Here is a 57,671-nt window from a genome sequence, read left to right as displayed (position 1 = left end):
GGGAAGCAAGAAGAAGCAAGGGGGACGTATCTCTTGCTTCATTTTTCATGAATATGGTAGGGGGTACATGAACTGTGGAACTGAGGCTTGTATTGGGGTCTGACCCCCCACCCAGCTTGTGTTTTTTAGGTGTGGGGGCATCAGGTTGGATTTGTAAGAAAATTGAAGTTATTTAAATGTAACGAACTGGAACAAGATGTAAGTTGTTTCGAAACTTTTTTCATGTTATTTTAGTAATGACATTTTAAATAATAATTAGAAGGATAGTTTATATGATTAAAGAATGGAATTTACTGCGGACCATTGCCTGTTTAAGTATTGTATTCTTGCACAGCACAACACAGACAGCAAGAGCAGTTGGCTACCCAGAAATCGAGTATTATAATCTGCTCAGAACTGCCTTATGTTATGCGACTCCTACTTTCATTGTTTTGTCTGAGATTATATTGGCAAACAGATACCCACACCGTCTTCCAGAAAAGTTCTGGTCTAAACGAATTAAATGGATATTTGCCCCGTACCTTGCGTTTGCCATTATCGATGCTTTCGTCACAAAACATTTCAGCCCGGCCATTGGCCTTGGCGAAAAGCTATTTTTAAACATATTCATGGGAAACTATGAAGGATACTTTGTTCTGATCATATTCCAATTCTACGTTCTTCATTATGTGGTTACTAAGTTCAAAATCCCAACAAACTGGCTGCTTCCTATAAGTTTAATGATCATGGTTGCGCACTTATCACTTCTAAATGGAAACCTTCCATTTATTCAGGAAAATCGTAACCACCTCAAGATTCCGTTTACTGCCTGGTTAGGTTATTTTGCACTCGCATATATAATAGGAAAGCATTATCAAAGCCTTGCGAAAAAACTATTAAAATACAAATGGTTAACTCTCGCAGGGGTGGCTCTTGCGTTTGGCTACTTCTTCTTGTCGTATCAATCTGGAAACTTTAGAGTAGCTTCTTACAGACATGATTTGTTTCCTCTGGCTATCGGAATTACATTAGCAATCCTTGCTTGGGGACAGCTGCTGCCAAATTCCAAATTTGTGAATATGATAAGCAACTTCTCTTTCGGAATTTATCTGGTACACTGGCAGGTGCTCCGTTTTATTGCACCATATGTAGCTCCATATTTTGACAGCACAAGTACCAGGGTAATTAGCGTATTCGTGATTACCTTGATCATCTCGCTGGCCCTTATCAAAGTGACTTCACTTCTTCCGTTTGGAAGCTATATAGTGGGCAACACAAGACGTAAGGTTCGTAAAAAGTCTAAAGAACATCAAGTTATTCCGAAAACCGCATAAGCATGAAAACCTTCAGTTATTATATATCTGGAGGTTTTTTTGTGCGGGACAGAGGGACAGGTCCACTGTCCCATTACCTCAACCATCCTACTTCCAATCACAATAAAAATCTTCCCCCGATTCAACAACCCATCTGGGGAAGCAAGGGGACGGTTCTCTTGCTTCCTTTTGCATAAATGTGGAAAAGACCAAGGGGACAGAGAGCCCACAGTTCCTGTCCCCTTGGTATTCCTATTCCTCCAACCGCACCAAAATCCCATCCCCCTTATCACTCACTTTAACCACAGCAGTCTTCACTTTCCCTTCCACATCCACTCCCGTTCCCTCAGGAATGAAGAAATGTTCAATCCCATAGGTGACCTGAGTGGTGTGGTCCCATGAACCTGTGACCTTCCCGGTTAAGAGAACATCCCCCGATTTCTTTTCGTAAGAGGTGTTCCATTCCCCGTCTAGGCTATACACACCTGTATATTCGTGGTGGCCTTGTGCATTTTTCCGCAGCACGATGGTGATGGGCCCGTTGCCCTCGATGGAGGTGCGTTCGAGCTGTGAAATGGTGTAATTCAATTGCACGTAGTCCCCCTGGAGGAGGGATCTCGGGTCGACAGGCTGAAGCTCTAGTAGGATCGTTTCCCCGTTTTGTAAAAGGGTTTCGTTTGAATAGACCTGATATCCGATCCATCCTCCTTGAAGGAAGATAATGAGGAGGAATCCGAGCTTTTTACCGGAAAGCATCGCCCGGGATTGCAGATCGTGTCCGGCCTTTTTGTCCAGGTATGCAGCCACCATGATGAAGAGGAGACCTAATAAGGCCATGAGCAGGGATTTATGGACGAGCTTCCAAGCCAAATCGTAATACAGTTGGATAATGAGCATGAACCAGAAGACAAGGGATGTAACCCAATAGAAGGTGCGGTTCCGCTTTTTGAAAAAATAGATGCATCCCGTTGCGGTCAGAAAGAACAGAACGGTGTAGATCGTATGAAGCGGCAGAGAAAGATCGATGACCGTTAGCGAGAAAAAAGCAAGGAACCCAATGAGAAATCTCCATACTGAATGACGTGTCTTTTCTGAGCAGCTAGGAACACGGCGCTATTCAAGATCAGCATCACCGCGAGGAGGGGATGGGCGCCTAAGTCCAGCGTTTGTCCCAGGAAGATTCCCAGGTTCAATTGAAACAGAAGGTAGAATACAATTTTCCCAGCGGGCTGTTTTTCAAGATAAAACACAAAGGCGAGGACGAAGAACATGGCATATGAAAAGTCATCAAAGGTGCTTGCCAGCATCCCGATGACGATGCCTGTCATGGTGAGTGAATATTTTACAGGGGCCGGCCAGCTGGTCAGCGCGCTTGGGATGACGAGAAGTACCGTGGCGAATAGGAATAATCCGACCATTGAGACATCCACCATGAGTAAAGAAAGCAGACCGAAGACTGATGCCACGATGAAAACAGAGGCGATGGTTGTGACGCTGGCAACGAAGATCGTCTTTGTCCAATGACGGGAGGAGGGATGCTTCCGTAAATAGTTCACGAGGAAAACGCTTCCTGCCAATAATAGAATCGCGGCGAATAAGAGTCCGACAAAGAAGAGGCTGGACACATACCGTGCCATCAGCTCGAACATTTTACCAATGATAAAGCCCGTTCCGAACATCGATAGGATGATGAAGATGGACGTTTCTTTATGGATGTACCGATATACCCCGACCCACAGGATGAGGATATAAAAGAGGGAGAAGAAAACCGGGTACCCCTCACTGAATGCCGTTGTCATAAAGAGAAAGTTGGCAGAGACGAGACTCAGGTAAAGAAGCGGCTTTGAAGAGATCCAGCTTTTTTTTATAATCAAAAATAAGATTGTATTCATGATCCCGACTCCGAACGCAAACCATGTATGGGCGGGTGTCCAGTGTTCGAATGGGGACGAAGGGAACAGATAAAAGTAGATTGTCAGATGGATGAGGATATGGGTCAACGCATAAAAACCGCTGTACCTCGTGTACAAGCTGAACAAGAGTGCGGGAATCGACCAGACAAGAAACAATAAATAACTGTCCGCGTGGGAATTGTATAGCTGCCCGAGAAGAGCAACGGACAAGCCGAAAGAAATCACTCCGCTGACCATCAGCCAGTTTGAAAGGAAATGAGCCCCCTTCAACACCCGGTCCAAAAGAAATGCCGCCCCGTAAAACAACACAATCAACGACCCCGCCAAAGCCACCTTCTCCTGCCGGGAAAACACCTGCCAATTAGAAGCGAAAAAATAAAGTGCACTTGCCAGAAGAAACACAACCCCGAATAAATACGTCAGAGAAATTACTTTCTTCATAGGGTTCACCCCTTTTTCGGTTGATTACTTTACTATATGAGCGAGCGAGGGCATATAGGCATGTGGGACGGGGGGACAGGTACCGTGTCCCATTTCGATGGTTGTAGAGAATTTAGGCACAGGCCTGTGGTTTTAACGGCCTGCCTGTTCCCTCGAGTTAAACGGGGACGAGCCACGCACTACCTAGTCTTCTGATGCTCATAACAATATATTTTTCCTCCGAACCGCTTATTTGACAGACAATACGTCTGTACTTTTGACGAAACAGGTTTACTGCACGTCACACAGGCAGCGGAGGCGTCGGGATCTCCTTTCTTTACTTCAGGGGTGCTCAGTTTGAGTTTATGTTCTTCCCTAATGGTTGAATCAGTTATATTCGCATGATTAAAAGCATGATGAATAGTGGAAATGTCTTGCTCACTCAACAGGGGTTCTTTGTGCTGAAGCTTCAAGACGGAAATCTTCCTGTGAATGAACTCGGACAATTCAATATCATAGACGATTAACTCATTGGATGCGATTTTACGATACTCCAGACCGACTTTAAAGGTGCATCTCTTTGTGAAGGAAACCATTGAGATGAATAAGGGGTGGTATGTTTCATCAATTAGTATTTTCAGTGCGGCAATATGGCCATAATTTTGGACAAATGGATTCATCATTTTAAACTTTCCATTGACCAGCCACGTTTTCCGGTCTTTCCCGCCATAGATTGTGCCCTGATAATTTTTCGTTTCTATGATAAAAATGCCGTAGGGAGTCAAGACTACATGATCAATTTGGGAATATCCTGACTTCGCCTTCGTATTTTTTACAAGAAGGTCGCTCAAGTAACGGCAGTCCTTCGGCAGCTGATCAAGTTGGATGTCTATCTTGTATTCTCCAAGCTCCCCTTTTCTGACTGCGATTTCTTCTGAAGTCTTCTTTATAGACTTAGCGGTAGGTTTTCTTGTTTGTATAGGTTTGACGTTTTCTTTTTTCTTCTTTAAAAAGTTTAGGAATAATAGCATATTGCTCTCCTTTGCAAAGCAGGTGTTTATTTTTACTATCGGAATATGAGCATAAAGGTTTAGGTGGATCGGGACAGGGGGACAGGTACCTCGTCCCGCGAGTTAGAATCGCGCAATTTTTTTAGTGGGAAAGTAAACCTGTCCCCACGTCCCTTTTAAACAAACGTTTGATTAACCTCTCAAAAACACCGCCGCAAAGCCATATGCAAATCTAAACAAACGTTTAATTGACAGGTCCCCGTCCCATCTATCATTTTGATTGGACGTTTGTGTTGGGACAAGGGACCTGTCCCCTTGTCCCTATTTTTTAATTGGTAATTTAACCTAATTATTTTATTAATTGGTATAATAGTTACATACTTGCATAAGGGGAGACGTTTCATGTCTAAAACTGGCTTACAAAGAGAGTTTCATCAATTAATCACGGAAATCAGCAAGGAGGTCCTCGATCTTTCGGTGACGAAAATAATAGGTACATCGGCTGATTCGATGAAGAAGAATGTTCCTGCCATTTCCAATAATGTTGAGCAACTGAGAAAGGCGTTGGAGAATCTTCATGCTGTGAACGCAGAGTTGACGAAACATCAGGTTGAACTGAATAAACGCGAGCAGCGGGTAGATCATCAGTTGAAGAATATCGTTCAGAAGATTGATAAAGATATTCATCTTTCAAATGAAGTACAGGAGAGTGTGGATAGCTTTTGTTTAGAAATGGAAAGAAGGTTCGATCAGCAGGAAAATGCTGTCCAAAGCGTAAAAGAGCAAGCGGACCGGCATTCAGGCTCTCTTGGTAATCAAGTGAAAGAATTACATACGTTGACTGAGAGTGGTGTGTTGACAGGGGAAAAGTCAAACAAGCTATTAATCTGGTCATTCATATTTTCTCTTGGTTCCTTCGGCATCATGCTCACCCTTCTTTTATTTACATTAGGCGTTATTTCAGTTTGAGGGGGGCTTTAGATGAATGGGGTTAAACTTAAAGAGCGAACAAGTGCACCAAGCGGTTTTGATCATTATACGTCCATTCTAGGGCAGCTTGAACGTATACGGGAAGAAGGGCTTGATGAAGTAGTCAGAAAGGAATTGAATTATTACCGTGGCCTGCCGGAAGAATTTCGCAGAGACTTACGTGCCATACACGGAAATAAACCGAATAAAACGGGACGGTTATTATCATTCTTGGAAGATTACAATACACGGTACAAAAGCCTGATAAAAGGACTGGATGAATCCTTCATGCTCTTTGTTGTTGGGACAGGTAAGTATGGTAAGTCTACTCTGATCAATGCCTTACTCGAGACGGAAGCGGCAGAAGTTGGTGTACTTCCGAAAACATGGAAAATCGACATCTACCGGAAAGACCTCCCGATTGACAAAGTACTCATAAAATACAGGGATAATAAGGAACGAATGGTAAATGTCGAACAGGCGAAGACCATCATCGAAATCGAAGAAAAGAGGCGTGCTGACTCTGAAGGAATTGTAAATGAAAAGTTAAAACAGTATAAGAAGGAGATTTCCAGTTTTGAAGCTTTCAAAGAGATGAAGCTTAAGCTTGAACGCGAGGAAATCTATAACTCTGATATTGTGGAAATGCACTGGGGAATGAAAAAGGCACCTATATTAGAAAGCTTTTATGTGGTGGATACGCCTGGATTGACCCAGCGTATAATGGGGGAAGTCCGTACGAATGTCCAGGACTACTATCATAAGGCAGACGGTGTGCTGTGGATGCTTGATGCCACTTCAATCGTTGCAAGCAATGCGAAGAAACTCGTTCAGGATTTGGAAGAAAGCCTGGCGAAAGTAGGGGGCAAGCACCAGCAGAATATCATTGCCGTTCTCAACCGAATCGACCTTGTTTATGCAAATCAGGGTGAAGACGGGGTGAAGCGGGTGTTGGCGGACGCAGAATCCATCTATAACGGATTCTTCCGTGCAATCGTCCCGTTCTCCGCTACCCAGGCCTTTGATGCGGCTGTCTCAAAAAATGAGCAAATGCTGGAAGTGAGCGGTATGAACACACTCATGAATGAAATTCGGCATGCTTTTTATAAAAATGCGAAAAACATCCAATGCCGCAAGAAGAAAGAATCCTGCTCGGCATATAACAATCAGGTTTCCGCGGCAGTCATTCAATACACCGATCATTTAGGAAGGGACTTGTACAAGTTTCAGGAGGAAATGAAAAAGGCCGATGAACAGGTGGAAAAAGAATACCGAAAGCAATTGGACTATGCGAAAGCACAGCTGAACAGCTACCGGAAACGGGTAGAAGAGAATATCAGGTATCAGGCGGAAACATTTATCAATTTAAAAAATTCAGATGCTCAAAAAGAGTTCGTCGATCAGGAGATTTTTGAAACCGATCGACTGGTCAGCATGCTTAAAGGCTTGCAAAAGGAAGCGTCGTCCTCTTTTACCAAGCTTGCTGAGAACTATATGAACAAAATCTACTTTACTGAATATCCAAATCTGCAAAAGCAGAACGCAATTGCCTCGCACAAGGAAATTGCATTCCATATAAACATCGGCCGCGATAATACAGAGGAAGATCTTATTACATACGGTTCCGGTGTGGCAGCTGGACTGGTTGCCACCATCTTCCTGGGACCGCTCGGATTCCTTGTCGGGGGAATCGTCAGCTGGTTTGCCAAACAGGGCATACGGGATAAAGTGAGGAACAGCCTTACAGAAGAACTGAATAGCATGATCAAAGACCTTACGAGGAAAATAACCTCCAGCATTGGTGCGATGAAAGCAGAGGCAAGCGACAAAGTCAATTCTTCAGCGACAAATTCATTCATTGAAGTGTACAGTTTTGAACAGATCAAAGACTTGAAGAAAGATAGAAATGCAGTAGAGAATGTCCTTTCAAAAGGCAATAAGCTGTTAGATGGTATTTCAGGCTCGGCGCCTGATTATTACCCGTCAGTGAAAGAATACTTATTATAATAGAGGAAGGGGAAAGTCGGATGGAAATCATGGCGCGTCTGCAGTCTCTTCAGAAGGTCTTTAAGCAGTCACCGCTCGTCACATTATCAAAAGAATTTCCAAATCACTCAGAGCTGCTTCGTCAGCTCCATGCTCACCGCATGGAATATGACATCCTTGAAGAAAAATGTAATACCCCATTGAAAATCGTGTTAATGGGGGAAGTGAAAGCTGGAAAATCTACGCTGTTGAATGCGTTTGCCGGAGATGCTGTATCCCCTGTAAATGTGACAGAAGCGACAGCAAGCATCATCGAGATTAAGCATGCATCAGAACCGAGGGGCATCATTAAACGAAAGAGTGGAGATGATCAGGAGGGCACCCCGGAGGAAATATACGGGATATTAGGCGAGAACAGAGGGAATCAAGATTTCTTTGGAGATGTTTCTGTCGTGAAATTGGAATTCCCTCTCCCGGGATTGAAGAAAATCCATCTGGTGGATACGCCGGGACTTGCTACCATCACGTCCAATAACGAACAGACGACATTGGATTATATCCAGAATTCAGATGTTGTATTGTGGGTATTCAGTGCCCATCACCTTGGCCAATGGGATATTGAAGAGCAATTGGCGAATGTGAAGTCGTTCGGTAAACCGATCATTGCAGTCATTAACCGTCTGGATGAAATCAACGGTCATGCTGAAGAGGTTGAAGGGTTCGTGGAAGAGCACCTGGGATTCTTCGTGGAAGAAACGTTTGCCGTTTCTGCATTTCAGGCTTTTGAAGGAATCCGGGGCGGTGATGAATCCTTGCTTTCAAACTCAAGATACCCCAGACTGTTGAGCTATCTCGAAGAAAACATTGAAAAACAAACCGAACATGTGCAGGAACAAAGTATCATTAACTCAATGAACGCACTGGCTGAAAAAGAGAGGATCCAGCATCAGATGGTAGCGGACACCGCTGATTTCCTCCTTAAGTCTATGGAAAGAAGAAAGCAGGAGATCACCTATCATAATGAAGCCATCAAGAAAAAAGTGAAGCATGAGCTGCAAAGCTGGATCGCTATGGAATTCATGGATGAAGAAAAGCGTGAGGTCATGCAGCTCGTAGACGAACTCGGAATGATGTCGGGCAAAGGGACCTATGATTCCATTTCAGAACGTGTAAACCGGTATGTATCCAGTGAATATATAACCAACATATTGGAGAAGAAATTCTCTGACATCAACGAATTGTTTTATCAGGAGTGGAATGAGGCGATACGTGATATCGGGGATAAAATCATTATGGAAGAGGACGAGTTCAGGAAGAACCAGGAACGGAACTATCAAGACCGGGACATTTCCATGAATCTGTATCTTCCAGAAGGAGAAAATGAGTTGAAAGACGGAGCAGTAAAAGGGGCTGCCATCGGAGGCGCTTATGGGTTTGCGGCTGCCACTTATGCAGCTGTATTAGGTCCTTCTGCAGCAGGAATTACAATGGGTTCTGCACTAGCGGCTGTCATGCCTCCGGTATTGATCATAGGGGCAGTGACTGGCATAGCTGCAAAACTTGTCTTCGGTAATAAAAAGAAGAAAGAATATACGCTCGAAGTCAGAAAAGCATTGGATGAAGTAAAAGCAAATGTGTCGGACGTATTCCTTCCAAATATGCAAAATCAGCTTGATACAGAAAGCAACCGGATCGCTCATAACTTATTTGAAAAGCTTTGCTCTTTCATGTCTCAAGGCTGGACAGAAAAAGAGCTGATTCAACTGCAGCAAGACTTGCAAGGCTACACACATTCTCTTTACAAATGGGAACAGCAATCTGATACAGGTATTGTCAGGAAGACGGAGCAGGCGGCCGTAAACTAATAGTGGGAAGAACCTCTTAAAGAACATCTCTGTTCATTTAAGAGGTTTTTTATATCTGAAAAATATCAATATAGGAAAATATGTAACCTAACTATCCTTTTAATGGTAAAATATACCTAAATCATATAAGGAAAAGAGAGATGAAATGGTACTATTCAGACGATTAGGTAATATGGCAAATACAGTGGTCGGAGGAACAGCAAAGGGTGGTGTGAAGCTGATCAGTAAAGCGGTTTCTATGAAAAATGAGAAGGCGGGGAGCTATATAGATGAGCTTGGGACCAGTGTGATTGACGCTTCTAAAGCGGCAGTCGATTCCGTAGGGCAATTTGCGGACGGGGCAGTGAGGACCGGTTACGGAGCATGGAAGAAAAATGAAGACATGAAAAAGCAGGGGTGGGATGACATCAAGGATTCCTCGTGCCGTACAATAAGGGGAGTCGGAAACAGTGTGAAGTATACCTTCCATAACGGTAAGACCGTTGTGACGGGGATCAGGACCAAGGATAGGGAACAGCTCGTAAACGGTTTGAAAAACCTCGGGAAGGTAGCGGCAGTAACCACTTTTGCTGTCGGTGTAATTGACATCGTTGACGGGGCGGATCTGGCAGGAGCAGAGGGCATTGAAACTCGAAACGATCACCTAATGGGAATGGAGCATGCAGAAACGAGAGTACCGTTCGAAGCGAAAGCGATCGACCTTCCAACAGGGGAAGTAGTGGAAGGAACGTTCCCGGTATTTGAATCAGATTTCAGTGTGGTGCTTACGGAAGACGTTTACCTGAACAGCGATTCGTTCCACTTCTCGGTGGCAAACGAAACCCTCTATGAATCCATCCAACAGAATCCCGGGCTGGCAGTTGAATTGGGACTTACTCCGGAAGAAATTGAAGGATTGTCCCATAACATCACGCCGGAAGGATACGTGTGGCATCACAGCGAAGAGCCGGGCGTTCTCCAGCTGGTAGACGAAGAAACCCATCACAACACCGGACACACAGGTGGCCGGGAATTATGGGGCGGCGGCGCAGAACACCGTTAAGGTTGGGACGGGGGGGACAGGTCCCTCGTCCCACGAGTTAGAACAGAGTAATTATATTAGTGGGACAGTAAACCAGTCCCCTTGTCCCTTTTAAACAAACGTTTGATTAATCTCCCACCCCTCCGCGGCAGGAGCCATCTGAAAGATTAAACAAACGTTTAATTAAAATAATTTCATAACAGGGTGTCCTTTTTCCATCTTTCTTTATACCTAGTAAGTGACTAGATATAGAAGGGTGGATTTTTTATGAAATCAGGTTGCAAAGTAGTAGATCAGGTAGGGAATATGAAAATCGAGGGGAATCTGGTGCCTCATTTATGGTACAAGAACATCACATACGCGAGCGGGAAGGCACATTTTGTGGCGATTACGCTGCTAGCGGATATTTTGTATTGGTATCGTCCGACGCTTGTGAGGGATGAGAGCGGCGATGTGATTGGGACACGGACCAAGTTTAAAGGAGATATGCTGCAGAAGAGTTACCAGGCATTCTCCGATACATATGGGTTTACGAAGAGGCAGGTGAAGGAAGCGGTGGATTTTCTGGTGGAGAATCATCTGCTGATCAGGGAGTTCAGGACGATTACGACTTCGAGCATTGTGCTGAGCAATGTCATGTACGTACAGCCTGTTGCCGGGAATGTGAATAAGGTCATGACCGGAAAATGTCATGTCAGTGAATTGGTTTCCATTTGCACTGATGATACGTTGGAACGTACCGGCACGGACGCTTCAGAGGAGTGCATGTCCCGTCAGGAAGAAGGGGCACCTCCTGCGGGGGAGGGGACGTATACAGAGAGATCTTCAAAGAGTTCTTCAGAAAGAAATAATAAACAACAACAAAGCGCGAGTGAATGTGCGGTGAATTTTTTTAAGGAAAATGGATTCGGCAGGATGGGATCGCATCTTGAAGAGAAAGTACGGGGCTGGTGTGCGAAGCTGTCGGACAGCCTGGTGGTGGAAGCGATGAAGAAGGCTGTTGAACAGGGGAAGCAGTATTGGAGTTATGTGGAGGCGATCCTGATGTACTGGGAGCTGAATGATGTTAGGGACGTGAAGGGTGCCCGGGAGAAAGAGTTCAGGAAGATGTATCGAAAGGTTGTTAAAGAGAAGACGGTTGGCAAGCATAGGAAACCGGTCCGCACGGAGAAGCTTCCCGAATGGTTTACGGATGGGGAGAGTAATGCGACCCCTGTTTTAGATGACGATTTTGAAGCGGAGAAGGCGAAGCTGGTGGCGGAGTTGAAGGCATTTACTGAGGGGAAGACATATCTTTCGAGGTAAGGGGAGGGACAAGGGGACAGGTACCCATTATTAGGATTGGAGGGTATTGCATTTTTCTTTTAGAGAAGGTTAATAAATGTTGTATGATAGGTAACAATAGATTAATAGTCAATTCTTTATCAATTTGACATATATATAGGTATATATATAATGAAAATATGAATATAAATATTTTATCTCAAGATGAATTGCTGCATTTAATTAATTCAAAATTGGAAGAACAAAATGTTTTTAGTATGGCTTTGATAGATTTAGATAAGTGGAATGATAAGTCTTTTAATCTTGAGGAGCTGATTCTTGACTTTAGGAGGGTGCTTGAAAGTTCTAATTTTAAAGAATTTCATTATATCGGAAGAGATGAATTTATACTCTTTGTAGACGAAAGTATAGAAAAAACTTTCCAACAGCTTTTTGAATTCAAGCTTTACTGGGAAAGGGACAGAAAGTTTGAAGTCACCTATAGTGCAGGGCTAGTCAGTGTACCTTCACACGGAAACACACCAGAAGAAGTATTGAGAAGGGCAGAAGAAGGATTATATAAAGCAAAGCAACAAGGACGCAATATGATATGCCAGCCAGATAACGGTAGTTTAGTCTTAAAAAGCAATTACTATTATAAATATCAATTGGAACGTTTGAAAACAATCGCAAAAAAACAAAAAAAGAAAGAATCAGAAATACTCCGTCTAGCTTTAGATGAATACTTTAGAAGACATGACGATATTTGAATTTATATATAAAGAGGTAATTTCCAAACCTTTACATTATTTAATCTTAAAACAAACAAAATGAAGAGGCTGCTGACTATTCGTCAGCAGCCTCTTCATTTTGTTTATTTTCTCCAGGCTCTCAATACTTAAACTTTGTCGGTATTATTTGAATGCACTGAGTGATCAACTTATGAATAATAATTTTTTGCTACTAAAGCAAAGGGATATTGTAAAGCAAATAGCAACTGAAGGAATTATTAATGTTTGGAAAGGAGTATTGGTTTACAAATATAGAGACACACTCGACAGTAAAGTATTCATGTCATCCTTATGAATTCATTTTTCCTTTTGATCCATTTGCTTTTTAGAGTTGGTAAAGATGTGTCCGCGATCTATATTTTATTTCGCCCCTTCTTCAGAAACTTTATACATATTTTTTACGGATATATTGAAGAGTCTATACAAAATTAAATTAGCCTTACAAGAAATTCGGAAATGAAGAATTACAATATAACCCCAAATCCACTGTGCGCACAGGATTAGTTGGAACTGGATATCAAGACTGGTAGAGGATTAATAAAAGGATTAATAAACCGCTTTTTTAGAATAGGGGGATTTTTCTAAAAAGTCATTGCATTATCTTTTTCGTCTTGTTATCATATATATATAAATAAATATATATAATTATATATATATAAAAGGAGAGAGGGTATGAGCTTAGTTAAGGGTATCGAAGACAAATTAGAAATTTTGGAGTTGTTTCCAGAAGTAAAAAATAACAACAAAAATATCGATTATCTCTATATTGCAGGATCAATCATGGAAGGGTTCGGTAATGAATCATCTGATGTTGATGTTTTTGTCATCAGTGAAGAGCCTGAGAAGCTGCTAAACAATCACAAAAGACATGCACGGGAAGCCACTATGAAGGTAGGGGAAAGCCTGATTAAGAATATCGTGATCAATGATGTAAGGTATGATTTTGAATATTATTCCTCTTCTCATTTTCATACGATTATAAATGAATTAAATAGCTTAAACTTCAATACCGATGAACATATCTCAAGGTTACCAGCAGATGATGTTGATTTACTGCATAGGCTGAAATTTGCAAGTCCTTTGTTGCATGAAGAAACATTCAAGACAATGAAAGAAGAGATTAATTTTGAAAACCTAAATAAATATATCGTTGTTACAACGATTGAAAAATACGACGGCTATCTGGAAGACCTTGAAGGTGCTTTATCATCTAATGATTTAGGTACAGCCTATGTTGTAGTTAAGCTGTTGCTAAAAAATGCAGTGAATGCATACTTGGCAAGTGTCGGAGAAACAAATCCCGGGGAAAAGTGGATTTATCGGAAGTTGCTCCGGTATACAACTGAGAATCCTGAAGGAGATTTATTGAAACTATTTCTTCAATTAGACAGCTATCCTTTCTCTGAAGAAACAATCAAAGAATATGCTTTTAATGTAGTTAATTTCACTCAAGGTTTGATTATGAAAGCCCAAATCATTTTAAAGTAGGAGGAAGGAATGGTTATGAAATATCAAAAAAATATGTTCGTTAGATACAGGATTGTAGAATCACAGCCTTATTTGGTCCATAAGGGTGAAGCTTTTATATTGGATGAAGTTGGAGTAAAGGTTTGGGAGTTAATAGATGGAATTAATAGCGGGGAAGAAATAATCGATAAAATTGCTGAGAGCTACTCAGTAACTTCTAAAGAGATTAAAAGAGATATAGAAAAATACTTAAGGGAATTACAAAAGGGCGGTTTAATTGAAGCCAGCTGACCTGTAAAACGAACTCCTTGTTAATAATGTGGGTAAAGGGCGCCTTTTCGGGAGGTGATCTCTCATGTACAAAAAGCCGGTATTAGTTAAAGTTACGCTTCCAGTTGCTGTGGAGCTAGTTTAATCCCATTAATTTTTATTAAATTCAATAAATGTGAGGTGACCGAACATGTACAAAAAGCCAGTATTAGTTAAAGTTAAGCTTCCAGTTGCAATGGAACTTGCTTAATTATTATCCTTTTTTCTCAAAACTCTTTAGAAAGTAGGTGACTTACATGTACAAAAAACCAGTACTAGTTAAAGTTAAGCTTCCAGTTGCAATGGAGCTTGCATAATAAACAATTTTAAATACTTATACTTATGATAAAATCCGGCGCCCTTTATCCACATTATTAGCATTGGAGTGACGACAATGATGAAAGAAATATTCCTTTTTCTGTTAGTTTTCTTGTTCATGAAAACAAGTTTAAAGTTTATTAGAGCAATAAAAGGCAGTTTATTATCAGATGTAATAAGAAACGTGTTGTTTTTTATCCCATTTATCCTCCCCGCTTTATATTATGGTTTACCAAGCTTTGAACTAAAGGGAGGATTGGTATTTTACGCGATTAGTATACTTGCAGCCCTCATTGCCCTATGTATTAAATATCAGGAATTCAAACCTTATATGAACAAGTCTTTTTATAAACTTTTGCCTCAACTTTCATTTAAGCATTTTATCATCATGGAAATATCACTAATAGGTAGTGCTGTCTTTGAAGAGATTTTCTATCGAAGCTTTGTTCCAAGTTCTAATTTTCTAATTGGAATGTTACTATCAGGGTTTTTGTTCAGTTTGGCTCATTATATACAAGATTACACCCGGAATTTCTTTGATGCAAAGACATATCTTATATTATTCGGTTTAAGCCTGGTATGGTATACAAGTTATGTCTTTACCGGATCGATTCTGTCTGCCATCATAGGACACTTCATTTATAATCTGCCAAGCATGATAATCACTGCTGTACACTACAACATTTCAAGAAAAGAAAAAAAAGATCAGGCACCCGTCATTAAAGGAGAGTACCATTATGAATAAAGTTATACTCGCCACTATGAAAAGAAATCATATCGTATCGCAGCGCGCCTTTCCATGGTCATTTTTCATTGCCCGTGTCCTTATGGGAATATACGTTGCTGTCTTTGCTTATTTTACCTATTACTACATGTTCAACGGAGAAATGGATAGTCGTTTTATGGAATACAGCAATGGAGTTGACTACATGAGTTTTTCGGTCCTCGGTGCAGGTCTATATATCCTTTCAATTTCTATCCTTATGAATGTAGGAAGGTCATTGATGCTTGAAAATGTAGAAGGAACACTAGAGAACTTCCTGCTTTCCCCCAGCTCACGGATGGGTTATTTTTTTGGAGTTTTCATGGAGCAATTGGGCAGGTCCACCCTTGAGTTCCTGACTGTCATTTTGTTTAGTTTGCTGCTGGGGGCCAAATTTCTGATTGCTCAGCCATTTGAGGTCATACTGGTCATTATTCTTACTGTCTTATCCCTATTCTGTGTAGGTATATTTGTTGCTACTCTCATGCTGTATTTACGTGACACATATATCACACAAAATACACTTTTTATTGTGATGAGTCTGGTTTGCGGGGTTTCATTTCCTATCGAATACTTGCCGTCCCCTGTTCAGATTTTGTCTTCTATTTTCCCTTTATCCCCTGCATTGGCATTGTTTCGTCAAGTCATGACTGGAGAAAGTCTGGGAAGCCATTTATTCGAAATTTTCCACATTGTACTATTGGGAGTTTTATATTGTTCTATAGGACTTTTTTGGTTAAAGAAGGTAGAGAAAAAGTTGCTCGAAAATACCTTTAATTAGGAGGGAATAAAATGTTACTAGCAAAAGGAATAAGTAAAACATATACAGTCAAGGAAAAGGAGAAATTTTTTTCTTTTTCAAAAAAAAGAGAGATCGAGGCATTAAAACACTTGGATATTACAATAGAGCCTGGAAAAATCACCGGATTATTAGGGATTAACGGCGCAGGTAAAAGTACGACGATCAAAATATTATCTTCTATCCTCGAACCTACAACCGGTACAGTTGAAGTAGATGGAATCGATGCCATATTGCACCCTCAACGGGTAAAGAAAATGGTTAATGTCATTACCGGGGGAGAAAGAAATTTATACTGGAGACTTTCAGCAAGGGAAAACCTCGAATACTTCGGCGCTCTATATGGGCTATCCAAAAAAGAACTTAACCTTTACATAGACTATTCATTGGCATTGGTAGGGTTGAAGGATACAAAAACCCCTGTTGAAAGATATTCAAAAGGAATGAAACAGCGGTTACAAATCGCCAGGGGGTTAATTAATGATCCTAAGTATTTATTCTTGGATGAGCCAACCTTAGGGCTGGACGTCAGCATTGCCAAAGAATTGAGGCACTATATCAAAAAACTGTCAAAAGTTGAAAAAAAGGGGATATTGTTGACAACTCATTATCTCTCAGAAGTAGAAGAACTGTGTGATTGGGTTTATATCATCAATCAGGGTGAACTGTTGATGGAAGGATCCCCTTCAGACATAATATCAAAAGTCATCCCTGAGACAAACTTAAAGGTTATCGTGGAATCTTCAACCCTGAAATTGAAGCAGGAGCTAAAAGAGTATACCAACATGAAGCATGCGCGGCTGCACACAGTTGAAGAAAATGGTATCACTACTATTACTATTTCAGCAAAAGAAGATATTACTTCTGATGTCGTAACCATTATTTCAAATCATGGTGTGAGTATCCTAAGCTTTAAAACCGAAGACTCCAACCTGGAAGATGCACTGCTGGCTTTAACCAACAGAGAAGGAGACAAGGAATATGAATTGGTTAAAAGTAGTTAAGGGTGAGATTTACAAGCAGCATCGCAACTCATTTCATTCGAAAATCACCTATTTTTCGCTGTTAATATGGCCCATTTTACATTTTTCCAACGCCTACTTCAGCTATAAACCCTTTAGTCTCGACAATCTGAAATTCATTCAGTTGGATAGCTATGATCAGTTAATCTCCTTTCTGTTGATAGGTTTTTTAACGTACCTTTCTTTCAAATCACTTATGCAAAGTGCGTGGCAAATGAGCTATGAAAGATCGAATGGAACGTTGGAAACCATCTTTTTATCACCAGCTAACCGCTTGTCCATTCTTTACGGCCGGACTTTGGGGGCGCTTTTTGAAAACATTTGGATGTTCTTTGTATTCACTATCTTTATGCTTTTTATCATCGGTGCCATTCCTATTGCCCATATCATTTACTTACCAGTTTGTTTTTTGCTTATTATTGTAACTGCTACGTTTTGGGGAGGGTTATTGAACGCCATATTCCTGTTCTCAAGAGACGCTTCCATTTTGTTTATGATTCTCGATGACCCTATGATGCTTTTTTCAGGAGTCAGAATTCCGGTTGCACTCTTTCCGGTTTGGGCCCAGGTAATCGGATTTATCTTTCCTTTGACACATGTACTCTTTGTCATTAGAGACTTACTATTGCTTGGCACACTGTCACCGGCTTCCATTAATAGTCTATGGTACTTAGTCATTGAACTAGCCCTTATGCTTTTGATAACGCTGCTAGTCGTAAAGAGAGCAGAGCGCCATGCGAGGGTTAACGGTAATTTAACTTTTTACTAATAAGGGGATTGAGTCAAATGATAGAACAAGAAAGAGAAATAAAACTATTACTATCAGAGGATTCTTATGTTAAAGTGCTAAATCGGTTTGATAAAGCGAAACAAATAAATCAGATTAATTATTACTTTGACACACCTGGATACAGATTAAGCAAAACAGGCTCGACATTGAGGGTTAGAGAGTATAATGGCAAATACACCCTTACTTTAAAGATCAGAAATTCAATTGATCAAAATCAAAAAGTATTATCTGATGAACTATCCGTTTCACTTACACCTTCAGAAGCTTCAGATTTACTCAACAAAAAGAAAGACCTTGCCACATACTTTGGAGGCTCGAATAATGAGGAAATCAAAGAATTTTTGGCCAGTACTCAAGTATCAGAAACTCTTAATAGAGCCATCTATATTGGCAAACTATCAAATCAACGTATTCAGGTTACAACTGATAATAATCGATTGATTGATTTAGATAAAACAACCTTCCCAGACAACCATGTTGAATATGAATTAGAAATTGAAAACCTGTCGGAAAAGGACGAGATAGAATGTGTGGCTATTATTAATGAATTGAATATTGAGTACAAAGTATCTACTGAAAGTAAATATAGCCGATTCATAAAGGCATTAGAAACTATTCCTTTTTAACCCAGTTCCACAACAAAGACCGAGTAAAGTACTCGGTCTCTTTTTAATTATTAACTTTTTATTTCCAATTTCATAATACGACAATTTTCCGTGTCAGTTAAAAGAATGGATTGATTGTGCAAAAGGTTTATCCAACGTGAATTATCAAGGTTGTTTAACCTTATGTTTCGAGGAAACTTAATATCTACTAATGAACCTCTCCATTTGGTCTCCACTTTCTTAACATACACAATTCTATGATTAGCAGTATCCATTACTAGCAGCCCATCATTATAATAAACTGAAAACCTGGGTCTGTTAAAGGAATCTGCTTCTCCCTCAGGAGTAAAAAAATGATCAACGACCTCTTCTTTACCATTATCGTAATATATTTTTATATGATGATTATTTGAGTCGGATACAACAATTCCTTCTGGAAAATAAGAAGCTGAGTGAGGATCATTCAGTCCTGTCCATTTTCTTATCAAGTTTCCTTCATAATCAATTTCTACTACCTCATGCGATTCAGATAATGTGATTAGTAGTTTATTATGTTCGTTTTGTGGCATATCAAGATGGTGAGGATCACTCATAGGATGTTCGTTACTTCCTTCTGTATATGCATGAATGACCTTTTTAAGCTTTTTTGAAGTATAATCGACAAATAATATTCTGTTGTTCAGACCATCACAGATAATAATTTCGGAGTTGAACTTGTTATAGTACGCACAGCGGGGCCAATACAATCCCAGCTGGTCTTTTATATTATTGATTTCATAAACAACCTTCATATTAATAGGGTCTACTTCAATTATACTATTTTTATGGGTATTGGTTATCAACCAGTTCCCATTTGGCATTTCTTGAACTGACCGGGGATAATTAAGTTTCAATTCATTGATCAGGGATTGTCCATATTGATTTATAATTTCTTTTTTCTGATTGACAACCAAAATTCTTTTATTCTTTGAATCGGCAATATATGTTTCACCTTCTTTGGTACGTCTTGCACACGTAGGCTTCCACAATAACCCTTCACTCGCTCCAAGTCTTTCTTCCATTCCATACTGCCAGATGATTTCACCTGATAAGTCGGATTCCAAGACCCTGGAGTTCAATCCATCACACATTAAAATTGTTTTCGTGTCTTTTAAAAACAGAGAAAATATAGGAACTTTCAATTGCTTTCCTTTTCCAGGTATCATATCTTCTCCGAATTGCCAAAGTATATCTCCATCCTTGTTTATGAGTACAACAATTTGTCTTTTCCTAATTGTCAGTAATGCTAATGAATTGTTGATTAACTGGATAACCTCAGGTTCATAAACAGGGTCAAAATGAAAAAGATAAGATTTATTATCGTATTTAATTTCAATTCGTTCTTTCCAATGAGTGTGAAGAATTCTGCGGTAATCAACTGCTTTATTATTTTCGTCTAAGATTATGGCTTTCTGCTCAGGTCTGCCAATGAACATTTTCGGTACTTCAATTAAGTATTTTTCCTTTATAGTATAGGCTTTATTTTTATCTGCAATATATGTGAAGTGTTCTTTCTCATCTAGTTCAAAATAAGTCGGCTCAATAAATTCTATATGTTGTTTTTTTTCCGGAACAGCTAAATAAGTTGGTCCGTATTCCGTAACAAAACTTAATTCCACGTCCCCATCTCCTTATTAGTCAAAATCAGTCTGCCTCATAGGATTTGTAGCGTGATTAAACAATATCTTTAGTTGAGATTCGGTAACCCTTTCCTCTGATAATACTGGCAAGTTTTCCAAATTAAAGAATCCGATTTTGTCCGTTTCTATTTGATCTCCCTCATGTGCCTTTTGAATACTGCGGCATTGAATGAAAATTTTGTACACGTGATATGGTGATGGAGGGTGGGGATGATGTTTCTTATCAAACACAGCAAGCACTTTGAATGGCTCCACGATATAACCTGACTCCTCTTCCACTTCTTTAGCGGCCATTTCTTTAACAGAAACACCAATATCCGCCCAGCCTCCCGGAAGTGACCATTTAGAGTCCTCCAGTTCTCTTACAAGCAGAATTTCATTATCACTATTAAACACTACTCCCCTTACATCAACTTTAGGGGTTTGGTAACCCGTTTCATTTGCAAATAACTCCCTCAGCACTGAGTGATCTTTGACCCCTGATGCAGTTGACATCATCTCTACTGCCAAAGTACGTAACTCTTCATATCTTTGTAGATCATACTTATCTTTTCCGTATGTTAATCCGTTCTGAGCCAAGGCTTGTATTTGTTTAGCCCAATTGAGTATTTCATTCATCGGATAACCACTTTCCCTTCTATGTCAGGAGATTTTATTAGGTGACCTGCTTCAATGATTCCTCTTAAAGATAAATTAGAGTAAGTAACTACTCCTCTCCCAAGGATAGTACCGGGATTGAGTACGGTGTTACAGCCTATCTTGCTGCCGTCTCCCACCACTGCTCCAAAATGTGTGAGTCCTGTTGAAATCGTGCCTCCCTCGGCAGTGATATTGATTTCACTGCCGTACGGGAGATTCTTATAATTAGAACATATAGATCCAGCTCCAAAGTTAACCTCTTTCCCTATAATTGAATCGCCTATATAGTTAAAATGGGGAACGTTTGAACCGTTTACAATCAGAGAATGCTTAATCTCACTGCAATGTCCTATCTTGCAATTATCTCCAATAATTACATTTTCTCTAATATAGGCCCCGTGCCTGATTTGAACATCATCCCCAATAATCGCCGGTCCTTTAATGAACGCTCCTTCTTCTATGGTGACATTCTTTCCCACTATGATTTTTGGGCCTAGAAAATTCATCGTCCCAATTAGTTCTTTTTCCTGTTGCAGGTATCTTTCAATATAGGAAGGAAGTTCTCTTAATAGTTCCCACGGGTAGAGGTTTTCCTCAAATATTTTTTTGTGAGAAAAATAATGATAACCGATAAAATTAGATAGAAGTAACTCCAAACAAACACCTCTTATTTAAATAGTAATGGTTTTAAATGGTCAATCGTTTTTTCTAGAGCTTCTTCCGAATCCATTGTTGGATCCTCAATTTCTATTGAAATGACATCATTATAGCCATTTAACTTTAATGTGGTTAACACCTTTTTCCAATTCACATCTCCCCATCCGGGTATTCTAAACCTGAACCCTCTGTCTGGTCTTGAAAGATCTCCATGAGCCATCCACCCCGAAGATGAGACGTGATGTGTTAACTCTGAATCTTTCCCATGAACATGGAAGATTTTTGAACCAATCTCCTCTACAAATATACACGGGTTTACCCCTGTTAAAATAAAGTTTGATGGATCGAAACATATTCCAAAGGAATCTATGTTTAAAATTTCTAATATCTCTTGGGTTGTCTCCAAGTTATATGCCAGTTGTTGAGGTCCAACTTCATGAGCAAATTTCACCCCAAGCTTTTCGTAGTACTCGAGTATGGGCATCCATCTTTCATACGCCAAGTTTTGCTGCTGCTTCCAACCCTCAGAGTGGGGCCATGGATACCAAGATGAAAATTCTCCTGCCCCCATAAATCCAGTGATTTTCGGTATTCCGTATTCATTAGCGACTTCTGCGGCTTTCATGAGTCTTTGTTTTCCGTATTCAACTTGTTCATCAGGAGTACCCTTGAAGAAACGCTGAGTGGCATCTCCATGCGGCCCCATAATTAGTTGCGAATCGCGATGCATAGTCAGTGCTTCTATTTTTAGTTGATGTTTTTCTAACAGTTTCTGATAGTTTGATAAATAATTCAGGGACAATGCTTGTTCCAGGTCAAAGTGCTTACTTCCTTTATTTGATACTACTTCAATTGATTGAATCCCAAGCCCGTTAATTTTGGGAAACGCCTCTTCGGGCTCTAAATGCTGATAGACTCGTGTGAATAATCCTAGTTTAATAGTAAACCCTCCTCCTTAAACGAACTGCTCAAGATTGCAAATGCCTTTTCGATTTCTTCTTCACTAACAATTACTGGCGGTTTAAGAATGATTTTGTTATTATACTTCCTGAGAAAAAGCCCTTTTCTTAATGCTGTCTCAAATATACTGTTTGCCATTACACTATTTCTTTCTTCGTCTTCGGTCGCGAATTCCAACCCATGAATCAACCCTACCCCCCGATGAATCAATGGGAAATTCGCTTTGGACTGGAGATCTCTAATTTCAGATTCAATCTTTTTCTCCTTTTCAAGGAGGTGAAAATCTACGGTTTCTAAAGTTTCAATAGTTGTTGCTGCAGCCCTGCATGTTAGAACATGACCTCCATGCGTAAAGTCGGCTTCATTATAATCAAGTGCTTCTTTATACTTTTCTTTAACTAGAACACCTGCTAAAGGGTGCCCTGAAGATAAGCCTTTTCCAAGTGTAATGATATCTGGTGAAATATCATAATAGTTTGCAGCAAATATTCCAGGAACCCATCCAAAACTTTGGTTTTCATCGAGAATGAACATTACATTATATCGGTGACATAGCGCTTCAATTCCTTTTAAATACGCGGATGTTTCCTCGTTTACCAGAACACCTGCGTTTACCATCATTGGATCTACTAGCACAGCTCCAATACCGCCGTGCTTCGTAATAACTTCTTCAAACTCCTTTAACGAATGTTTATAATCTCCCTTTTCCTGACATGAAGGAGGTGAAATAAAAGTGACATCTTCAGTACTTCCTAATAAGGTCCTTTCATCTCTGGCATATCCTCGAACATGCAAAGTCTGAGTGGTTTGGCCGGTATGAGCTTTATGGAATGAAATAACACCAGGCTTACCAGTGAATTTTTTTGCTGTTTTAAGAGCTGTCTCATTAGCATCTGAACCATCGCACATTTTAATATTTATACGAGTAAATCCCTTGGGGGCAACCCTGACAATTCTTTTTGCTGCCTCTAAATATGCGGAACTTCCAAATCTGCTTGATGCATAAGTCAAGGTTTTTATTTGTTCAGTAAGAGCCTCTACGATGGCCGGATAACATTGACCGAGCAATAAATTAAGCGTTTGACTTGAAAAGTCCATATATTTCTTATTGTTTTCATCCCAAAAGTAAATTCCATCCCCTTTTACTACGGGGGAAGTAGCTTCATTTGGCCATGTATTTCGAGTTAAGTAATCAAATTTTTCTTTAATAGTAATCATCCAGTTTGAACCTCCATATGTCTGTTATCCTTCTTCATATGTTTGAATACATATATCCCCATCCCGATTAACCCATTTAAGTCATCTTCTACTCCCATGTGAATCATATCTTTAATGTTTTTATTTTCTAAGCCAAAATAAATGGATTGACTTAGCTGGTGACAAAGCTCTTTTTTGTATTCCTCTCTAATAGCCAAAGCGAATCCACCAATGATGATGAAATCTTCCAAGCCCATTAGGTTATGCATAAACAAAATGGCGTTAGCTATTGGAGTAATACCTTTTCTTAAAACTGCTTCGGAAAATGGATCTTTATGTCTGATTCCTTCTACTAATTCAAAGGTAGTAATCTTATTTAGGTTTCTAAGGGGGGAATCACTTAATAAATGGGAATATTTCACACGCATTTGATTTGCAAGCTGTTCCATGCCGCGCCCGGAAGCAATCGCGCCTATGTGTGAATAAGATCCGCAATCACATATTAAGTTAGGGAATTCTGAATCTTTATAGACGTAATGACCTAATTCTCCTCCAGCACCATTATCATTAAGGAGGGTTTCTTCATTCCAAAAGACTTTATTCCCAACTCCGGAGCTAATGGTAATCAATCCAAAGCTTTTGAGGGATGATTTCATGTACCTATAGCCGGCTGCGGTCAAATCATTGATTACCGTAACACTTATTCCATCTAGTAAGCTTTCTAGCTTGTCTTTCATAGGAAACTTTACACCTGCTTCTCCCCATAATGTAGGAGCTTTTAACACACACCCATCTTTCGTTATAGGTCCAGGAAAGGCAATCCCTACCTCTTCTATGGAAATGGAAGTAGCTTTATCAATCTCCAAAACCTTACGTTTAACATACTCAAGCAATTGTTCTTGAAGATCATAGATGGATTCATTACTATTGAAATTAGGTGAAGAATCTTTTTCCACATTTAAAATTCTTCCTGTCTCAGTAAACAAACCCGACCTTGTATACGTACCTCCAATATCGAAAACTACGACCCCTCTCAAGTTAATATCCCCTCAGTGTATGAGTATTGGTAAGCTGCCAAGTTTTCGATTGCTTGATGTAATAATTCCGGACTTAAGTTGGTTAACTCTCTTAGGAAGTCTGATTGTCCTATACCTGTGGGGATAACTAAATTCAATTTATTACCCCTGTGCAAAACTATATTATTTAATGAGTTCCACATTTTTTCAGCGATAAAGGTTTCCTTATGATAGATGTTAATGCCTATCTTCATTAATGTGGTCAAAATCTTATCCCTATCTTTTTTGGATATTCTATTTAATAAATAGGAAATTTCAGTTGAAATCGCCATGTCATAACCTACTGCTATTCCATGTTTAATCTGATAATTTGAAAACTCTTCAATAAATGGACTGAAAGTATGACCAAAATCAACCAGTCTCTCCAAGAATAATTCAAATAAATTAGACTCAAGTTGTTCAAGCATTCGCTGTACGGCTTTTTGATTTATTGAATTGGCAGCTTCGAGATTTCCTTGAAAATTTGAGTCAACCAGGGAAAAGCCATAAGTGTTAACTAGTTCAAATAGTTGGGCATCAACAATAATACCCATTTTAATAATTTCAGCTAATCCACAAATCAATTCATCTTTTTCAAGGGTATATAATAGACTGGTATCATTGATTACACTGTACGGCGGGTGAAATGCTCCAATGAAATTTTTTGATCCTTTGAAGTTTACACCTGTTTTCACACCGACTCCGGCATCTATTTGGCCTACTAACGTTGTAGGGATACGAATATAATCAATTTTCCGCTTATACATGGAAGCGGCGAAACCTACCATATCCATTAAGATCCCACCACCAATCGCCACTAGAAGGGAGCGTCGATCCAACCCGAAATTCTTACCCGCTTCACATATCTTCATCACATTATCAAAGTCTTTGTTTTCTTCTGTCGTCTCAATAACGATTATTTTGTAAGAATCTTCAGAAAAATGATAAGAAAGATATTCAGTAATTTGATGACCATAAAGCCTATATACTGTTGGTGATGTTACAATCAATAGCTTTTTAGATTTACAATTCTGTTGAATGGTAAGATTATTTACATTAAAGACATCAGAGGTTTCTGTAATGTGATATTCGACCTTTAAATTGGTAGTTAGTCCTGCAAACTGCTCAAATGCTAAAAAGTTAGAAGATACACTCATTCTCTTGTTCCTCCTTTTATTTAGAAACTTGAAAGATAAAGATTTCCATTGGCTCTTCAGAGTTGTTGATTAATCCGTGACTTTCTCCGCATTCATTAATGATTACATCACCCTTACAAATCTTAACTGTTTCACCACCGGTAATCATCGAGCTGCTTCCCTTAAGAATAAAATAAATTTCTTCATTTTCACTGTGTTGATGGTAACCGATAGTGTGGTCAGGCTGCACAATAACATAATCGATGAAATCGATTTTCGTTTTGAAATCTTCCTTTTCGAAAACCCTTACCTTTTCCAAAGCACCGATTCCATTGTGACTCTTTTCCAAAAAATATTCTGCCCTAAATATATTCTTAATCTTACTCAATTAAGACTCCTCCCCTTATGATTTCATTTTGCAATGTTTTATTGATTATGCCCTCTAACTTAGAGGCTGGTTGAAAAGGTGTGATAATTTTCTTAAGGGGCAAAAGTTCCGAGTCTATGATACTAATAGCTTCGTTTATGCTTGCTGGATTCGTATGCTTGGAAAATGTAATATTGATTTCGTTATTCCTAAGGTAATTTAAAGTAAATAATTCTCCTATAGAGTTCACTCCGCTAAAACAGAGGAAAGAGGATGAAGGCTTTAAATAAACCAGAATTTGAGAAACCAATTTTGACTGTCCTGCTGTATCTATGCATAAGTCAAAATGTTGTTCATTTAATTGTCCACATTCGAGTTGTTCTATCTTGAGACTTCTAGATATCAAATTTTGCTTTTTTTTATTACTTCCCACTATTTTTGCTCTCTTTTTATAAATTAGAGTAAGAGCGTAATAAAACAGTAATGACATGAATCCATTCCCGAGGATTAGGATGTGTTCTGTTTTACTTAGATCTACTTTCTTTAAGGCATGAAGCACGCAAGCAAGAGAATCAGTATAGGCAAATTCAGATAACCTATTATCGGTCCCCTCTGGAATACGATAAAATGATTTTGAGGCAGCCCTTTCATCAAGTACTAAGTAATTGGAAAAGCATGTATCAGTATTCTTGGAGTTCTTGCATAAATGAAACTGGGCTTGTTTACAGGAAATGCATGTCCCACAGCTATATCGATGTAGAATGACTACATTATCTCCTTTTTTAAATGAAGAGAAGGGAGTTAGCACCTCTCCCACTAATTCATGACCAAAGTAGTTATTGTTTTTGTATTTATAATTAAGACAGTCTGTCATACACACGCCAACTGCTTTTACTTTTACAACAATTTCTTTCTTGTGAGCTGTAATTTTTTTTTCAAGTTTTTGGATGTGTGATTTATTTACCAGACGATATTCCACCTTTGAGACGTCCATACCTTACACCTCCTATTAGAGTTTGTGGGTCTTAAAGGTTTTTAGACAAAGGAATTTTTCTACACCGACCTTTACATAGTAATTAATTTTCAGCAAATGCATCTTTATACTTCTTGTATGTTTTTTCATCTAATGATTTAAAAGAGGTGTTTAATTTATTGGCCAGTTCCTCACGTCTGAATTCATATTCCTTGGTTGTTTCTCCAATAAAAGAAATTTTTACAGTATTCAGGTTATTGACTAGTGTAAACAGGATGGCGCTGTTTAGGGCTGCGTTTCTTTGTTCTTTGTCCGGTTTGTACCAATACTCCGAGCCTTTTTCATTTTTTTCATTGTAAGCAGCAAGGTCGTATTTAATCTGTAATACATCGGAAGAGATTTCGATTTTATGGGGAATTTCCCCACCGGCCAACTTGGTCACGGTATTGATTACAGCGGAGTTATCTCCCAAACTGGTTTGCTCCAGTCCGGATAAGTCAGCGTATTCAAGTGTTTCTACATTTTTTGCTTCTGAATCCTGGTATGATGAACAGCCTGCCGCAAAAAGCAAAAGCAGGAGCGGCAGGGCAAATCGTTTCATTTTTTTCATGATAGCCTCCTTATTGAATGCTTAAATCTACTGAATCAGGGACTTCATTTTTTTCAATTAATGTAAGCTGATTGTTATCGGCTTTGTATATGCCGTCCCGCGAAATGACGTAGTAATCGTTTTTGTAGGGGGTAATTCCAAACACTTCCCGGGTTTTGAGTTCACTGCTGGATGTGACCTTATTTTGGTTATTGATTGTCTCAATAAAGTTGCTGTTAGGTGTTCCGGAAATGACAAGCATTTCATTTCCGGAAGGTACCACGTACTTTGGCGGGTGTTCCGTAGTATAGGTTTCAATTATTTCTTCAGATTTCGTATCGTAAACGGCAATTTCCTTTACTTCTTTGTTATTCGTTTCTTTTCCGTTGTTCCTGACGAGTTGGTTGATGGAGATAATCAGTTGATCATCATCGAACTGGGCATTGACTTCATAGGTGTCATCCAGAAGTTGCTTCTTCTTTATGTTTCCGTCCTTCAGAGTATAGAGCAGAATGGAATCAGTTCTGGAAAGCATGTAAACTGTGCCGGTTTCATAGTCAGCAGTAATGGCCTCCGGATACCCATTTAGTTCCCATTCGTTCACTTTTTTGAATGAATTCGGATCGATTTCTTTCAGGATGGCTTTTTCTTTTTCATATACAATCGTATAGATTCTATCCTTTGTATAAACACCCCCAAAAACAGGGGTATCTACCTTTCCGATTTCTATAAACGCTTCTCCTGATTGAAGGTAATACTGATATCCCTTTTTATCATCTTGAATCATCGTCAAGGTCTTCTCTTCTACGGGGTTCCTGCTTGTCGTCCCGTATGGAGACTCAGACAATACGTCAAGTTTGAGCTGATTGGTATTACCATTTTCAAAATCGAACAAGCTGACTGAATCTTTACCGTTCAGGTAATGGATAGAATGTGCAGGAATGCTTTCTTCGCTGTCGAAGCAGCCGGAGAGAAAAGCGGCTGCTCCGATCAAAAGTATAATAAATCTTATTCTATTCATGGCTCAAGCTCCTTTCAAAATATCAGTAACCTGAATCGAAGAAGCTCTCTTTATCGGATAAGCACTCGAGATGAAGCTGACCAGAAAAATTACGGCCAAGCTTGCCAGGATTTGAAAGGTGTCGATGGACAGAATGAACGTATAGTCTGCAAATCCCATATTATTAACATAGTGCTCGATTGCTTTCAATGCAGAGAAACTGAGAAGAACCGACAAACAAAATGAAAGAAAGGAAATGATTGTGACTTCAACAGCAAATAACTTTATCAGATGCTTCTGTTTAAATCCCACAGCACGCATGATCCCGATTTCTCCATAGCGGCTCTGAAGAGATTGATTGATGATTGATGCAATACTGGTTCCGGCAAAGATAAGAAGAACGACCACAAGAATCCCGCCGACGCTTGCCAGTATCTTCGCGATGACTGGGATCGATTTGGAAGCTTTTAGTGAATAGTCTGTCATATATCCCATCTTATCGAATTGACCTGCAGCTTTGCTTACCGCGTTTACATTCGGTACGATGGCAATGACTTCCTGATAGCTTGGATTCTCAAGGTATTCTTCAAGGGTGAGGCCGAGGAAACCTGCATTTAAGGTTTGGACAAGCTCCAGGCTGGCAATCGAAATATCTTCCGGGAAACTGATCAGATAGGGCGGTTCGATCTTGCTTGTGACAGTTGCGTCCAGTTCCTTGCGTATACCTTCGTTTTCCTTTACTTTCACGGTGTAACTGATCTTTACAGGGTCACCTTCCTCGAGGGAAGAAGTGATATTCTTATTCAATAGGATGCCGTTGACAGGCAGACTTTTGGTTTCTTTTTCAGTGAAATACTCTATGGCGTTGTTAGGGACTCCAATTAGTGTTGAGGTGATTTTTTCCTTATTTTGTTCAATCCCAATAAAAGATTCCGTCCGCGGAAAGACAGTGGCGACACCATCGACTTCTTTCAGTTTATCCAAGTCTGTATTTGTCAGCTCACCTTCCGCTGAGGAAACATGGATGAACTTCAAGCTTGCATTATCCACCACGGTTTCGTTCACGCTGGCAGTAATACTAGTGAAAAAGCTTGAGACAATGTTAAAAAGCAATATGCCCACCGTGATAATGATGATTGGTGCGATGTTTTTCTTGCCGCTTCTTTGAAAGTTCTTGAACCCCAGTGCTACATAATCTTTTGCTTTCATCTTTGTTATCCCACCTTTTCAAGTTCCCCTTGTCTAAGGGAGTATAAATGATCGGCATACTGCTTGAAGATTTCATTATGGGTGACAATCAACATCCCAACGCCTTGTGCCTTTAGTTGTTGAAAGATTTCAATGATTTTTATTTCGGTTTCTGTATCCACATTCCCAGTCGGCTCATCGGCCAAAATGATTCGGGGTTGATTGGATAATGCACGGGCGATTGCTACCCTCTGTTTCTCACCACCGGATAAAGAGGAGGGGAAGTGCGTATAACGATGTGACAAACCTACGCTGTTTAGTAGTTCGCAGCTTATTTCATCCCGGTCTTTTTTGGTCATGTCCTTCTTTAATAGAAGGGGAAGCGAAACGTTTTCCTGTGCGGATAGATTCGGTACTAAGTGGTAATCTTGAAAGACAAATCCGAGGTGCTGCGCCCTTAAATCGGTAAGATCTTCAAGTGAATGGGAGGTAACCACCTTATTCAAGAGTCGGACTTCACCCTCGGAAGGCTTATCCAAAAGGCCCATCATACTGAGCAATGTGCTTTTTCCAGAACCTGATGGCCCCATGATGACGTTAATCTCGCCTTCATAAATCTCAAGATTGACATTTTTTAGAACGGTGATTTCGTTCTCTTTCGTTTTATATGTCTTGGATACTTTCTTTACACTCATTAGCAGCTTATTGCTCATGAATCTGCTCCTTTCCCAGCAGGATTTGATTTAATCGATTGAGGAAAATAGTTGCATAAAAGTTTTTATAGTGTTGCTGATCATTCAGCTTGTACCCATTCCCGTCATGAAGTTGGATCAGCTTCTCCGCAATCAGGTCATCATTGGTTGCTTCTCCCATCTGCTTGAGAAATAATGTCTTCTGATAAAGTTCGTAAGCAGCTACTTCGCCGGAAAGGTTAATTTTAACTTTCTTAACATAAGGTATTACTTCTTTTAATTCTTTAGAGAACTTTCCGGTTTCTGCCAGACTATTTATGAAAAGAAGGTTAGTGAAGTCAGTAGAATTTTCAAATAATTTTGTATTTCCTTTTCCTAATTGATTCACAATTTCCATCGTGTTTGCAGGAAAGTCTTTAACTTTTAGATTTGCTTCCAATAATGCCAATGATTCAATAATATGGCTTGTTTTTATTATGTTGCCAGGATTGACTTGGGGTGGGAGCTTTTCTTTTAATACTTTTGAAATTCTTTCTGCTTCTTTCGAGTCTGGATAGGTATCGTCAACATACTTCATAAGGTGTATGTAGCTTAGTATTTCGAAAGGGTCCGTACCTAATAACTTTTCGACATCTGTTTCACTTAAGAAGTCGGAGAGGAATTTTTTAAGCTGTATAGCCGACCCGTCGTCTAGTTCTGCAGATTGTAAAGCGACTACCATGCTGTAATATCCGCTATACGGATTGGTGGTCATTGAAAATACCGGCATCATGCCATCCGGGTAAGCATAGCGATTAAACTGTTTCCTTAATTTATCTTTATGAGGATAAACATCAATGAGATCTAAATTTGAGTAAATCGATAACACATAATATTCATGTTGAATATTAGCAAATTGGTTATGGCTGTAAGATAAGCCTTGTAGAATTGATTGAATTTCCTCACGGTTCAAAGTGATTTTATTTTCCTTGTGTAAATAAGTTAAACTTTCAATCGAAAGCAGATCATTAAACTCATAGTTTTCCTTTTGAATAATAGACTCATAGCTGTTTTGTCCTAAAATGGAAGGAGAAGCTTTCAAGTTTAATAGTTTCATTATTTTATAATATTGACGAATAAACTGTGGATCATTTTTACCTACCATGAACTGATTCAACCAATTTACAATTGAGGTTTTATTCTTGTTCAAATCAATATCCGTTTTTAGGGCAAGCTCTAGCATCATTGATGTGTGCATTAACTCGACCTCATCATATCCGTCTTCGTTCCTGTATTTTTTAAATTCATTTGATAAAAAGTACCCTTCTTCATAAAAAGTCTGGTTATAGAGCTTTTTTATGGCGTTTACTGCATGTTCCATCGTTTGGTCAGGAAGTTGATTTTGATCACACATTTCAATTAGTTTCATTGCATAATATAATCTCTCAATCCCGGTGTAAAACGTTTCTTCCGTTTGGATAAATTCATCTTTGGACAATTCACTTGAAAAATGTTCACACACTTTTTGACCTGGCGCAATGTCCAGAAAACTCAATGAAAAATATGTATATAAAGTGGTGAATTCATCCTTTGAACCCTCAACAGGATATGTTAAAAAGTTCTTTGTATTTTTAGTGATATCAGATTTGACTGTTTGTTCAGTGCTGGTCATTTGGCTGCTGAGAACCTCTTCATGATTCTTACTCAACACTACTGGGTCTTTCATTACGTATTGATAAATGATAAAGGCGGCCGTGACAAATATAATGAAAAGAAATGTAATTCTTCCTTTGTTTTTCATATGTCATGGAAGATGAATAAATAGAAGTAAATGCCCATATTAGCATTTACTTCTATTGGGTTATAGTACAGATTTTAATCATATTATGTTATAATATTGGTAATGTTTAACGGGTTGTTAAAGATGCGGTTACAGCTATTAATACCACCGGAAAATGGAAGCTGTTGCTGAATCTTTAACACCTAATGCCAAGAAATTCGCTGTGTTATTTCCAGATCCACTTATAGGTACACCAGAAATATTATAAGAACCTGAATAGTCAGAGATCCAGTTGTTATAGTTTGTCCAAGTTCCTGATAATTCATTTCCGCTGGCAGTACCGCCACTTACTCCACCGATGCTTACTCCCAGACCATTTGCTTTAATATTCCATGCTGTCTTTACCCAATCAGCATTTGGCGGGTTGTATCCTAAGAATTTAGCGCTTACTTGATAACGTTGAGTCTGGTAGAAAGCGGTAGCGCTCATCCAGATATTAGACTGAATATCATTTCCAGATAGCTGGCTGATCGGCTCTGTTACTGAATCCTGATAAGCACTTGCACTGCTGCCAAATCCTCCTACTACCACTGCTCCTGCCAAAGCGATTCCACCTAAAGTACGTACAATCTTCTTTTTTACACCCATCTTCCAATTTCCTCCTTTTTTAATCCTATACTATAACGACTTCAGTATAGCAAAAATCCAAATATATCAATTTGTTCAAAAAGTTGACATTGTTCTTCAAAATTAGCGCTTTTTTACATAATTCAATTGGATTACGAGAGTATAGTCACGGTTTTTTTGAAGGTTAATTACATTAATTGGATAATAGTAGGTATATAGTTATATTTTGGCTATGTTATTATTCTATTTTTGTCTCCCTTGTTTGCATATTGGAGTATAAATAAAGATATTGAATAATTACCGCCCCAGAACTTAGTTTTTTCTTCTCTTTTTCTATTTTCAGTTCAAGTTTTTGAATAATACTAAGTAATAAGCAGTTATTAATGAGTGGGAACTTTCTCACGTGTAACAGGTTGAATTTGACTTATATGTTAATTTTGGTATGCTTTATTTGGTTCGATTGGTGTGATTCGCTCGAGAAAGGGGGGAGTAAAATCGATCACTTTACATTGGGGCAGAGGATAAAATATGTACGTTCAATGAAAAAAGTAAGACAATCTGAACTGGCGAAAGGAATCTGCTCAGTTTCTTATTTATCAAAGGTAGAGAATGATAATATAGTCCCCAGTGAAGACGTAGAACATGCTTTATTGAAGCGGTTGGGCATCTTTCACGAAGACAAAAGCCTTGATCAGGTTTTGTCAAATCGGTTGGATCGCTGGTTTTCTACCATAAATAATAAAGAGAGAGAAGCATTTACAAGAGAATACGAACTAATCAAGCAGCAGCTTTCCGTGACGACCAATGAACTAATCTTGATCAAGTTTAAAGTATACTCCGTGAGGTATTTCATGGAATTGAAAGAGTACAATGAGGTTCATTCCATATTAGAAGATCTTCGTCAATCGAAATTTATCATGGACTACCCAACTCTTTATTACTATGAAAAGTATCAAGGTGCTTTCAATTACAAATTCAAGAAATTCCAGCAATCCAGTGGGCACTATGAAGCAGCAAGGAAGTACTGTGAATTTATCGATATTACACCGAAGGAAAAAGCATCTTTACACTATTCCCTGGGCTTGGTCAATGGAAAACTGAACAAAAACCAGCAGAGTATTGAGTATACAAAAAAGTCTCTCTCAATTTATCAATCGCTGTATGAATTTGAGAACTGTGTGCATGCCCACATTTTGCTTGGTATCCTTTATAAAAGAAGCAGCCAGCATACAGAAGCAATCGAGGAGTACTTAAAAGCCGGCGAACTGTCAAGGGTAGGCGGGTTTACCACTGTTCTTCACACGATTGAACACAATCTGGGTACTCTCTATTCTCACCTTAATAAATCAAAACTTGCCATCCAGCACTTCAACAGTAGCCTGCAAAATGAATGCACCTGCGAAGATCGTTTGAATACACACATCTCCCTCAGCAAAGAATACTTCAAATCGGGTAAGAAGGACGAAGCGAAGAAAACCTTGGCCGAAATGGCGAAAGCCCTGCCTGAACTAGATGGTATAAGCGAGCTCACCCTCAAAGAATATGAATTATTGACAAAAATATATAGTGAAGACATTGATTCATTAGATAAGAGACTAATAAAGGAGCTGCTGCCGTTATTTGAAGAAGCCAATCAGCTCCGATCTATAGCAGAATATCTATCATTCATTGCAGACTATTTATATGAAAACGGAAAATATAAGAAATCATCCAGATACTACGCACTCTCATATAAATATCTAAATAAATCAATCACATAACCAAGGAGGAAAAAAGTATGATTAAAAAATTAGTAGCCGGATTGGTATTCGCAGGAGGAATTACAGCGGGCGCATTCGCTTACACACAATCAGAAACTGCGGTTGATGAGATTTTCCCTCCGCTTCCTGATGATTTTGATGTAGAAGTTGCAGGGGATGAAATCTTTCCACCACTTCCGGATGGGACCGGGGTAGAACTCGCAGGGGATGAAATCTTTCCACCACTTCCGGATGGGACCGGGGTAGAACTCGTAGGGGATGAAATCTTTCCACCACTTCCGGATGGAACTGGGGTAGAACTTGCAGGGGATGAAATCTTTCCACCACTTCCGGATGGAACTGGGGTAGAACTTGCAGGGGACGAGATATTCCCTCCGCTTCCGGATGGAATAAAACTTACATAGGGTAAAAGCATAATAAAATGACCTTAGCGCTACTAATTTAAAGTGGTGTTAAGGTCTTTTTTTAGTTTCTATCAGGAATGAGATACTAGACTATCTGTCTCAGTCCATAGCGAATTACGTTTTAATTTTATCATCCAAAATGTAATCGTCGTCGGCGGGCTCATGAAGCAGTAGCAGATGTATCTTAATCAGGTACAGGGGCAGGTACAGGGGGACAGGTCCCTCGTCCCACTATTAGGAGCGGACGATTATTTTGAGATAATCAACCTGTCCGCCATGCTTTTATTAGGTAATAAAACCCAAAAAAACAAAGAAATAATTACATAAAAATAGAAAAATAATCACATTTTTCCTGTTTGTGGTGGTATAATTTTGAGGTGGTATAAGTCTTTGTGATTATACCCGCTAATTTTAGAAACAATGGGGGAAATGATATGTCACTTATTCAGAAGCAAGGGCTCACATCTGAAGAATTACAAATGCTTAATTCAGAAATGAATAAGAAGCAAAAATCTGCGGGTACGACTTGGCTGCTATGGTTCTTTACAACTAGCTTTGGTGGTCACCGCTTTTATTTAGGCAAGACGGGAACGGCTGTTGCGATGCTTTTGACGTTTGGCGGGTTGGGTATTTGGAGCTTCATCGATCTGTTTTTGCTGAACGGGATGATCAAAGATACAAATGAAAGAATTGAAAATGATATACTTTCTGAAATCCGTTTGTTGAAGAGTGCTGAACATAATTCAAAACTCGCAAACTAACGTAAAAGTGGTGAATGTGGATGAATCCTGTATCAAAGTTTGATCTTACAATTGAAGAATTGGCCATCCTTGAATCAGAAATGTTGAAGAAGAGAAAGAATAAAGAAGCCGCATGGGGATTATGGGCCGGATTGAGTTTCTTTGGTGCTCATCGTTTTTATACGGAGAATTATGGCTACGCTTCAGCTATGCTCATTACGAGTATGGTTCCAATTATTGCTATTATTATTATGTTATCGACTATTGAATACTATTATAGCTTTACAATGTTTATGTTATGGTTATTTATCATTTTGTTAGCCGGCTCTGTTATATGGTCTTGGATCGATGCGTTCTTCTTGAATAGAAGAATAGCTGACTATAATGAAGCCTGTGAGAACCAAATTCTTCAATCGATCATCAATAGAAGGAAGTAATAAGCTTATGAACCGGTAAGGCGGTTCATGAGCTTTTTTTAAAAGTAAAAATAAGGGGAGATACCTCAATGTCTTGGGAATTGGATAATGCTAATGAGAGAAATAAAATGGCTCCGTATACGTTTTACATACCAGGCAGCGATGTGATAGATAAATTGAGATTGGGTGACTTGGTTAAGCTGATATTCCTGGGAGAATCCGAAACAGATGGTCCGGCGGGGGAGAAAATGTGGGTCGAGATTACAGAGAGGTATGAGGAGAGATTCAAAGGGGTGTTGACCAATGAACCTTATGATTTGAAGGGCTTAAAGGCTGGTCAGGAAGTTACATTCAAAGTGGAGCATATCTGTGATACTCAATACGACGATCCTTCGTCTTCTGACTGGGATTACTATTTTGACATGAAAGTGGTTGTCAGCAGGGACGTACTTGATAGACGGGAATTTAACTTTATGTTGAGGGATGCCCCGAATAACGACCAGGACTCCGGCTGGTCAATTTTAAGTGGATATGAAGAAGACGAATATCTCCAGGACGCTGCAAACCTTCAATGTATTTCCATCGGGGTCATCTTAAATATGGATGATTCGATATTATCTATTATCGATGAAAGGCCTATGTGTGCATTTGAGCGGAATGAAGACGGGGTCTTCTGGAAGATTGATGATTATGATTGGGATGGGTATTTGAACGGATAGGGGCCAGCAGGTGAAAAAATGTGTGAGTGCGGAAGGAGAGTCATTCAGTTGAATGTTGGACGGATTATGAATAGGGGATTTCATAATAAAGGCAGAAGTGATGTATTCAAATGGGAAACACAATCAGTGAATGATGGCCAAGAGATCAGATTCACGTTTCTTTCTAAGAACTCTCCACACCGCCAAGGGGTATGGCTGAAGACGGATAAAGGAATTGAAGTGATGGGGGAAACGTACTCATCAATCGAATTATGGGAAGACACGACTCCTAAAGAAGTACTGTTGAAATGCTTTACCAGTGAAGGTATATTGAGCTTTTATAATATCTGGGACCGGGGAGCCGGGAGACAATCCCAATCCTATTCTTCAGGTATAGTGATAGACCAGAAGGACAATGCCATAATATATTGCTGTAACGATACAGGATTTGAGACGAATTTTGATAAACTGGTCATTTCTGTAGAGAAGCTATAAGGGGGATGGGACATGGGGACAGGTACCTTGTCCCGTTTTTTAGTGCCACATGGTAAGCATGGTAACAGGGGTGCAGAATGTGCCTCTCACAAGAATCGTTGGATTGATCTGATCTTAACAGTGAACGTTCTGGAATATAATCGTTAGCCTAGAAACGGGGAAGAAGATGAAGCGGAAATTTATTGAATCACTATATGAAACAATCGTTAAGGATGATTTGGTATCATATCAGCAGCTTTTAGAAACTGCAGAAATAGTGCCGAAGACGGATGAATATTGGAAATCAGCTATTGGTCTCTACAACAGCCTGACAGAAGAAAAGAAAACGATATTGTTGAGAATCATTGAACAAATCCAGATTGATACCATTTCACACCTGCTTGGTATAATGGATGGAAGCTCGACGTTAAACGGGTATTCTGCAGAACCCTCACTACTGCTCGACTCTAAAAAGACAGATGGGGAACTGCAGAATCTCTTTCTAGAGCTCATTGAGATGAGAGATGAAGAAAGCCCAGGGTAACACTATTGATAGATAATTGATCTGTTTGAAAGGGTGGGGAATATCCCCGCCCTATTCAGGGACAGTGGACCTGTCCCCCTGTCCCATTCCTGTATACAGGATGATGCGGGGGCCTTGGACGCCTCCGATGTGACCGTCGGCTCCCTCGGGAGCTTCAATCATCGTGCTGAAGCGGATGGTTTTCTTTTCTTTTGCTTTCAGTTTAGCGTGGAACGGGGCGCCCTGATTCAGGAGCGGAACTGGTTTATAGTTGTTCTCATCGAAGCTGTATGTGAATGTCAGGTCCTCATTGCCGTTGTTCTCGAAGGTCATTTCGCAGTCGGCCGTCATGGTCCTCGGGTTATCCCAGTCTGGGACGTCAAACATGCATACGCTGTCGTCTGCGATATAATTTACCTTTTCAACCCCTTCTGCCATGAATTTCTGATAAAAGTCCACTGCCAGTGCGGGGGAGGACAGGACAAGGACAAACGCGATCGTCACGGTGAGCAATTGGAATCTTTTAAGGGCGAACCAAAGCACGGTCACACTTGCAATCATCAATACATGTGACAGTATGGAGAGATGAAAGGCCAGGTTAAGATGTCTCGTAAGGATGATTTCCATTTCAGGTGCTTGGAGAGAGCTGAATGGGAACCTCAAGAGGAACGAAATGAGAAACAGAACGAATGATGCTGCCAATAATAAGGGTGATTTAATCAATGGTTAACCTCCAATCCGGTTTGATTCTGATGTTAAAACGGAAGGGTCTTAGCGCCCATCATAAAGAAAATGCTGACGGAATACCTGAACACCACATAAGCAAGCGTCAGTCCAATTACGAGATGTAGACCCCAAAGACGTCGGATGGAGTTTAATAGTATGATATCTAAGACAAGCCAGACAACAGGCAGCGCAGCCACCACAAAAAAGTAATAGAAATGGCTGAAAAACCCCAGCACAATTGACGCTGCAATCAACAGCGGGAAGATAATATGAAGTATATAAAATATCGACAAACGAACCTTTCCTCTTTTCATCATTTCACCTCACTTTGCGGGACAGGGGGACAGGTACATTGTCCCAAGCCGGAAGTACAGTAGTTCTATTTTATGATAAATACTGGTTGAATAGTAGGAATTTGTTTAGTGAGGGATATTTAGGGAGTAATATGTTTGTTAGAGTTATTTATTCTATAAGTTGAGTTGTGTGGGTAGGCGGGACAGTGTCCCTGTCCCCTTGTCCCGATTCCATCATTTACAATATTTTTTTGTGGATATTTCCTTTATATGTTAATTAAATGTGCTACAATACTATATGTTTGTTAAACGTAAAAACAAAGGAGTAATAGGGTTGAAAACATCAGAATCAAAACAGAATAGTGCTTCCAGGAAATACTTCTATGAATTGAATTTTGTACGGGCGATAGCCTGTTTATTTGTGGTAATGGTCCATGTAACTGCAAAATATTATCATCTAAATGAACAAACATTTAGTTGGGCAACATTGTTCCTAAATCAGGTCTCGCGCCTCGGAACGCCTATGTTTGCCATCATAAGCGGTTTTCTGTTATATAACCAGGCAATCAACAGAGGATTTCAAATGAATCATTTCGTTTCTTCCCGATTCACCAAGGTTGTGATTCCTTTTGTTGTTTGGAGTTTCATCTATTTGTTATTAATTTCTTATCCATTCCCATGGCAGGAGAATGGACGGGAAATGAGTTACTTCCTTACTCACTTTTTCCTGGGTGACAGTTATTTTCACCTGTATTTTATGATGGTTGTCGTACAATTTTATATCCTTTTTCCGTTTTTACAGTTTTTAAAAACGAAAAAATGGATGATTGCTTTAACGATATTGGCCTTTTTTGTTAATTATTTTCATATAAGACGCCCCTTAGAAACGGGAAATGAATTATTAACGATCTTTACGCATGACCGTTCGTCCATACTTTATTGGATTTTCTTCTTTATGCTTGGAGGACTCCTGGTTCACTATTGGGGATTCATCATAAAGAAGGTGGAAGAAAATGCGAAGTTCTGTGTGATCATTGCTTTGATGATGGTCGGGGCAGGTATCTATGAATACGAGGTGTTCGGTTTCTATTCTTCTACGAGAATAGCTAATTTGATCATAATGCCTATCTTCTTTATTTCCATAATTGGGGTCTATTTCTTGATGAGCAATTTTGGAAAGCTAAGAAAACAAATCATTGAATTAGGTAACCTATCAATGGGAATATATCTTGTTCACCCACTGGCTTTGTATTTCATTAACCAGCATGCCTCTTTCCTGTTGGAAAGAACCCGATGGATCCCGCTCGCATACATTCTTACAGTCGCAGCCTCCATCATTATTGTGAAAATCATCAACAAACTGCCTTTGGGACAATATATCGTCACCGTCGCAGGAAAGAAAAAAACCAAAAAAACAAAACAACCCGACAACACCCATCAAAAACAAATCGCTGTGTAAGTGGGACGGGGGGACAGGTACCTTGTCCCACTATTGAGTAAGGATACAGCGTTGCCTTTCTAGAGATAAAGCCACCTTGGGAATATAACCAAGGTGGCTTTTCTTTTCTACAACACAGCGAAAGGAGAGAAAAGCTGTCATCCCCGACCTTCCAAAAACGAATCAACAAGCTCATTAAACTTCTCACTATGCTCCCAAAACATAAGATGTCCCCCCAATACTTCCACCGACGCTTTCGGAGCCAGCGTACTTACAGTTGATACCGCCGCTTTGGCCCAGTGCTCGGCCACAACATACAGAGTCGGGAGGGCTTCGCTGCTCTCGGCCGCCTCGACCCGATAATCGGAGAACAGCCCGGAAGAAAACAGATTTGCGGCAATATAATATGGAGTCTTCAGCGATTGCTCAACGATCCAATTTAATTCATCATCTTTAAGCTCCCGCTGGACCATGACGCCGGTGGCGTAGGCAGAAATGAAATCCCGCTGTCCTTTTGGGTTTCGGAGGTAATTGGTGTAGGCTGCTGCCATGTCATCAAGCGGACCTTCCACCCACTCCTTATCCTGGTTCAAAGATAAGGATTTAGGCGGCATATCAATGAAAACAAGGGTTTTAATACCGTCCGCGCCGAACTGCCGGATATACTCCCACAGCGTCAGGCATCCGAATGACCAGCCAACAAGCGTGGCATTCTCAACCTTCAACTGCTTCAATACTTTCCCTAAATCAGTCCCGTGCGTGACATAGTCATTCCCATGAACCGTTATGGTGGACCGTCCGTGGCTTCTGGGATCGATCACGATCGTACGGCGGGTTTTTGAAAAATGTTCGACCTGTTCGGTAAAGACTTCCGTCGTAAAGGTGAAACCGGGAATGAATATAATAGGGTCCCCGCTGCCGGTATCCTGCACGTATAATTCAATGCCTGGTTCCACTTCGATATAAGTGTTCATGGCTGTCCCTCCTGAAATGTTGTCGTTTTTTTAGAGTATATTCTGCGTGGAGGTGTTTCATATCGGTATTTATTGAATCGACCGCAGCTGCCGGGTCTAATTTATGAAATCCCATATCCCACCGATCAACTTGCCCAGCCCCCTGAACAACCAAAATACCAGCCTGAATGGGAAAATGAGAATCTCCGGTATCCATATCAGAATCTCAAGTAAAAAATCAACCAGAGAGAAATGCTCTCCTTGGCTTCGTCTTCTGGTTCTCTTCTCCTTCATTTCCTTACGCCATTTTTTCATGATCATCCACCACTTCTTATTGATTAGTTGAATATACGGTCTATCGTCATCATTTGTTTCAAATTATTTGATTTTAAAATGGGGAGATGCAACGGCCCAATTGGTGAACCGGACTATCAACATATTCTTGAACCATGAAAAAAAGACGTTCTAAATGGCGCAAGCCCCCCTTTAGAACGTCTTGAAAATTATCCCTCCAGCCCGTCCGGAAACGTCGTCAAATCAATTCCCCAGACCGCAGGAAGTGCGTAATAAATCATCAGTGTAATAAAAACAATGCAGAATATGTTGATCCAGAACCCGGCTTTCACCATATCACCGATCTTTATCATACCGGATCCGAATACAATCGCATTCGGAGGTGTCGCCACTGGCATCATAAAGGCACATGACGCCGCAACGCCGCTTGCAATCATCAAGCTGTATGGGTGAACGTTTAGCGCGAGTGCCAGTGAAGCCATGATCGGGAACATCATCGTAGCGGTGGCTGTATTCGATGTCAGCTCCGTCAGGAAAATGACGAGCGCTGTTACCATCGCCACCACGATGATGAACTGTACGCCTTGTAAGACGGTCAGTTGCTCCCCGATCCATGTTGCCAGTCCGGTTTCTTTAAAGCCTGCCGCAATCGCAAGGCCCCCTCCGAATAATAGCAAAATGCCCCACGGAAGATTTTTTGCATCTGCCCAGGCAAGAATGCGTGTTTCACCATTGCTTTTCGCCGGCAATAAAAACAGGATGATCCCTGCGAGAATGGCAATGATCGTATCATCCAGATTCGGGATGAATTTCGTTAAGATAAACGTGCGTGTAATCCAGCAGAACGCCGTAAACACGAACACTGCAAAGATAAGACGTTCTTCAAAGCCCGGCACTCCCAATGCCTTCTTTTCCTTTTCAATGACCTGCTTGCCGCCTGGCAATTCTTTGATCTTCGTTGGAAAAGCCACTTTCACTAAGTAGATCCACGTCATTCCCAAAAGGATCACAGCGAGCGGCACCCCGAACATCATCCACTTCGCAAAGGAAATCTCAATCCCATACAATTGTTTTACAACGGAAGCGAAAATCGTATTAGGAGGTGTTCCAATCAACGTTCCGAGCCCGCCGATGGATGCTCCGTATGCAATCCCGAGCATGATTGCTTTACTGAAGTTTACGGTCTTTTCTTTGGCATCTTTCATTGAATCCTGCACTTGATAAATGACGGCCAGTGCAATCGGCATCATCATCATCGCAGTCGCTGTATTGGAGATCCACATCGATAAAAACCCTGTGGACACCATGAATCCTAAAATCAGCCGTTCGGTGCTTGTCCCCATCACAAGTATGATGTTCATCGCGATCCGCTTATGTAAGTTCCATTTCTCCATCGCCAGGGCAATCATGAAGCCGCCCATGAATAAAAAGATATTGGGATCCGCATACGCACTTGTGATGGCACCTGCAGAATCCACCGCTCCCGTCAGCGGGAACAACACAATGGGCAGTAAGGAAGCAACCGGAATCGGCACCGCTTCTGTGATCCACCAGGTCGCAATCCAAGCAGTCCCCGCCAGCACAGCGAGTGCTTCCTTTGACATCCCATCAGGACTTAAAAACAGAAGAATGAATAAAAATAAAGCCGGACCCAAGAACAACCCTGCTTTTTGCCTTTTCGTATAATTCGGCTTTTTCTCCGGATTTACATTTTTCAGCTTTCCTTTCGTTGTCCCTGTTCCTGCAGTTGGAGTTGGCGCATCACCGGTCATCATCAATGTCTTTTTTGCCTTATGATGCATTCCCCACATCTTTCCCCATAAAGACTGAATCACTTCTCCCATAGGTTTCTCCTTTCATATATATACATTTAACCGTTATAAGTATGTTATCTGAAGATTAAAAACATTGTCAAATTATACGAGGGTGGGACAGGGGGACAGGTACAGTGTCCCAATCAGCATTGAAAGGACCAAGGGGATGGAGGACTGAAAGGACAGGAACTGTGGTTTCGTCCCTTGGTTGACGGGAAGAACCGCAATTCCTGTCTCCGTGGTTTCCCCCTGAAAAGAACCGGTACCTATCCCGGTGGTACTCTCCCCGCGGCACTTTAAAGGTTTACCTTATTCCGGTACCCATTATCGATGATCCGCCCGTCAGGTACGGAGGGGATATCGAGGGTGGTATCCATACTGTAAGAGGTAAGATCAATCACAGGGTTATTGTGGGGGATGGATGAAATATCCCAAACCATTCCATCAAAATAGTTGAATTGACCACTGACCCTTAAAATTTTAGTGGTTATGGAGGTTGGCTGAATTTGGAGGTCTCTAAAACGATTCCCGCTGATTTCGTAAGGGATTGTAGAGCTGCTCGTCATGGAGATCATTTCGATACAATCATCCAGTGACAGACTGAGAAACCGGTTTGCATTGATCCACGACATCCCGGAAGAGGGACGTTTCGCAACCAGTTTCATACCTATTTTCAATCCTGCTATTTTGATGTTTTCAAATTGAACGTAAGAAATTTCGTGGCCTGCACCGCCGGAAAATAATGATAGGCCGATCCCTTTGTGACTGCTGTGCCAGTTGACAATATTAATATCCCGTATGTGTGTTCGATTCCATGTATTGTAATATTTATATTTCCCATCTAAATAAATGACTTCTGAATCAAATGCGGGGTCATTGATTGCAATATATGCCCCTTCCAATGAGGCATTCTGTTGAATTTCTACTACACGAAAATTCCCCTCGACAACAAACTTTGTTCCATAATCAAACAGTAATTTGACCCCTTGCTTAATGATGATGGGGGCTGTAATGACATAATCTCTATTACCCAATTTAACGTTCTTTCCTGCATGATTCCTGGCATAGTTAATGGCAGCCTGTATTTTAAGGGAGTCATTCCCGCCGCTGAAATTTTCTACATAGATGTCTTCATTCATCTTTTTCCCTGCTTTCCTTTATTCTCCTAACTATAACGTGGATCAAGACTATTCTAAGCTTGTACTATCTTATTCTTGAAAAATAAAAAAGGTGCTGAATATGGACGAGTGAAAAGGGGGATAGGGATCATTCGGGACTTTCAATATTCCATGTATAAATCCCGGTTTCAATACAGTTTCATAGGGTTTGATTTCACGGCGGGTATCAATCAATTACACAAGCAGAGAACAGCTCGATCCACCATTCTTGTTAAATATGGAAAAAATTTTTAAAAAACTATTTCTAATAAACTGAAAATCTGTTAAGATACTGTCAAACAATGTTCTTTATAAAGAACTAGTAAAGATCTGGTTCTATTTTAGATGCTGATAAGAGAGGTGAAGTGTTTGTCGCTTAAAGTCGATGATATAAGAGGTTTAGAGAGGGTTGCTTCGAATGAAGAGGAGTTCTTTTTAGAAAACAAATCTTTGTCATCTGCTCCATATCTTACGGTCCGAAGGGTATTTGATATTGTTCTGTCTCTTGCTGGTTTAGCAGCAGCAATGCCGCTTTTAATTATTTTTTCGATCCTGATTAAAATGGATTCGAAAGGCACGGTGTTTTATCGCCAAGAGAGGGTGGGAGTAAAAGGGAAATATTTTCAGTTGATAAAACTCCGCACGATGGAAATGGATGCCGAGAAGGATGGACCAAGATGGGCAGGCATTAATGATCCGCGAGTGACAAGAATCGGAAAGTTTCTCCGAAAGACAAGAATCGATGAGCTTCCGCAGCTTATTAATGTGGTGAAAGGAGATATGAGCATTATCGGCCCAAGGCCGGAACGACCTATGTTTACAGAGATTTTCAATCAGGAAACACCAGGGTTTATCAATCGGCTTGCAGTGAAGCCTGGACTGACAGGGTGGGCCCAAGTAAACGGAGGATATGATGTAACTCCCGAAGAAAAGCTCGCTTACGATTTGGAATACATTCGTAACAGAAGTTTTATCCTCGATTTAAAAATCCTTTTTTTGACCATAAAAGTTGTGGTGACTGGTGAAGGAGCAAGATAAATAAGAGGAGGAACTTTCATGGAAGTAATGTATATGTCCCCCAGGCCGCCGTATCCGCCAACTAAAGGGGACCAGCTGATTGCGTGGGAACAGATCAAACAACTGAAAGCGAATGGATGCCAAGTCTACTTGCTTACGTTTGTAAAATCCAGGCAAGAAGGGGAACTCATTAAGGATAAGCTTTCTCCTTACTGTAAAGAGGTCATCCTATTTAACATCCATCCAATAGAAATGCTGCTTGGATCGTTAAAAACGATCTATAACTCCAGACCCATTCAAGTGAACCTGTTTTTTTATCCGAAAGTAAAGAAACGCGTGATCGATATATATAAAAGAATTAACCCGGAAATTATACATGTGCAGACTGCCAGAGCTGCCGAGTATTTTCTGGATATCGAATGCCCGAAATGTATCGACTTGATTGATGCTTTGTCACTGAATATGGAGAGGCGAGCAAGGTCAGGGAGTAAGTGGCTGAAGCCGATATTCAAGCTTGAATCACAGCTGATGAAACGATATGAGAAAGTGATAGCAAAGAAGTTTGACCAAGTGATGCTCGTTTCTGAAAGTGATAAGAAACACCTGAATGACAGCAAGATTATCGTAAATCCAAATGGAACCTTCATAACGAAACAGCATCTATCCCACTATTCCTCCATCCCTAAGGAAAAAATCATCCTCTTTCACGGAAACATGCAATACTATCCAAATGTCGAAGCTGTTGTTGATTTTGTTAAAGAGGTTTGGCCGCATATTCATGAGGCATATCCTGAGTACCAATTTTACATCGCAGGTAAGGATCCAGTGAAGAAAGTGCAAGCCCTGCATGGCAAGGAAAATGTGGTTGTCACCGGATTCGTTGACGATCTATGCAGCGTTCTGCTGAAGGCTCAAATCGGTATATATCCAATGAAATCAGGCACGGGGATGCAGAACAAAATTGTGGAATCGATGGCTTGCGGAATCCCGACTATCGCATCCCCGATCGCATTGCAGGGGATTGCAGGAAGGCGCGGAGATGAGTTGATTTGCGCAGGGAGTAACGAGGAAATGATTTCAGCTGTCAAACGTTTAATTGATAACCCGTATTTACAAGAAAAATATGCAGTGAAGGGTCAAGCTTTTGTCCGTGAGAATTACTCCTGGGAGCAAAACTGCGCAAGATTGATCCAATGCTGGAGCGGTGCCGTCATGAATAGGACCCTTGAAGCATCGGAAGAAGTGGAGAAAGTGCTCGTTCAATAAGGAAGGAAGGTGTCTGCATGCGAATTGTGCTGTTATCAGGAGGTTCAGGGAAACGGCTTTGGCCGCTTTCCAATGATGCAAGATCCAAGCAATTTCTTAAAGTCCTGAAAAATGAACAAGGAAAGATGGAGTCAATGGTCCAGCGTGTCTGGAGGCAGCTCAGAAAAGCTGACCTTGCTGATCAGGCTATTGTGGCAACAAGCAGTTCCCAGGTGGAAATGCTCCATAACCAGCTCGGTGCCAACATCCCCGTGGTCGTCGAACCTGAGCGGAAGGATACATTTCCAGCAATCGCATTGGCAGCCGTATATCTGTATTCCGTGGAAAGATGCAGTTTAGACGAGGTCATAGGAGTGCTGCCTGTCGATCCATTTGTAGAAGACCACTTTTTTGAAACGATAAAGGAGCTGGAACGGGGTCTGGACGAAAGTGCTGCTGATATGGCTCTTCTGGGGGTGACTCCGACCTATCCATCAGAAAAGTATGGATATATTGTTCCGGGGAGTAGAATTCCGGGGGACTTTATCCATGTTAGCAAGTTCCGGGAAAAACCGGATGAGGCAACAGCCAAAAAGCTGATCCACCAGCAGGCCCTTTGGAATTGCGGCGTATTCAGTTTCCGGCTGGGATATATCATTCAGCTGCTCAAACGTAAAAACATCCCCACACAGTATGATGCTTTACTGACGTATTACGGTCAGCTCCAATCCAATAGCTTCGATTATGAAGTAGTCGAGAAGGCAAGCAACATTATTGCCATTCCCTATTCAGGTTATTGGAAAGATCTCGGAACGTGGAGCACCCTGACTGATGAAATGGACACCTCGGTAATCGGAAATGGTGTCATAAGTAAGGATGTAATCAATTCTTGTATCGTCAATGAATTGGAAATCCCCATCCTATTGAACGGAGTGGAGAATATTGTAGTAGCCGCAAGCCCGGATGGATTGCTGGTGACGGAGAAAAAGAGCAGCCACAAAATCAAGGAGTACGTTTCCCATTTTCAAGAGGGGCCGATGTATCAAGAATACTGGTGGGGGTGGAGCAGAGTCATTGAGTACAGTAAAAAGGGTGAAGGGGAAGAAACCCTTATGGAAAAAATCCACTTGACCGCCGGCAGAAATTTAAATGATCGGGGCAGGGGGAACCAGGAAGTGTGGACGGTCATCGAAGGAGAAGGGACCCTGGTCCTGAACGATGAATTTTCCATCGCCGGCACTGGAACCAGCCTTACAATTCCAGAAGGGAAGAACTTTTCCTGGGAGGCGCGGAGTGATATGAAACTGATCGTCATCCGCACAGGCACACATCTAATGGCCCATCGAAGAAAAAATGGCAGGTTGGACGGGACCATGAACAGACCGGTTTATTCGAACTATTCATAGGCAGGGAAAGGATATGAAGAGGCAAATTGTATATATTGCAGTCATCGTCTTGCTTGCGGCAGCGGCAGTGCTGTTAATCGGCTTATTGTCGAAGGAAACATTCAATGAGGATGACAGTATCAGGGCGGAGGCGTTTGGAGCGGATGGGAATGATCAACAGGATGATTCTTCAGCCATCCAGGCAGCCATCGATTATAGCTATAAACATGAAAAACTGCCTGTCAAATTACTGGGGAATTCCTACTTATTGAAACGGGGCATTCGATTGAAAGAGGGAGTCACCCTCGAAATGGGGATGGCCACGAAGCTTTTGGCTGAAGGGGATTTTAACGTTTTGGAGGCAGAGCAAAAAACGGCGATTAAGAATGGGACCATAGAAATCACGAATCCGGAATTCCGGGGTGCTGCAATTTATGTAAGCGGGAAAGAACAGATCTGGACGGCAGATCGGATTCTTATCGAAAATGTGACGTTGTATAACTCCAGCGGCAGTAATCGCGGCGAAGGAATTTTATTTAACGCAGGAAGATCTGGAGAATTTATCAGCTTTATGAATGTGTCAGGGATGAATGTTAGCGGGTTTCATACGGCAGTGCTGTTACAGGCTGCGCCTCCCGAGGGAGGGGAGGACTACAATTTCATTAATGGCAACAGGTTTATCAATATGACAGTGGATGACTGCATTGTCTGTATCCACGTAAAAAGTGATGTTACCGTTCCGAATGAAGTATCGGGGAATATGTTTGAGAACCTGCAGATCCAATTGACAGAGCAAACAGACAAAGCAGTGATTCTATCGGGTTCTAATAACATCATAGAAGGTATGGTCTGGGATGCTCATCTCTTAAAAGATAGTCAACCGTTGATAGAGTTGACCGGAAAATCGTCGGGGAATCTTTTGAAACTAAATCTATCGAAGGACAGGGTCATGGACGAGGGGCGGGATAACCACTTTTCAACCCCGATAGAGTGACCGGTCGGTATTGGATAGCTTACAAAAAATATCGGAAGGAAGATGGCCATGAAAGTGTTAGTAACAGGCGGGGCGGGCTTTATAGGGTCGCATATAGTAGAAGCACTGATAGAATCCCGGTACGATGTTGTCGTCGTGGATAATCTGGTGACAGGGCATGAGAAAAACCTTCCTCCTGCTGTGCGGTTCTATAAGCAGGATGTCCGAATGAATCTGGATGATCTTTTTGCCGCTGAAAATCCCGATTATGTCATTCATCAGGCTGCTCAAGTTTCTGTAAGTCATTCTTTCATAGACCCTTTATATGATTGTGAAGAGAATATTCTAGCGACACTCAACATCCTGCAAGCATGTGTCCGGCATAATGTTAAAAAAGTTGTATTTGCTTCCACGGCAGCGGTGTATGGAAATCCTGTCTATCTTCCTGTTGATGAAGCCCATCCCCTTCTGCCGATATCCTTTTATGGATTAACCAAAGGACATGCTGAGAAATGTATCCAAATTTATGCAGATACCCATCAGCTTGATTATTCCATTTTACGTTACGCCAACGTTTATGGTCCAAGGCAGGATGCACGTGGGGAAGCCGGGGTCATCTCCATCTTTATCGAGAAATTGATACAGGGAGAAGAACCAATTATATTTGGGGACGGAAAACAGACCCGGGATTTCATTTTTGTCAAAGATGTAGCACGGGCAAACGTTGCTGCCTTGACGAACGGAAGTAAAGAAATCCTTAATATTGGGACGGGGAAGGAAGTCTCTATTCAAGAAATCATCAATAAGCTGGCGATGATCATTGAGAAGCCGGTCCAGCCCCTTTTAAGGCCAGCCCGGGAAGGGGACATACGTTCAAGTGTATTACAGAATGAGCGTGCACAATTAATGCTGAGCTGGTCACCAGGCCATTCCCTGGAAGAGGGTCTGAGAGAAACGGTCCGCTTTTATCAGCAGGCATCCCTTGCAGGTTCGAGGGGGTGATTCGATGAGAGAACAAATGGATTTAAAAGCATTCTTCCGCATATTAAAACGGAGATTTGCCACCATTCTTATCACCGCACTTTGCATTTCATTAGTAAGTAGCGCAGCTATATTTTTCTTTTTGAAACCCACTTATGAAGCAAAAGAATATATTCTGATAGGGAATTTCAGTCATGACGGGGAGGTATACATTGATACTCAGACGATTAACAGGCTGATTGCTTCAACCGTTGATTTTATTACTAGTCCGATTGTTTTGGAATCCGTGCAGGATCAGTTCAACCTGTCACAGGAAGAACTGGAAGATAGAATCACAGTGCAAAATAAGGAAGATTCCCAGATTATTTCTATTGTCGTACGGGATACCAATAGGGAACGGTCCAAGGAGCTTGCTCATCTCCTGGCTGCCAGTTCAGTCGAAGAGATGAAGAGTTCCATGGCAATGGAAGATATAACGGTGTTGAATAAAAAAGAAGGAACAAACAAACCTGAAGTAGTGGGAAATCCAGTCGTAAATATGTTGATAGGAGCGATGGCAGGGTTATTGTTCGGGATTGGAACGGCTTTGTTAAAAGATCATTGGGATGACTCCGTACAAAGCATCGTCCGAATCGAAAAGGAATTGGGGCTGCCGGTGTTAGGTACAGTGACAGCCACTAAAGACACTCTGCCGAAAATCTATCAAAAACAGTTTAGAGAACAGAAAGGGAATGTGGGAAAAGGAGGAGAGATCCATGCTAAGTCCCATTGAGGATATCATCTGCGGTGATCAACCGAAAAAGAAGGGGATTGTCTGCTTTGATCAGATGAGGGTGATCAGCAGCAAAGTAGAGAAGCATGATCCTTCAGTGCTGATGGTTACGTCGATTCCTGCTGGAAAGTCTGTAGGGATGATCACAGCCGAAATGGCAGCCGCAATTGCGATGCAAGGAAAAAAAGTCCTACTTGTGGAAGGGGATCTGAAGAGACCGTCGCTTCATGAATGGTTCCGTATTGAGCAGCCTGACGGAATCCATCAGGAGCCTTTTAAAACTATTCTGCCGACATTTGTGCAGGGGCTGGATGTCCTTTTGCCCAATAAATCTGCAGGGAAGCCGATTGATGTCTGGCTTTCATCCACATTCACGAACCATGTTGCTTCCTGGCAGGAGTCCTATGATCGGATTATTTTTTCTGCTCCATCCTTTCATTCCGGTGTTGAAATGGAACTGCTTGCTGAAGGGTGCAGGGAAGCAGTGCTGGTGCTCCAGCAAAGAGATAAAATCGAAGATATAAGAAAGGTCCGCGCCAAACTTGAAAAGGCAGGATGTAAAGTAATCGGGGTGGTTTATCAAGAATGACTCATGTCAAAAGGCCGAAGGGGTACCCATCATGAGGGAGAATCGAAATTCAATTGTAAAGAATGTCTTTCATTTATTTTACAGTACCGCACTTGCAACCATAATGAATGCAGCCGCATTGATTGTTCTTGCCTCGTTTATCAGTACTGATGATTATGGGAAATTCAGTGTGGTACTCGCATTTGCTATGATCATGGCCTATTTGTCGGAAGCCGGCCTGAATCAGATTGTCCTTCGTGAAGGGGCGAAAAAAGAAGCCCCTGTTTCTGAAATCATGGCCTCATTCATTAAGCTGCGCATGGGGTTGACGCTTTCAGCCATGGTGATTGGATTCCTGATCATCCATTGGGTTTACCGGGGAGACACAGAATTGATCTACCTTTCTTACTCACTGATCCTTCCGCTTGTCACCGGGATATCGATGCAAAGCATCAGTACTGCTTACTTTCAGATGCTGGAAAAGATGCAATATTCCGGGTTGATACGAATGGTCTCCGCAGTCCTGCTTATCTCCGTCATTTTGATCGGTAAGTGGTTTAATATAAATCCGATGATCGTCTTTTTCTTATATGGATCTGCCTATTTTTTGGCTGGCTGCTTTGGAATATTTCTGATAGCAAGACAACTGGAATTTTCCATCAAATCTCCATTTTATAAAGGTCTTCGCAGGAATTGGATTCCCTTTATGGTGACCGGTTTATTGTTTATCCTCCTGCCGCAGATAGGTCCGATTATCCTGGAACAGACACTGAGCTGGAAAGAAGTGGGATATTTCGCGGTAGCCTACAGGATCCCGCAGGCTTTGCAACAAGTGCCATTTATCATCGCCGGCGCTTTTTACCCGGTTTTATTCCGTTTATTCGAGGCCGGGGACCATCGGGAGCATGTGAAGAAGAGCATCGCTCAAGTGAAATTGATGGGTCTTGTCGGTATGCTGGCAGCGATTCCTTTCTATCATCTTTCTGAATTTGTCATTACGCTTTTGTTTGGGGAGAGGTGGATCGAGGCAGCGCTTCTATTGAAGATATTGTCTCTGGTCATGGTCTTTCAGGGCGTCAGCATCGCTCTTGGGGATGGGTTGACGACAAAGGCCCTGCAGTCGAGAAGGATGATTATTCAGGGTATTGCCGTGGCATCTGGAGTTCTTTTTTATACCCTGTTCAGCCGGTTGTACGGGTTGACAGGGGCAGCGGCGGCCGGAGTTCTCATAGAATTGATCCTGCTGATCGGATTAGTATCCTGGCATCCGGATCGGGGGATCCTATTAAAAAAAGCAGTCCTTCCCTATCTGGCTTTCTTTTTTATCAGTCTTTTGACTGTAGGATTATTCTTGTCTTCTTACCCGTTTCTTGCTGTCAGCATCCATTTGATCCTTATTCTATCCCTTGCAGGAATGGATAGGGAATGGAGAGAGAAGAGTTTGGAGATGTACCACAAATGGAAGTCGAAATCCGGAAAGGAGGCACATGATGCTGCATCCTGATACATCCAGCGTCCCGCGCAGCAATCTGATCCTGTTTCTATTACTTTTTTCAGTCATGCTGGGCAAGTATCATATCTATGTCGGCTTCGCGTTCAAGCCTTATATGATCTATACAGTAATCATTGTCCTGCTGCTTGCGGCTTCCTTTCGGTTTCAAAAATTGCAGGTCTTTGAAGTGATGCTCCTTTTTTTCTACATGGTGTATGTATTTTCCGGCGCTTTTTCCCTGTATGCTTCTTCCAGCCTGAGAGCAATGTTTGGAATCATCCTTTATGTCGTTTTTTATATCCTCATGAAAGGGATCCTTGGTCTGTTTCAAAAGGGGGAGCTGGAAAATGGGATTGCGAATGCCGGCCTTTTATTTAACGTCGGAAGTCTCCTCCTTTACGTGTGGGGGTTGAAAAGCAATGGATTTTCCTTGTTGGGAGACGGAGTGATACGTTATGGGGCTTGGTTTGATCGTGATTATCCCAGATTAATCGGTATGCTTGAGGACCCAAACTATTTTGTGTTTTACAATACGCTTTTTTTTACTTTCTATTTGTGCAAACGAGGCTCGTGGAAAAATAATATCGGTTTCTTTTTGTGTTTAATAACGAGTGTACTCACGTTTTCCAGAGGCGGATTATTGATTTTAATGATCATCTTCATCGTTTATTTTTTCCTGAACAAACCTGCTGACCAATGGCGGTTATTCCTATCGGCTTGTTCTTTTCTGAGTATAGGATGGGTGATCAGCTATATTCTCGGTTTTCGTGTCCTGGATATCCTTCAGAACAGGTTTCAGGATTTTTCCGATGATGGGGGGAGCGGGAGGTTTGAGTTATGGGGAAGGGCGTGGGATTTCTTCATCTCCAATCCTTTGTTTGGAATTGGGGCAAGCAACTTCACCGATTACAACGCTTTTGAATACGGTGATCAACTTGTCGTCCACAATACATTCCTGGAAATCCTGACAGAATCGGGGCTTAGCGGACTGCTTATCTATGTCTTATTTGTCTTTACCGTATTTGTTCAAATTTTTAAAGCCGATTTTCATAGAAAGCACCCATTCCTCTTTTTGACTTTCCTGGGTTTCATTCTTCAGATGATGTTTTTATCCTTAATCTTCAATGACATGTTCTTATTGTTTCTCGCAATCTTGTCTACTTATTTTTCTTATGAAAGCTTGAACCAACAAAATGTACATATGGTAAAGGAGGCGGAAATGAGATGAACGTATTGATGCTGACGGATAAATTGACCATGGGTGGAGCAGAAAATTATTTCATCAAACTGGAAAATAAAATGCCTGTTAATGGTCTTCAGCTTTATACCGCTGCGGGCGGGGGAGAACTTAGCGGGCAAATCGTCAATAAGCCTAATTATATAGAATTATCCAGGAAGAACCACATTCTTAATATTTGGCGGCTTTACCGCTGTATCAATCATCAGGAAATTGACGTCATTCATGCCAACAGCCTGAGGATGGTCCTGTATGCAGTCTTGTTAAGGAAGCTTGCGAGGAAGCAAAAGATAAAAATCGTTTATACGAAGCATAATATCACGGCTCTTGAAAAATTCCCCGGATTGTTTTCATCGTTGTTGAATCATTGGGTGACCGGCATCATAACGGTAAGTGAGTATGAGAAAAGGGTGCTCCTTCAATATGGGGTCAAAGAAGAAAAGATCACCACCGTTTATAACGGGGTTGACTTAGAAAAATTCCCTTTCATGGGAAAGCCTCAGCCTGATGTATTCAATGTTGGTATCCTGGCACGGTTGTCCCCGGAAAAAAATCATGGCTTATTCTTAGAAATTGCCTCATCCTTGAAAAAGGAAAAAGATCTGCAGTTTTATATTGCCGGAGACGGGCCCGAACGGGGGTTTATCGAAGAAAACATTCAAAAGCTGGGAATCTCCGACCGGGTAACATTACTGGGTGAAGTGAAGGAACCCCAGAAATTTCTCCAATCAATGGATTTACTCCTGCTTACTTCAGAAAGGGAGGTATTCCCTATGGTCATCCTCGAAGCTATGGCGACAGGCACTCCGGTGGTAACAATTAACAGGGGAGGGATCCCAGAAGCCATCGCAGACGGGGAAACGGGAATGATGGTCGACGATCATAGCCTGGAAACCTTTTGTGAAAAAATCTTAATATTAAAATCCGACCGGGATCTAAGGAAGGCGATCATCGATGCGGCGCGTCAGAAAGTTGTAAAAGATTTCACCTCCAATCATATGGTGGAGCATACTCTTAGACAATATATGTCTGTTAACTAGCCGCCGGTCTAAAGTGGCGGCTGGTTAAAGGCAATGGCATAAAGGGGGTCACGGGGCCATGCCCCGTGGCTCCTCCTTGCTTACCTGGAAGTATAGGTTTTGGATAATCCCTCCATGATTGAGTGGGCAGGCTTCCATTTGAGGATTTTTTTTGCTTTTGTGTTGGTGAGGCAGCTGTGTTTGATGTCGCCGATCCGGTCTTCTGAGTGGTCGTATTCGATCGGTGAGGGATGGAGTTCTTTTAATAAATCAATGAGTTCAAGGATGGAGGTGGTTGCTCCTGTGCTGATATGAAAGGTATCATTTCCTTTGTGCAAACTTGCTGCGATATTTGCGTCTACGATGTCCTGTACGTAGATGAAATCCCTTGTTTGTCTGCCGTCACCATTGACTTTCAGGCGCTCATTTTTCATTAATTTTTCCAAAAAGACGGCTATGACCCCGCCTTCCCCCTTCGCTGTCTGCCTTGGTCCGTAGACATTGCCGTAGCGCAGGATGGAGTAGGGGATTGAGAAAAATTCGCTGTATAGCTTGATGTACATTTCTGCAGCGGCTTTTGAGGAGCCATAGAAGGAAATGGGCTTCACAGGAGACTGTTCGGTTAATTTTTTGGACGGATTATTTCCATATACAGCCGATGTGGAGGCGAAGACGAATTTCTTTACCGGGGATTTTCTGCATCCTTCCAACAGATTGACTGTACCGGTTAAATTCGTTTTCAAGTCTTCAGATGGAAATGCTGTGGACTGTTTCACATCTGCCTGCGCAGCTAAATGAAAGATGTAATCCGGTTTATGGTCAGCGATGAGTTCAATGATGGTGGGGTCTGTGATGTCTATTTGATGGAGGGTGGCCGAAGGGTTCAGGAAACCTTGCTCTCCGCTGCTCAGATTATCAATGACATGTACGTCTGCCCCCATCTCAATCAACGAATCTGTTAAATGGGAGCCTATGAATCCCGCGCCGCCCGTTACAAATGCTTTCACTAGTATAATCACCTTTTCTGTTTTTGATAGTTTATGCAGGATAGAGGGAAGGAGTGTGGGGCAGGCGGGCCGAGGGAAAGGTACAATGACCATGTATGAACACCGCGGAGACAGGTCCAGCGGTTTTTCCAGTCAGGTCAGATTGGGGCGGTTCCTGTTCTGATTTTTAATAGTATGTATGTACATATGAGGTAGGTATCTAGGGGAGGGCAGGTATGGAACTGTCTTTAACTGTCTTTGCTCTGTTAGGAGGGCTGGTCACGGAGTTTTTCGCATATTTTTTGCCATCAAGGTTTGTCAATCAGATGAGTTATGATTACTATAAATAGTAGAATAGACTTTTCATGACGGGAGGATACATAGATGATCATAGGTGCAATTGAAGCAGGCGGTACGAAATTTGTCTGCGGGATCGGAAATACAGACGGGGTGATTTCTGAGAGGGTTTCCATCCCGACGACAACGCCGGAGGAAACGATGGCAGAGGTCGTGGCTTTTTTTAAGGATAAGGAAATCGAGGCACTGGGGGTCGGTTCATTTGGGCCGGTTGACCTCGATCAGTCAAGTTCTACATATGGTTTTATCACGAGTACACCTAAACCCCATTGGGCGCAGTTTGACCTCGTGGGCGAATTGAAAAAGCATTTTGACGTGCCGGTCGGTTTTGATACAGACGTGAATGCGGCTGCCCTTGGTGAGAGTTTATGGGGAGCGGCTAAGGGACTCGACAGCTGTTTGTATATGACGGTTGGGACAGGTATTGGTGTCGGGGCGTTGGCTGAAGGGAAACTTGTCCACGGTCTGACTCATCCGGAAATGGGCCATATTATGGTAAGGCGTCACAAGGATGACACCTTTGCCGGACGCTGTCCATTCCATGTAGACTGCCTGGAAGGAATGGCTGCAGGTCCCGCGATTCAAGACAGATGGGGGAAGAAAGGTCATGAGTTGGAGGGCTCTCCTGAAGTTTGGGAAATGGAAGCTCACTATCTGGCCCAGGCCATAGCGAATTATGTTCTTATTTTATCCCCTAAAAAAGTAATCGTCGGCGGCGGGGTTATGAAGCAGAAGCAGCTCTATCCGCTAGTCAGGGAAAAGGTGAAGGAGATTCTTGGCGGATATGTTCAGCATGAACAGATCCTTGAGAGGATGGATGAGTATATC

General features: G+C 41.1%; 57 protein-coding genes (1 of these 57 only partly in view). 33 read left to right on the top strand and 24 right to left on the bottom strand.

Translation table 11 applies throughout. The features are described 5' to 3' along the window. Positions 1–272 precede the first annotated feature (272 nt). Positions 273–1,313, top strand: coding sequence for an acyltransferase family protein (locus tag AS034_RS16185; protein ID WP_058299330.1), 1,041 nt, complete (start codon positions 273–275; stop codon positions 1,311–1,313). Positions 1,314–1,544: 231 nt separating this feature from the next. Here the strand turns inward: AS034_RS16185 and AS034_RS16180 are convergent, their stop codons facing one another. The 3 genes from AS034_RS16180 to AS034_RS16165 form a co-directional block, all read right to left on the bottom strand. After that, complete coding sequence (locus tag AS034_RS16180; protein ID WP_162266040.1) at positions 1,545–2,162, bottom strand: GDYXXLXY domain-containing protein; 618 nt, start codon at positions 2,160–2,162, stop codon at positions 1,545–1,547. Between the two features lie 161 nt (positions 2,163–2,323). Further along, a complete protein-coding gene (locus AS034_RS16170) occupies positions 2,324–3,646 on the bottom strand; it encodes a DUF2157 domain-containing protein (RefSeq protein ID WP_058299327.1) in 1,323 nt (440 codons plus the stop codon). A gap of 179 nt (positions 3,647–3,825) precedes the next feature. Then, positions 3,826–4,656 (bottom strand): nuclease-related domain-containing protein, encoded by an 831-nt coding sequence (locus AS034_RS16165; RefSeq protein ID WP_058299326.1) that lies wholly within the window; start codon positions 4,654–4,656, stop codon positions 3,826–3,828. 381 nt (positions 4,657–5,037) lie between these two features. Between AS034_RS16165 and AS034_RS16160 the strand changes: the two genes are divergently transcribed. The 13 genes from AS034_RS16160 to AS034_RS16100 all read left to right on the top strand — a co-directional run bounded on the left by AS034_RS16160 (position 5,038) and on the right by AS034_RS16100 (position 18,624). After that, the gene (locus AS034_RS16160; protein ID WP_058299325.1) at positions 5,038–5,604 is read left to right on the top strand and encodes a hypothetical protein; all 567 of its coding nucleotides are present in this window, start codon (positions 5,038–5,040) and stop codon (positions 5,602–5,604) included. A gap of 12 nt (positions 5,605–5,616) precedes the next feature. Beyond that, positions 5,617–7,611: a dynamin family protein gene (locus tag AS034_RS16155; RefSeq protein WP_058299324.1), complete on the top strand. Its 1,995-nt coding sequence runs from the start codon at positions 5,617–5,619 to the stop codon at positions 7,609–7,611. Positions 7,612–7,631: 20 nt separating this feature from the next. Further along, complete coding sequence (locus tag AS034_RS16150; RefSeq protein WP_058299323.1) at positions 7,632–9,455, top strand: dynamin family protein; 1,824 nt, start codon at positions 7,632–7,634, stop codon at positions 9,453–9,455. Between the two features lie 145 nt (positions 9,456–9,600). Further along, positions 9,601–10,497, top strand: coding sequence for an HNH endonuclease (locus AS034_RS16145; RefSeq protein ID WP_058299322.1), 897 nt, complete (start codon positions 9,601–9,603; stop codon positions 10,495–10,497). Between the two features lie 246 nt (positions 10,498–10,743). Next, a complete protein-coding gene (locus AS034_RS16140) occupies positions 10,744–11,781 on the top strand; it encodes a DnaD domain-containing protein (RefSeq protein WP_058299321.1) in 1,038 nt (345 codons plus the stop codon). Between the two features lie 158 nt (positions 11,782–11,939). After that, on the top strand, positions 11,940–12,509 hold the full coding sequence (locus AS034_RS16135; RefSeq protein ID WP_058299320.1) for a diguanylate cyclase domain-containing protein: 570 nt from the start codon (positions 11,940–11,942) through the stop codon (positions 12,507–12,509). 693 nt (positions 12,510–13,202) lie between these two features. Further along, positions 13,203–14,018: a nucleotidyltransferase domain-containing protein gene (locus AS034_RS16130; protein ID WP_058299319.1), complete on the top strand. Its 816-nt coding sequence runs from the start codon at positions 13,203–13,205 to the stop codon at positions 14,016–14,018. Positions 14,019–14,033: 15 nt separating this feature from the next. Next, complete coding sequence (locus AS034_RS16125; RefSeq protein WP_162266039.1) at positions 14,034–14,288, top strand: PqqD family protein; 255 nt, start codon at positions 14,034–14,036, stop codon at positions 14,286–14,288. 412 nt (positions 14,289–14,700) lie between these two features. Continuing rightward, positions 14,701–15,369 carry a CPBP family intramembrane glutamic endopeptidase gene (locus AS034_RS16120; RefSeq protein WP_058299317.1) on the top strand — a complete coding sequence of 223 codons (669 nt, stop codon included), beginning with the start codon at positions 14,701–14,703 and terminating at the stop codon, positions 15,367–15,369. Next, on the top strand, positions 15,362–16,168 hold the full coding sequence (locus AS034_RS16115; RefSeq protein WP_058299316.1) for an ABC transporter permease: 807 nt from the start codon (positions 15,362–15,364) through the stop codon (positions 16,166–16,168). The genes AS034_RS16120 and AS034_RS16115 overlap by 8 nt, the downstream gene beginning before the upstream one ends. Positions 16,169–16,179: 11 nt before the next feature. After that, a complete protein-coding gene (locus AS034_RS16110; protein ID WP_058299315.1) occupies positions 16,180–17,190 on the top strand; it encodes an ABC transporter ATP-binding protein in 1,011 nt (336 codons plus the stop codon). After that, positions 17,168–17,977 (top strand): ABC transporter permease, encoded by an 810-nt coding sequence (locus AS034_RS16105; RefSeq protein WP_058299314.1) that lies wholly within the window; start codon positions 17,168–17,170, stop codon positions 17,975–17,977. The genes AS034_RS16110 and AS034_RS16105 overlap by 23 nt, the downstream gene beginning before the upstream one ends. Positions 17,978–17,994: 17 nt before the next feature. Beyond that, positions 17,995–18,624, top strand: a complete 630-nt coding sequence (locus AS034_RS16100) for a CYTH domain-containing protein (RefSeq protein ID WP_058299313.1) — start codon at positions 17,995–17,997, stop codon at positions 18,622–18,624. 50 nt (positions 18,625–18,674) lie between these two features. On the opposite strand, the gene AS034_RS16095 is transcribed toward AS034_RS16100, so the two are convergent. The 15 genes from AS034_RS16095 to AS034_RS16025 all read right to left on the bottom strand — a co-directional run bounded on the left by AS034_RS16095 (position 18,675) and on the right by AS034_RS16025 (position 33,142). Then, positions 18,675–20,261: an NHL repeat-containing protein gene (locus tag AS034_RS16095; RefSeq protein WP_058299312.1), complete on the bottom strand. Its 1,587-nt coding sequence runs from the start codon at positions 20,259–20,261 to the stop codon at positions 18,675–18,677. 15 nt (positions 20,262–20,276) lie between these two features. Further along, positions 20,277–20,900: an NUDIX hydrolase gene (locus AS034_RS16090; protein ID WP_058299311.1), complete on the bottom strand. Its 624-nt coding sequence runs from the start codon at positions 20,898–20,900 to the stop codon at positions 20,277–20,279. Beyond that, entirely contained in the window at positions 20,897–21,577 is a 681-nt protein-coding gene (locus tag AS034_RS16085; RefSeq protein WP_074440043.1) for an LbetaH domain-containing protein, read from the bottom strand. Before AS034_RS16085 ends, AS034_RS16090 begins: the two co-directional genes overlap by 4 nt. A gap of 11 nt (positions 21,578–21,588) precedes the next feature. Further along, positions 21,589–22,440 (bottom strand): sugar phosphate isomerase/epimerase family protein, encoded by an 852-nt coding sequence (locus tag AS034_RS16080; protein ID WP_272867411.1) that lies wholly within the window; start codon positions 22,438–22,440, stop codon positions 21,589–21,591. 68 nt (positions 22,441–22,508) lie between these two features. After that, positions 22,509–23,756 carry a class-III pyridoxal-phosphate-dependent aminotransferase gene (locus tag AS034_RS16075; RefSeq protein ID WP_058299309.1) on the bottom strand — a complete coding sequence of 416 codons (1,248 nt, stop codon included), beginning with the start codon at positions 23,754–23,756 and terminating at the stop codon, positions 22,509–22,511. Continuing rightward, on the bottom strand, positions 23,753–24,772 hold the full coding sequence (locus AS034_RS16070; RefSeq protein ID WP_058299308.1) for an ROK family protein: 1,020 nt from the start codon (positions 24,770–24,772) through the stop codon (positions 23,753–23,755). Before AS034_RS16070 ends, AS034_RS16075 begins: the two co-directional genes overlap by 4 nt. Next, a complete protein-coding gene (locus AS034_RS16065) occupies positions 24,769–25,947 on the bottom strand; it encodes a sedoheptulose 7-phosphate cyclase (RefSeq protein WP_058299307.1) in 1,179 nt (392 codons plus the stop codon). The genes AS034_RS16070 and AS034_RS16065 overlap by 4 nt, the downstream gene beginning before the upstream one ends. Before the next feature lie 16 nt (positions 25,948–25,963). Beyond that, positions 25,964–26,314 carry a cupin domain-containing protein gene (locus AS034_RS16060; RefSeq protein ID WP_244888179.1) on the bottom strand — a complete coding sequence of 117 codons (351 nt, stop codon included), beginning with the start codon at positions 26,312–26,314 and terminating at the stop codon, positions 25,964–25,966. Next, the gene (locus AS034_RS16055) at positions 26,307–27,287 is read right to left on the bottom strand and encodes an alcohol dehydrogenase catalytic domain-containing protein (protein WP_058299306.1); all 981 of its coding nucleotides are present in this window, start codon (positions 27,285–27,287) and stop codon (positions 26,307–26,309) included. Before AS034_RS16055 ends, AS034_RS16060 begins: the two co-directional genes overlap by 8 nt. Before the next feature lie 82 nt (positions 27,288–27,369). Beyond that, complete coding sequence (locus tag AS034_RS16050) at positions 27,370–27,876, bottom strand: DUF4825 domain-containing protein (RefSeq protein ID WP_058299305.1); 507 nt, start codon at positions 27,874–27,876, stop codon at positions 27,370–27,372. Between the two features lie 10 nt (positions 27,877–27,886). After that, complete coding sequence (locus AS034_RS16045) at positions 27,887–28,876, bottom strand: hypothetical protein (RefSeq protein ID WP_058299304.1); 990 nt, start codon at positions 28,874–28,876, stop codon at positions 27,887–27,889. A gap of 3 nt (positions 28,877–28,879) precedes the next feature. After that, on the bottom strand, positions 28,880–30,064 hold the full coding sequence (locus AS034_RS16040) for an ABC transporter permease (RefSeq protein ID WP_058299303.1): 1,185 nt from the start codon (positions 30,062–30,064) through the stop codon (positions 28,880–28,882). A 5-nt stretch (positions 30,065–30,069) separates the two neighbouring features. Further along, entirely contained in the window at positions 30,070–30,756 is a 687-nt protein-coding gene (locus tag AS034_RS16035) for an ABC transporter ATP-binding protein (RefSeq protein ID WP_058299302.1), read from the bottom strand. Next, positions 30,746–32,386 carry a hypothetical protein gene (locus AS034_RS16030; RefSeq protein ID WP_141687744.1) on the bottom strand — a complete coding sequence of 547 codons (1,641 nt, stop codon included), beginning with the start codon at positions 32,384–32,386 and terminating at the stop codon, positions 30,746–30,748. Before AS034_RS16030 ends, AS034_RS16035 begins: the two co-directional genes overlap by 11 nt. 267 nt (positions 32,387–32,653) lie before the next feature. After that, positions 32,654–33,142, bottom strand: a complete 489-nt coding sequence (locus AS034_RS16025) for a hypothetical protein (RefSeq protein ID WP_058299300.1) — start codon at positions 33,140–33,142, stop codon at positions 32,654–32,656. 398 nt (positions 33,143–33,540) lie between these two features. Between AS034_RS16025 and AS034_RS16020 the strand changes: the two genes are divergently transcribed. From AS034_RS16020 to AS034_RS15990, 7 genes are all read left to right on the top strand, one after another. Continuing rightward, positions 33,541–34,881, top strand: coding sequence for a helix-turn-helix transcriptional regulator (locus tag AS034_RS16020; protein WP_141687743.1), 1,341 nt, complete (start codon positions 33,541–33,543; stop codon positions 34,879–34,881). Between the two features lie 17 nt (positions 34,882–34,898). Next, positions 34,899–35,285: a hypothetical protein gene (locus AS034_RS16015; RefSeq protein WP_058299298.1), complete on the top strand. Its 387-nt coding sequence runs from the start codon at positions 34,899–34,901 to the stop codon at positions 35,283–35,285. A gap of 434 nt (positions 35,286–35,719) precedes the next feature. After that, positions 35,720–36,046, top strand: a complete 327-nt coding sequence (locus AS034_RS16010; protein WP_058299297.1) for a TM2 domain-containing protein — start codon at positions 35,720–35,722, stop codon at positions 36,044–36,046. Between the two features lie 20 nt (positions 36,047–36,066). Next, a complete protein-coding gene (locus AS034_RS16005) occupies positions 36,067–36,462 on the top strand; it encodes an NINE protein (RefSeq protein ID WP_058299296.1) in 396 nt (131 codons plus the stop codon). Positions 36,463–36,530: 68 nt separating this feature from the next. Continuing rightward, a complete protein-coding gene (locus tag AS034_RS16000) occupies positions 36,531–37,160 on the top strand; it encodes an immunity protein Imm33 domain-containing protein (RefSeq protein WP_058299295.1) in 630 nt (209 codons plus the stop codon). 48 nt (positions 37,161–37,208) lie between these two features. Further along, complete coding sequence (locus tag AS034_RS15995; protein WP_058299294.1) at positions 37,209–37,634, top strand: hypothetical protein; 426 nt, start codon at positions 37,209–37,211, stop codon at positions 37,632–37,634. 166 nt (positions 37,635–37,800) lie between these two features. Continuing rightward, positions 37,801–38,157 (top strand): hypothetical protein, encoded by a 357-nt coding sequence (locus tag AS034_RS15990; RefSeq protein WP_058299293.1) that lies wholly within the window; start codon positions 37,801–37,803, stop codon positions 38,155–38,157. A 51-nt stretch (positions 38,158–38,208) separates the two neighbouring features. Here AS034_RS15990 and AS034_RS15985 read toward each other — a convergent pair whose 3' ends face one another. Both AS034_RS15985 and AS034_RS15980 read right to left on the bottom strand, forming a co-directional pair. Then, positions 38,209–38,859 carry a hypothetical protein gene (locus AS034_RS15985; protein ID WP_058299292.1) on the bottom strand — a complete coding sequence of 217 codons (651 nt, stop codon included), beginning with the start codon at positions 38,857–38,859 and terminating at the stop codon, positions 38,209–38,211. Positions 38,860–38,891: 32 nt separating this feature from the next. Continuing rightward, positions 38,892–39,176 (bottom strand): hypothetical protein, encoded by a 285-nt coding sequence (locus AS034_RS15980; protein WP_058299291.1) that lies wholly within the window; start codon positions 39,174–39,176, stop codon positions 38,892–38,894. A 313-nt stretch (positions 39,177–39,489) separates the two neighbouring features. Here AS034_RS15980 and AS034_RS15975 point away from each other — a divergent pair, with 313 nt between their 5' ends. Next, a complete protein-coding gene (locus AS034_RS15975; protein ID WP_058299290.1) occupies positions 39,490–40,614 on the top strand; it encodes an acyltransferase in 1,125 nt (374 codons plus the stop codon). Positions 40,615–40,751: 137 nt separating this feature from the next. Here AS034_RS15975 and AS034_RS15970 read toward each other — a convergent pair whose 3' ends face one another. From AS034_RS15970 to AS034_RS15955, 3 genes are all read right to left on the bottom strand, one after another. Further along, positions 40,752–41,567 carry an alpha/beta fold hydrolase gene (locus tag AS034_RS15970; RefSeq protein WP_058299289.1) on the bottom strand — a complete coding sequence of 272 codons (816 nt, stop codon included), beginning with the start codon at positions 41,565–41,567 and terminating at the stop codon, positions 40,752–40,754. Between the two features lie 482 nt (positions 41,568–42,049). Then, complete coding sequence (locus tag AS034_RS15960; protein ID WP_058299287.1) at positions 42,050–43,684, bottom strand: SLC13 family permease; 1,635 nt, start codon at positions 43,682–43,684, stop codon at positions 42,050–42,052. 266 nt (positions 43,685–43,950) lie between these two features. After that, positions 43,951–44,793, bottom strand: a complete 843-nt coding sequence (locus AS034_RS15955; protein ID WP_141687742.1) for a hypothetical protein — start codon at positions 44,791–44,793, stop codon at positions 43,951–43,953. Positions 44,794–45,201: 408 nt separating this feature from the next. On the opposite strand from AS034_RS15955, the gene AS034_RS15950 reads away from it, so the two are divergent. The 10 genes from AS034_RS15950 to AS034_RS15905 are packed head-to-tail and all read left to right on the top strand — an operon-like array spanning position 45,202 to position 55,521. Next, positions 45,202–45,849 carry a sugar transferase gene (locus AS034_RS15950; RefSeq protein ID WP_058299520.1) on the top strand — a complete coding sequence of 216 codons (648 nt, stop codon included), beginning with the start codon at positions 45,202–45,204 and terminating at the stop codon, positions 45,847–45,849. 18 nt (positions 45,850–45,867) lie between these two features. After that, positions 45,868–47,094, top strand: a complete 1,227-nt coding sequence (locus tag AS034_RS15945; protein WP_058299286.1) for a glycosyltransferase family 4 protein — start codon at positions 45,868–45,870, stop codon at positions 47,092–47,094. 17 nt (positions 47,095–47,111) lie between these two features. Beyond that, positions 47,112–48,479: a sugar phosphate nucleotidyltransferase gene (locus AS034_RS15940; RefSeq protein ID WP_058299285.1), complete on the top strand. Its 1,368-nt coding sequence runs from the start codon at positions 47,112–47,114 to the stop codon at positions 48,477–48,479. 13 nt (positions 48,480–48,492) lie between these two features. Next, positions 48,493–49,452, top strand: coding sequence for a pectate lyase family protein (locus AS034_RS15935; RefSeq protein WP_058299284.1), 960 nt, complete (start codon positions 48,493–48,495; stop codon positions 49,450–49,452). Between the two features lie 48 nt (positions 49,453–49,500). Further along, complete coding sequence (locus AS034_RS15930) at positions 49,501–50,433, top strand: NAD-dependent epimerase/dehydratase family protein (RefSeq protein WP_058299283.1); 933 nt, start codon at positions 49,501–49,503, stop codon at positions 50,431–50,433. Between the two features lie 4 nt (positions 50,434–50,437). After that, entirely contained in the window at positions 50,438–51,184 is a 747-nt protein-coding gene (locus tag AS034_RS15925; RefSeq protein WP_058299282.1) for a YveK family protein, read from the top strand. Further along, entirely contained in the window at positions 51,168–51,773 is a 606-nt protein-coding gene (locus AS034_RS15920; RefSeq protein WP_058299281.1) for a tyrosine-protein kinase family protein, read from the top strand. The genes AS034_RS15925 and AS034_RS15920 overlap by 17 nt, the downstream gene beginning before the upstream one ends. 31 nt (positions 51,774–51,804) lie before the next feature. Then, complete coding sequence (locus AS034_RS15915) at positions 51,805–53,256, top strand: lipopolysaccharide biosynthesis protein (protein ID WP_058299280.1); 1,452 nt, start codon at positions 51,805–51,807, stop codon at positions 53,254–53,256. Continuing rightward, positions 53,243–54,472 carry an O-antigen ligase family protein gene (locus tag AS034_RS15910; RefSeq protein WP_058299279.1) on the top strand — a complete coding sequence of 410 codons (1,230 nt, stop codon included), beginning with the start codon at positions 53,243–53,245 and terminating at the stop codon, positions 54,470–54,472. The genes AS034_RS15915 and AS034_RS15910 overlap by 14 nt, the downstream gene beginning before the upstream one ends. After that, positions 54,469–55,521 carry a glycosyltransferase family 4 protein gene (locus AS034_RS15905; RefSeq protein WP_058299278.1) on the top strand — a complete coding sequence of 351 codons (1,053 nt, stop codon included), beginning with the start codon at positions 54,469–54,471 and terminating at the stop codon, positions 55,519–55,521. Before AS034_RS15910 ends, AS034_RS15905 begins: the two co-directional genes overlap by 4 nt. Before the next feature lie 80 nt (positions 55,522–55,601). Here the strand turns inward: AS034_RS15905 and AS034_RS15900 are convergent, their stop codons facing one another. Next, on the bottom strand, positions 55,602–56,507 hold the full coding sequence (locus AS034_RS15900; protein ID WP_058299277.1) for an NAD-dependent epimerase/dehydratase family protein: 906 nt from the start codon (positions 56,505–56,507) through the stop codon (positions 55,602–55,604). A 363-nt stretch (positions 56,508–56,870) separates the two neighbouring features. Between AS034_RS15900 and AS034_RS15895 the strand changes: the two genes are divergently transcribed. Then, positions 56,871–57,671 carry the 5' portion of an ROK family protein gene (locus AS034_RS15895; protein ID WP_058299276.1) on the top strand. Its footprint extends 72 nt past the window's final position, so 801 of the gene's 873 nt are visible here — the first part of the coding sequence; it begins with the start codon at positions 56,871–56,873; the stop codon falls past the right edge of the window.

Source organism: [Bacillus] enclensis (assembly GCF_001456935.1).
In the GTDB taxonomy this organism is placed as follows: domain Bacteria; phylum Bacillota; class Bacilli; order Bacillales; family Bacillaceae_B; genus Rossellomorea; species Rossellomorea enclensis.
This window is presented reverse-complemented; position numbering and strand designations above follow the sequence as displayed.

Coding starts and splice junctions, on each gene's coding strand:
- AS034_RS16135 (WP_058299320.1), top strand. CDS start 11,940: ATGAATATAAATATTTTATCTCAAGATGAATTGCTGCATTTAATTAAT.
- AS034_RS16015 (WP_058299298.1), top strand. CDS start 34,899: ATGATTAAAAAATTAGTAGCCGGATTGGTATTCGCAGGAGGAATTACA.
- AS034_RS15945 (WP_058299286.1), top strand. CDS start 45,868: ATGGAAGTAATGTATATGTCCCCCAGGCCGCCGTATCCGCCAACTAAA.
- AS034_RS16110 (WP_058299315.1), top strand. CDS start 16,180: ATGTTACTAGCAAAAGGAATAAGTAAAACATATACAGTCAAGGAAAAG.
- AS034_RS15935 (WP_058299284.1), top strand. CDS start 48,493: ATGAAGAGGCAAATTGTATATATTGCAGTCATCGTCTTGCTTGCGGCA.
- AS034_RS15990 (WP_058299293.1), top strand. CDS start 37,801: ATGAAGCGGAAATTTATTGAATCACTATATGAAACAATCGTTAAGGAT.
- AS034_RS16075 (WP_058299309.1), bottom strand. CDS start 23,756: ATGATTACTATTAAAGAAAAATTTGATTACTTAACTCGAAATACATGG.
- AS034_RS16050 (WP_058299305.1), bottom strand. CDS start 27,876: ATGAAAAAAATGAAACGATTTGCCCTGCCGCTCCTGCTTTTGCTTTTT.
- AS034_RS16005 (WP_058299296.1), top strand. CDS start 36,067: ATGAATCCTGTATCAAAGTTTGATCTTACAATTGAAGAATTGGCCATC.
- AS034_RS15960 (WP_058299287.1), bottom strand. CDS start 43,684: ATGGGAGAAGTGATTCAGTCTTTATGGGGAAAGATGTGGGGAATGCAT.
- AS034_RS16130 (WP_058299319.1), top strand. CDS start 13,203: ATGAGCTTAGTTAAGGGTATCGAAGACAAATTAGAAATTTTGGAGTTG.
- AS034_RS16120 (WP_058299317.1), top strand. CDS start 14,701: ATGATGAAAGAAATATTCCTTTTTCTGTTAGTTTTCTTGTTCATGAAA.
- AS034_RS16035 (WP_058299302.1), bottom strand. CDS start 30,756: ATGAGCAATAAGCTGCTAATGAGTGTAAAGAAAGTATCCAAGACATAT.
- AS034_RS16010 (WP_058299297.1), top strand. CDS start 35,720: ATGTCACTTATTCAGAAGCAAGGGCTCACATCTGAAGAATTACAAATG.
- AS034_RS15955 (WP_141687742.1), bottom strand. CDS start 44,793: ATGAATGAAGACATCTATGTAGAAAATTTCAGCGGCGGGAATGACTCC.
- AS034_RS16115 (WP_058299316.1), top strand. CDS start 15,362: ATGAATAAAGTTATACTCGCCACTATGAAAAGAAATCATATCGTATCG.
- AS034_RS16025 (WP_058299300.1), bottom strand. CDS start 33,142: ATGGGTGTAAAAAAGAAGATTGTACGTACTTTAGGTGGAATCGCTTTG.
- AS034_RS15920 (WP_058299281.1), top strand. CDS start 51,168: ATGCTAAGTCCCATTGAGGATATCATCTGCGGTGATCAACCGAAAAAG.
- AS034_RS16165 (WP_058299326.1), bottom strand. CDS start 4,656: ATGCTATTATTCCTAAACTTTTTAAAGAAGAAAAAAGAAAACGTCAAA.
- AS034_RS16065 (WP_058299307.1), bottom strand. CDS start 25,947: ATGAGTGTATCTTCTAACTTTTTAGCATTTGAGCAGTTTGCAGGACTA.
- AS034_RS15905 (WP_058299278.1), top strand. CDS start 54,469: ATGAACGTATTGATGCTGACGGATAAATTGACCATGGGTGGAGCAGAA.
- AS034_RS16030 (WP_141687744.1), bottom strand. CDS start 32,386: ATGACCAGCACTGAACAAACAGTCAAATCTGATATCACTAAAAATACA.
- AS034_RS16105 (WP_058299314.1), top strand. CDS start 17,168: ATGAATTGGTTAAAAGTAGTTAAGGGTGAGATTTACAAGCAGCATCGC.
- AS034_RS15910 (WP_058299279.1), top strand. CDS start 53,243: ATGCTGCATCCTGATACATCCAGCGTCCCGCGCAGCAATCTGATCCTG.
- AS034_RS15970 (WP_058299289.1), bottom strand. CDS start 41,567: ATGAACACTTATATCGAAGTGGAACCAGGCATTGAATTATACGTGCAG.
- AS034_RS15915 (WP_058299280.1), top strand. CDS start 51,805: ATGAGGGAGAATCGAAATTCAATTGTAAAGAATGTCTTTCATTTATTT.
- AS034_RS16160 (WP_058299325.1), top strand. CDS start 5,038: ATGTCTAAAACTGGCTTACAAAGAGAGTTTCATCAATTAATCACGGAA.
- AS034_RS16150 (WP_058299323.1), top strand. CDS start 7,632: ATGGAAATCATGGCGCGTCTGCAGTCTCTTCAGAAGGTCTTTAAGCAG.
- AS034_RS16090 (WP_058299311.1), bottom strand. CDS start 20,900: ATGAATGAAATACTCAATTGGGCTAAACAAATACAAGCCTTGGCTCAG.
- AS034_RS16040 (WP_058299303.1), bottom strand. CDS start 30,064: ATGAAAGCAAAAGATTATGTAGCACTGGGGTTCAAGAACTTTCAAAGA.
- AS034_RS16000 (WP_058299295.1), top strand. CDS start 36,531: ATGTCTTGGGAATTGGATAATGCTAATGAGAGAAATAAAATGGCTCCG.
- AS034_RS16145 (WP_058299322.1), top strand. CDS start 9,601: ATGGTACTATTCAGACGATTAGGTAATATGGCAAATACAGTGGTCGGA.
- AS034_RS16185 (WP_058299330.1), top strand. CDS start 273: ATGATTAAAGAATGGAATTTACTGCGGACCATTGCCTGTTTAAGTATT.
- AS034_RS15980 (WP_058299291.1), bottom strand. CDS start 39,176: ATGAAAAGAGGAAAGGTTCGTTTGTCGATATTTTATATACTTCATATT.
- AS034_RS16045 (WP_058299304.1), bottom strand. CDS start 28,876: ATGAATAGAATAAGATTTATTATACTTTTGATCGGAGCAGCCGCTTTT.
- AS034_RS15925 (WP_058299282.1), top strand. CDS start 50,438: ATGAGAGAACAAATGGATTTAAAAGCATTCTTCCGCATATTAAAACGG.
- AS034_RS16055 (WP_058299306.1), bottom strand. CDS start 27,287: ATGGACGTCTCAAAGGTGGAATATCGTCTGGTAAATAAATCACACATC.
- AS034_RS15930 (WP_058299283.1), top strand. CDS start 49,501: ATGAAAGTGTTAGTAACAGGCGGGGCGGGCTTTATAGGGTCGCATATA.
- AS034_RS16155 (WP_058299324.1), top strand. CDS start 5,617: ATGAATGGGGTTAAACTTAAAGAGCGAACAAGTGCACCAAGCGGTTTT.
- AS034_RS16170 (WP_058299327.1), bottom strand. CDS start 3,646: ATGAAGAAAGTAATTTCTCTGACGTATTTATTCGGGGTTGTGTTTCTT.
- AS034_RS15940 (WP_058299285.1), top strand. CDS start 47,112: ATGCGAATTGTGCTGTTATCAGGAGGTTCAGGGAAACGGCTTTGGCCG.
- AS034_RS16100 (WP_058299313.1), top strand. CDS start 17,995: ATGATAGAACAAGAAAGAGAAATAAAACTATTACTATCAGAGGATTCT.
- AS034_RS16140 (WP_058299321.1), top strand. CDS start 10,744: ATGAAATCAGGTTGCAAAGTAGTAGATCAGGTAGGGAATATGAAAATC.
- AS034_RS16125 (WP_162266039.1), top strand. CDS start 14,034: ATGAAATATCAAAAAAATATGTTCGTTAGATACAGGATTGTAGAATCA.